This window comes from Rhodoferax saidenbachensis (genome assembly GCF_031457975.1).
Classification (GTDB): Bacteria; Pseudomonadota; Gammaproteobacteria; order Burkholderiales; family Burkholderiaceae_C; genus Allorhodoferax; species Allorhodoferax saidenbachensis_A.
Map to the genome: position 1 here is coordinate 55121 of NZ_JAVDXO010000004.1, position 56095 is coordinate 111215.

A 56095-nucleotide genomic window follows, 5' to 3' on the forward strand; every position below is an offset into this window, starting at 1 on the left:
GTTTTGTGGTCGAAAAAACCGAGCGTTACCCCATGGGCGTGCCCACCCTGGCCCGCCACGGCTTTGAGATCGTGGACAAACGATCAGGCAAAGAGGTGTACCTTGATGGATCCTGGGCCGAGCTGTTCCAGCAACACATCCAGGCCTGGCAGGTGAACACGCCCACCCAGGAAGAAGTGGAAGACACGCTGGAAGGCTACGCCGAATTGGCGCAAAACCCGGTCATCGTGCACTAAGCCCCCTCTTTCCGCCGACAAAGGCCGCTCCCCGAGCGGCTTTTTCATGTTGGGGGAACTGCGACAATCCATGCCCATGAGCCAGACCTACATCCTTACCTTTTCCTGCCCCGACCGCCTGGGGCTGGTGCACGCCGTTTCGGGCTTTTTGCTGGAACGCGGCGGCAACATCGAAGAAGCTGCCCAGTACAACGACCCCGATACCGGCCTGTTTTTCATGCGCGTGCAGTTCAGCTGCGGCCAGCTCAGCCACGCCGAGCTGCGCACCCAGCTCGGCAGCTTTGCCGAGCCGTTGCAGCTGCAATGGAGCCTGCACGCCACGGCCCAAGCGATGCGCACCGTCATCATGGTCAGCAAGGAAGGCCATTGCCTGAACGACCTGCTGTTTCGCTGGAAGAGCGGCCTGCTGGCGCTGGACATCCGCGCCATCGTCTCCAACCACCGCGAGTTCTACCAACTGGCGGCCAGCTACAACGTGCCGTTTCACCACATTCCGGTGACAGCAGCCACCAAGGCCCAGGCCGAAGCCAAGGCGTTTGAAGTGATTGAGTCCGAAGGCGCCGAGCTGGTGGTGCTGGCGCGCTACATGCAGATCCTGAGTGACGACCTGTGCCGCAAGCTCTCGGGTCGCGCCATCAACATCCACCACAGCTTTTTGCCCAGCTTCAAAGGCGCCAAGCCTTACTACCAGGCGCATGACCGCGGTGTGAAGCTGATTGGCGCCACCGCCCACTACGTGACGGCCGACCTGGACGAAGGCCCGATCATCGAGCAGGACGTGGCCCGCGTGGACCACAGCAAAACGGTGGAAGACCTGACCACCCAGGGCCGTGACACCGAGAGCCAGGTGCTGGCCCGCGCAGTCAAGTGGCACAGCGAGCACCGGGTGCGGCTGAACGGCCACAAGACCGTGATCTTCAAGTAGATCGTTAGCGCAGCAGCGGCAGGGCAACCTCGCCCTGCAGCGCAAAGCGGCCAACCAACTGGTCCAGCGACTGGGCCTGCTCGTCCAGCGACTGGGCCGCAGCGGCGGCCTGCTCCACCAACGCGGCGTTTTGTTGCGTGCTGTCGTCCAACTGGGCGACGGCACGGTTGATCTCTTCGATGCCCGAGCTCTGCTGCACCGATGCCCCGGAAATCTCTTCCATTACCGTGCTCACCTGGGCCACGGTCTGCGCCATTTCGCGGATCGTTTGGCCAGCGCGCTGTGCCAATTCGGCGCCGTCCTTCACCTGGCTGGACGAGGCTTCGATCAGTGCATTGATCTCGCGCGCGGCCTTGGCACTGCGCTCGGCCAGCGAACGCACCTCGGCAGCCACCACGGCAAAGCCGCGGCCCTGCTCGCCCGCATGCGCGGCTTCCACCGCGGCGTTGAGCGCCAGGATATTGGTCTGGAAGGCAATGCCCTCAATCACGCTGATGTTGCCGTGGATGGCCTGCGTGCTCTTGCTGATTTGCTCCATGGTGGAGACCACGCTGGCCACCACATCGCCGCCCTGCTGGGCCGAGCGCGTGGCCACGCCCGAGAGCTGGGCGGCGTGGGTGGCGCTGTCGGCATGGCGCTTGGCAATGGCCGCCATCTGCTCCACGTTGGTGGTGGTTTTTTCCAGCGAAGCGGATTGTTGTTCGGTGCGCTGCGACAGATCCAGATTGCCCATGGAAATTTCGCGCGAAGCATTGGCCACCTGCTTGGAGCTGCTGGCAATCTCGCGCATGGTGTCAGCCAGCTTGCCCTGCATGTCGCGCAGGGAGTACAGCAAGCTCTCGGTGTCCTTGGGGTCCACTGCAATGTGCATGGACAGGTCGCCCTGGGCGATGCGGCTGGCAATGGACTTGGCATAGGCTGGCTCGCCGCCGAGCTGGCGCACCAGGCGCCGCGTCACCCAGCCGCTAATGGCTAGCGACAGCACAAACAGCAGCACCATGATGCCGACCACCCAGGTCTGGGAGGACTGGTAAATTTGCCCAGCATGGACGATGGTAGCTTCGGCCGATTTGGAGCGCTGCTCCACCAGCAGGTCCACAATCTTTTCGAGCTTGCGGGTGTCATTGAGCAGGCGCGCGTCTTCGGTGGGCACATCGGGGCTCATCTGCATCAGATCCACCGGCTGCTCTTTCACCAGGGCAATGTAGGCACGCTGGCGCTTGGTCCAGCTCGCCATCGCGTCGATCAGCTGCTGGCTGGAGGCGCTGCTTTCCTCGGTGGTGGACAGGCCCTTGATGGTTTCCAGGCGCAAGCCGATCTGGGTCAGGCTGGCTTCAATATCAGTACCCAACGTGTTGCGCTCAGCTGCCGTGGTGGCGGTCAGCAACTGGGTCTGGGCGCGGCTAGCCCGCAAAATCAGGCCACGGGCTTGCTCGGCAGCCTGGCCGGCGGCGTACTCTTGTTCGTAAATGGCCTTGGTGGACGCGTTCAGCCGCCCCATCTGGAACAACGAGAACACGCCAATGACCACAGCCCCGGCGAGCACGCTGGCAAACGCCAACCAAAGGCTGGCCCGAACTGACAAATTTTCCAACATCGCCCTTTTGGGACGTTTGCGCGTGGCCTGCTCCTGATCGTTTGAATCTTCCAGGGCCAACGCGCTGTGTGTGGAAAGGCTATCCATTTATATCCCCCAACATGGGTTTTTAAGGCTTTCAGGATACCGCTTTTCCCTAAGGTCAAGCGGTTTTAACACCCATCTTTTCACCCAACTGCACCGGCTTGGCCGGCGCCCATTCGGGCGAAAAGTCGAGCGCGCCCTGCCCAAATAGCAGGACGACGGTGGAACCTAGCAAGAAGCGTCCCATCTCTTCACCCTGGCGCAACACGACCTTGCCGGCATCGTAATACCACTCGGTGATCTGGGGAAGGCGCGGCGGGTTGACCAGGCCATGCCACACCGTGGCCATGCTGCCCACCACCGTGGCCCCCACCAAGGTGAGGACAAACGGACCATGGTCGGAATCGAATACGCAGACCACCCGTTCGTTGCGCGCAAACAAGCCCGGCACGCCGCGCGCCGTGGTCGGGTTGACGGAGAACAGGTCGCCCGGCACATAGATCATGCGGCGCAGCACGCCGTCACACGGCATGTGGATGCGGTGGTAGTCGCGCGGGCTCAGGTAAATGGTGGCGAACGTGCCGTTGTCGAACTGCGCCGCCAACTGGGCGTCCCCCCCCACCAGCGCCGTGGTGCTGTAGTGGTGGCCCTTGGCCTGGAATATCTGGTTTTTGTCGATCGCGCCAAACTGGCTGATGGCACCGTCTACCGGGCAAATAAAGGAGGCCGACGCGAGAGGGCGCACACCTTCTTTCAGGGCACGGGTGAAGAATTCGTTGAACGTGGCATACGCAGCCGGATCCGGGTTGGCGGCCTCGGCCATATTGACCTGGTACTTGCCAATGAACCAACGAATCAGCGCCGTCGTGGCTTTGCCACCCCGGGCACCAGCTACCAAGCCGCCAAAGGCGGTCAGGGCTTTTTTAGGGAGCAGGTACTGTGGCAGTACGGCAAGGGTGTCAGACACAGGGGAACTCCCGAGGGAAAAAGATGGCCATTCTACTGAGACACCCTGGGCGGAAATAGGCTTTGTTCTCCGGGAAACTCCTTAGGGGCGCGCCCAAGTCACCCCCCCAAAACTGGCCCCAATTGCCCCACTACGCGGGGGTTAGCAGGCGAGCGTCAGCAGGTCACGGGAAGCGATGCGGGACTGTACGCGCAAGTGGCGTTTGTTGGCTCGGCGGGCAGCTAGTTCAGCGGCGGTATTAGTTTTGCTGATGGCCCGGCGGTCGGTGCAAGAGGTCGGCAGAGTTGGCGTACGGGGAATGCGCAGCCAACTCCTACCTATGGTTAGGCGGCGTTGAGCAGGCCCATTCGTGAGGGTGGCAGCACCTCGGCTCGGTTGGCTGCGCCAAACTGGATGTCGCCCATCAACTGGCCACCCTCTTGGATCACCACCTTGCCGTAGCGGATCTTGCCGCTCACCCGTCCGGTGGAGTAAATCACCAGCTTCTCGCGCACCGTTAAATCACCGTTGAATTCACCATGGATCTCGGCATAGTCGATCTCGGCGGAACCCTTGAAGGCACCGATCTCGGTAATCTGCATCACGCGGGAGTCCATCGTCGCCTCCACCGTGCCCTCCACCACCAGGGTGTCGCAGTCAGTGATCTCGACCCCCTTGAGTTTGATATTGGGACCTACTGTCAGCTTGCTGCCGCCTTCCTTGGTGGGGGCGCCCGAAAGCGGCGCAGCTGTAGCGCTGGCGGTGGGTGCTGAGGGCGCGGGCGCCTGTGCAGGGGCAACGGGTGCACTTCCCACGCTGTTGGGAGCGGAGCCAGACAATCCATGGGGCTGGCTAGGGGTTGGACGGGGGTTGGCCGAATCCGTGGGGCGTTTGCCAAAAAAAGGGGGCTGCATCGTCATCAGAATTCTTTCGAGTTGGAGAGAATTCATACTAGCCCCGACCCCTTGTAGAAATCTTTAGTCAATTGCAACATCCTTGACTCAAATGCCCCTAAATGTTGCAAGCGTCACCGCTATTGTTTTGCCTCAAATCGCTGCAGTATCTGTATTGTGACCGGATCTCCCGCTGCTGCAGCTTTGCGCAGCCAGTACAACGACATGCGCATATCCGCGGTAACACCCATGCCCTTCGCATACATGTATCCAAGCGTGGTTTGCGAAGGAGCGTGTCCCGCGTTGGCGACCACCTCCAATAGGGACACTGCCCGTTTGTGATCTAGCGGAACCCCCTCCCCGTCCTTTTACAACAGTGCAAGGTTGTGGTTGGCCAAGACATAGCCCCGGTCAATCGCCAATTGGTAATAGTCTGCTGCCTTCTTCGCATCCTTCTGCGTGCCTTTCCCTTTGTAATAGAACAGCCCGGTGTTGTAGGCAGCAACGGCATGTCCACCTTTCGCTGCTTCCGAGAACCACCTGAGTGCCTCGGTGTAACTTGGAGGCCGTGAGTCATTCAGTATCTGAGCCAGGTTGAACTGAGCATTGGTATGACCTTGGTCAGCAGCCCTTTTGAACCAGAGGGCAGCCTCCTTGTCGCTAGGAGGAACGCTCTGTCCCTCCATATGCATGATGCCCAGATGAAATTGAGCGTCTGCATTATTTGTCTTTGCCGCTTCCTGAAAGAGCCGGTAGGCTTCTGCGAAATCCTGTGGTTTTCCCTTTTTCCATGCGACCAAGCCTCGCGTAATGAGTGCGTCACTACTTGCCGAATCCTGCCTAGCAACCGCAGCTGAGGAGACACATAAAAGGGCGCAAAGACACAAAACAGTGCGAAAGAAAGTCGAGAATTTCATAGAAGGCGAATTTTCCCTGTCCACTCCCGAGCTGGATATCCCCCATCCGGGTGAATTGGGGCCATTGGTGGCAGAGATAACAACCACAGAACTCACTAGTGGCATCATCCCCACCCATGAGCGCCTCCCGCATCCCACCCATCCAGTGCCTTCTGACTTTTGAGGCACTGGCGCGGCTGCGGTCGGTCACGTTGGCGGCGGAGGAGTTGTTTGTGACGCCCAGCGCGGTCAGCCACCGGGTACGGCAGCTGGAGCAGATCATTGGTACCAAGCTGTTTGGCCGGGCCGATTTTTCGCTGACCACCGAGGGCAGCGAGTACCTGGCCCATGTGCGCGAGGGCCTGGCCATCCTGCAGAAGTTTCCCAGTGCATCGGCTGCGCCAGGCAAGCGCAAGCTGCGCTTGGCAGTTACGCCCACGTTTTCGCGCTCCATCCTCATTCCGCGGCTGCGCCAGTTCACCGATGCCTACCCCGAGATCGACCTGACGCTGCAAGTGTCCATCCCACTCTTGGACGTGGTGGCCGAAGACGCCGACCTGATGGTGCGCTTTGGTCCGGGCCGCTATGCCGACATGGAGCATGTGTGCCTGATGAAGGACGAGGTAACGCCGCTGGCCTCGCCCGCCTTCGTGCGTGAACATGGACCGTTTGAGACGCCGCAGGACCTAGTCAACATCCCTTTTTTGCGCAGCCCGCTGGAGCCCTGGCGCACCTGGTTTGCAGCCAACGGCCTGGACTGGCCGGAACCGGCGGACGGCTCGCAGTTCAACGACATTGGCCTGATGTGTGACGCCGCGGCCGCCGGCATGGGTGTGGGCCTGGTACGACTCAAACTCGGCGCGCCGTGGCTGGAGAACGGTTCATTAGTGCGGCTGTACGACAACAACGTGCCCAGCCCCCACGCCCACTACCTGTGCTGGCGCACCGGCGCCATGGACCGCTGGGAAGTGGCCGCCTTTGCCGACTGGTTGAAAAAAGCGGTGGGCTAGGCGCCAGTTTCTTCACGCCACGGCGCCCGGCTTTCGCCTAGAGTGCAGACTACGCCGCCCGAAAGCCCCGCCATGAACGCCTCTGCCTCCGCCAGCACCACCAATTTGCTATCAAAAACAGAGCTGCTTGCGCATATTCTGCGAGGGCTAGAGCCCTATTTACCCAAGCATGCGCTGCTGTACCAAACGGAAGACACCACGCCCTACGAGTGCGACGGCCTGACCGCCTACCGCCAGCGTCCGCTCTTGGTGGCGCTGCCCGAGACCGAGGCGCAGGTGGCGGCCGTGCTCAAGGTTTGCCATGGCCTGAACGTGCCGGTGGTGGCGCGCGGCGCGGGCACCGGCCTGTCGGGCGGGGCCATGCCGCATGCGTTGGGCGTAACACTGTCACTGGCCAAGTTCAACAAAATCCTGAAGCTGGACAAGCGCAGCCGTACGGCGGTAGTCCAGTGTGGCGTGCGCAACCTGGCGATCAGCGAGGCGGCGGCTCCGCTGGGCCTGTATTACGCGCCCGACCCCAGCAGCCAAATTGCCTGCACCATAGGCGGCAACGTGGCCGAGAACTCGGGCGGCGTGCACTGCCTGAAGTACGGTCTGACGCTGCACAACGTGCTCAAGGTGCGCGGCTTCACCATGGAGGGTGAGCCCATTGAGTTTGGTGGTGATGCGCTGGATGCACCGGGCTACGACCTGCTCAGCGTGGTGGTAGGCAGCGAGGGCATGCTGGCCGTGACCACCGAGGTGACGGTGAAGCTGGTGCCCAAGCCACAACTGGCGCGCTGCATCATGGCCAGCTTTGACGACCTGCGCAAAGCGGGTGATGCGGTGGCTGCGGTGATTGCGGCGGGCATCATCCCGGCCGGGCTGGAAATGATGGACAAGCCCATGACCGCCGCGGTGGAAGACTTTGTGCATGCGGGCTACGACCTCAGTGCCGAGGCCATTTTGCTGTGCGAGAGCGATGGCACACCGGAAGAAGTGGAAGAAGAAATTGGCCGTATGGCCCGCGTATTGTCTGACGCTGGCGCTACAAAAATTGCAGTGAGTAACAGCGAGACCGAACGCCTGCGCTTCTGGAGCGGGCGCAAAAACGCCTTCCCCGCCAGTGGCCGCATTAGCCCCGACTACATGTGCATGGACAGCACCATCCCGCGCGCACGCCTGGCCGATATCCTGCTGGCGATTGCGGAGATGGAGAAGAAATACCAGCTGCGCTGCGCCAATGTGTTCCACGCGGGCGACGGCAACCTGCACCCGTTGATCCTCTTCGACGCCAACGACGCCGACCAGTTGCGCCGCTGCGAGCTGTTTGGCGCTGAGATTCTGGAAACCAGCGTGGCCATGGGCGGCACGGTGACCGGTGAGCACGGCGTCGGCGTGGAGAAGCTCAACAGCATGTGCGTGCAGTTCAGTGCGGAGGAGAACGCGCAGATGTTCGCGCTCAAAGCCGCGTTTGACCCCAAGGGTCTGCTCAACCCCGGCAAGGTGATCCCCACGTTGCAGCGCTGCGCCGAATACGGCCGCGAGCTGGTGCGCGGCGGCCAGGTCAAACACCCGGACCTGCCGCGGTTTTAACGGGCGGCGAAGGCCTAAAACCGGGAGCTAATCTGGAAGTTGACGTTGCCTGACTCGCCCATAAAAGCGCGGTACTCGAAGCGCAGGCCAGACGTGACGGTCTGCCCAAAGCTCACTTGCGCCACCATGCTTTTTGCACCGGGGTCATACGCCAGTGCAAATGGGCTGCCCGAGAACGAGGTGATGGTCAAACCCACTTTTTTGCGCGTGCCGTCGTAGCGCGTGTCTAAAGCCACCAGATAGTCCTTGAGCGAGGCTTCCAGTTTTTTGCGCTCCCCGTCGGCCTCGATCAGCATCGTGCGGTCTTTGCTGCCCATCGCCGCGGGTGGCACCAAGCTGTAGCTCACCGGCTGCAGCACCTCTTGCCCATGGACCAATCCACCCACAAGGGTGAAGGCGGTGAGGGCGAGGGCTACAGATTTCAAGGCGGACTCCTTGGAACGGGAATCCACTATCGCACGCAGGCCGTAGCTTGAAAAGATGAAAAACACAGGTTTCCTGTAACCATTTGCGCGATCTGTGTGCGCTACACCACAGACTTACCCCAATTCCCGGGTGTCTCAAACCCGCCCCAGAATGGCTTGGCCTCATGCCGAGGCACAACATCCATTCGTTCAGGGAGTATTCGGTATGTTCAAACCCGTTTTGGCAACTATGTTTGTGACTTTTCAGAATATCTCTGAGGTCACCTGCGTAATGTTGGATAGCAAAGCGATCGCATCGTTGGCAATCTACTAGGACTTTGAAAGGACCCCTTCAAAGCCTCTAGTGAAACCATTTGCAACCCGCTGAATGACATAGTTCTTGACGAGCGACTGTGCGCTCACGTTCGGATTGCGTCAGGTTTTTTATTACGGATATATCAGGCAACCGTCGCCCGCGCCAGCATCCGACTCACCGCACGCGGGTCCATGCCATACATATCGGCAAACACTTCCACCGTTTTCCCACTCGCCTTGAACGCCTTTGCCAGCGCTTCGGTCTTGGCGGCTTGGGCATTGGCTTCTGCCATGGCCTCGTCGAGCACCGCGTTGGCGGCATCGTCACGGCTGCGGACCAGTTCGCTGTAGGCCTGAGGTGTCAGGCCCGAGGCCTCAAATGCCACCACGATGCGCTGCAGGAGCTTGGGGCGCAGGTCTTCCTTGCTGCGGGTCTGGCGGCGGCGAAAGACTTCCAGCAGGGCGTGGTGCACATGCTCGGGCGCCATCGCTTCGACGGGTTTGCCTTGCAGGTCGTACCGGTCAGCGCCAGAGGCCACGGCCGTCAGGTAGCGGGTGGAGCGTGCGTGGTGGGACAGCGCCGCCTTGAGGCTATCCTTTTCAAAAACATCAGGGTGTGCTTCCAGCAAGTCCTGAAAAACGCCGCGCTTCATAGGCAGAAAGGTGGCGCCAAACATATGGGGGTACAGCGCCGCCATTTGTTCCAGCACCGGGAGAACATCAGGTTTGGCCGTGCGCTTGGGAGCCACCACTGGGGCGTCAGCGGCAAGCGTTTCGGGTGCGGTTGGCAAGGTAGCTGTCATGCAAATATTTCAAAGAGGCTGGGAAAAGCCCTCGATCATGCCAGTACAAAGCCCCGCACCGGGTCCGCAGCACCGCGCTGCAGCCAATTGGTCGCTGCGTACTGCGTGCTGGCGTCCGTCGCATGCAAGGTGTACGCATGCCGCGACACCGCCGAGCGATTGGGCGCACTGTAGTGCGGCAGCAGCCCATGGAAGACCACCAAGGCGCCTGCCTTCACCTCCAGCGGAATCGCATTCACATTGCTGGCGGGCCAGGGCGTGGCGTCCAGCTTGTTCATGGTGATGGTGTCGCCATGGCGCTCAAAGCGCTCGCGCAGCACGCCGCGCGGGCCGCGGTGGCCACCGGGTTCGGTCCACAGGCAGCCGTTGTCCAGCGTAGCGTCTTCCAGCGCGAACCAAAAGGTGGTCACGCTGATGGGCGTGGTGTCAAAAAACGTGGCGTCCTGGTGCCAGCCCACCTCGCCGCCAATGCCGGGCTGCTTGAAGATGTACATGGATTGCCAGACCTGTGGCTGGGCCAGCCCCACATCGGCGGCCACCTCGGCCAGCGCCGCGCCGTGGCTGAAGGCCTCGAACACCGGGTCTTTGTCGTGCAGGGCGTGGCCGATTTTGTTGATGGACAAGGCCTTGGCCTGGCGCAATTCGCCATCGGGCCCGAACGCCTCTTCCTCAAAAAAACAGCTGATGCGGTTGGCCGAATCGAGGAAGTGGCGGTCCACCTGACGCACCTGGTCGTTGGTGGTGAAGATGGTCTTGCTCTCGTTGGGGTCAAAGGCCTCCACGATGGCTTCAGCCCGGGCGCGCACGGCGGCGATCTCGGCAACAGATTTGAAGTTCGGCAGGATGAGGAAGCCGTCTTCCTGGTAGCGGGTTTTCTGTTCGGGTGTCAGCATGGGGCTATGCAAAGTTGGGCTGTGGCGATAGCGTTTCAGTATAGACAGGCTGGGCACGGCAGCAGTCAAATCGGATACGCTTACCCGCAGGAGAACCCGACCCGTGAACCTTGCCCCCCTGATCCAACTCACCCGTGGCGGCACGCCCGAATGCCTGCACTTCGGCGCCGTCGCCGTCGTCAACCGCAGCGGCCAACTCAAGGCCTTTGCGGGCGACCCGCACCTCGTCACCTTCACCCGCTCCACGCTGAAGGCGCTGCAGGCCCTGCCCTTTGTGGAGGCTGGTGGCCCTGCGCAGTTTGGCTTTACGCAGGCCGAAAACGCCCTGCTGTGCGCCAGCCACAATGGTGAGGCCATGCACGTGGATGGCGCGAACAGCATGCTCGCCAAGGCCGGCCACACCTACAAAACCCTGCGCTGCGGCTGCCATGTGCCGCTGCTGTTCAGCTACTTTGACAAGGGCGCCCCCGAAGGCGCCACCTACACCGAAGCGCACAACAACTGCAGCGGCAAGCACGCGGGCTTTGTGGCCTATTGCGTGCAGCACGGCCTGCCGCTGGACGACTACACCGCCCACGACCACCCGCTGCAACAAGCCATTGCCCGCGATGTGGCGCGCGCCGTGGGCATGGACGTGCAGAACATGCCACGCGGCATTGACGGCTGCTCGGCACCCAACTTCGCCATGCCGCTCTCCAACCTGGCCCGCGGCTACGCGCGCCTAGCCAGCGGCGCGCAGGACGCCGAGTTTGGCGCCAGCTTTGCACTGCTGAGTGAGGCCATGACCGCCCACCCCGAGATGGTGAGCGGCACCGGCCGCAACGACCTGGATTTCATGCGCGTGGGGCGGGGCGATTGGGTCAGCAAGGTGGGCGCGGACGGCGTGCAGGTGGTCGGCAGCAAGAGCCGCGGCGAAGCCTTTGCGCTCAAGATCATCGACGGCAACAAGCCCGCACTGTTTGCCGCCAGCGTCGAAATTTTGGACCAGTTGGGCTGGCTGGACGATGCGCAGCGCACCGCGCTGCAGCCCTGGCGCGCGGCCGAGATTCGCAACGCGCGCGGCCTGCTGGTGGGCGAGCGGCTCCCTGTCTTCAAGCTGGAAACACCATGAACACCAAAATCAGCCTCATCGGCGCGCCCACCGACATTGGCGCAGGCAGCCGCGGCGCCAGCATGGGACCCGAAGCCCTGCGTGTGGCCAACATAGCCAGCGTGCTGCAGGGCCATGGGCTGGAGGTGCTGGATAAGGGCAACCTCAGCGGCCCCAGCAACCCCTGGCTGCCGCCCGTGAACGGCTACCGCCATCTGGCCGAGGTGACCGCGTGGAACCACAGTCTGCACGACGCGGTGTACACCGAACTGCAAGGCGGGCGCCTGCCCATCGTGCTGGGTGGGGACCATTGCCTGGGCATAGGGTCGATCAGCGCAGTGGCGCGCCACTGCCGCGACGTGGGCAAGAAGCTGCGTGTGCTGTGGCTGGACGCGCATGCCGACTTCAACACCAACACGCTCACGCCCAGCGGCAACATCCACGGCATGCCCGTGGCCTGCCTGTGCGGCTTTGGTCCGCAGGAGCTGATCGAGATTGGCGGTCAGGTGCCCGCTATTTCTCCGAAGTGGGTGCGACAGATCGGCATCCGCAGTGTGGACGAGGGCGAGAAGCGCTTTGTGCATGAGCAGGACCTGGAGGTCTTTGACATGCGCTACATCGACGAGATGGGCATGCGCGCAGCCATGGAGCTGGCACTGGCCCTGATCGACAGCAACACGCATCTGCATGTGAGCTTTGACGTGGACTTTCTGGACCCCGACATCGCGCCGGGCGTGGGCACCACAGTGCGCGGCGGCCCCACCTACCGCGAGGCGCAGCTCTGTATGGAAATGATTGCCGACACCGGCCGCATGGGCAGCCTGGATGTGTTTGAGCTGAACCCCGCGCTGGACGAGCGCAACCGCACGGCCGAGGTGGCGGTGGACCTCATCGAATCGCTCTTCGGCAAAAGCACCTTGATGCGCAAATAGGCCTGCGGCCTACAGCGGGATGCTGCGCGTCTCGCCATGCCGCATCAGCCACACCCGGTCCTGCGGCAGTCCACGCTGTGCCAGCGCTGCGGCCAAGTCCTTGGGCGGCTGGTCAAACGCCTCTTGCGTCAGCATGAAGGTCCCCCAATGCACGCCCATGGCCTGCTTGGCGTCCAGGTCCAGCATCAGCTGCACTGCATCTTCAGGGTTCACGTGCATGGGCTTCATGAAATCGCGCGGCAGGTAGGCGCCTATGGGCAGGGCCAGAAAGTCGATCGCGCCTATACGCTGACGTATGGCCTTGAAGTCATTGCTGTAACCGGTGTCGCCAGGAAACAGGAAACGCCACGGCGCCTGTGCGGGCCGCAACCACTCCAAACAGTAGCCACCCCAGCGGGAGGCATTGGTGTCCCACGGCGTGCGCCGGCTCCAGTGCTGGGACGGCGTGAAGTGCACGCGCAGCTGGTGCGGCAGGTCAAAGGTCTGCCACCAGTCCAGCTCGGTCACATTGGCGATGCCGCGCCTGTCAAACCAGGCCTTCAAGCCCAGGGGCACGATGAACTCCGGTGTTTGGCCAGCGGCCAGCAGGCGGCGTATCGTGGCATCGCAGAGGTGGTCATAGTGGTTGTGCGAAATCAGCACCACGTCAATGCGCGGCAGTTGCTCCGGTGTCAGCGGCGCGGGCACCCGGCGGGCGGCCCCCACCTTGCCCATGGGGCCGGCAAAGTCTGCCAGCGTGGGGTCCATCAGCACATTCAAACGCGCCACCTGCAGCAAGACGCTGACATGGCCCAGCCAGGTCACCGCTGGCACCTCCGGCTGCTGCAGCAAGCGGCCATGGTCCACCGCCACCGACCACTCCCGCGCAAAGGCGGCGTATCCGCCCGCAGGCTCGGATTGGGGTTTGAAGTCTCCCCGCAGCGAGCGCCAGACCATTTCGTACCAGGGAAAGTTGCCAATCACCACCGCAGGGTCAGTGTTGCCAAAGCGGGGTGGGGTCGCAGCGGGAGTGTTCATGGGCCGCATGATGCCGCAACCGAGCGCATGCGCCACTTTTGGGCGGTGATTCAGGACGGTGGGCAGGGGTTTTGGGGTACAGTCATTTCACCCCTCGCTCCTTTGTGCCGCCACCCCTTTTTGTGCCAGCCACGCTGTGACCGACGACCCGCCCCCTTCCCCCTCCACCGGTCCCTCGGCCCCGCTGCCTGTGCGCGCCTGGAGTGGCGCGCTCTTTGAAGAAGACGCCGACAACCTGTGGAAGCTGGCGCTGGAAGGCTCAGGCGCTGGCGCCTGGGACTGGAACCTGGTCACCGGCGAGCAGATCCACTCACGCCGCTGGCAGGAAATGCTGGGTTACGAGGTGGGCGAGATTCCCCACACCAACCAGGCCTTTGTGAGCCGCCTGCACCCGGACGACCTGGCCCGGGTGACCCAGACCTTCACCGCCTACCTGGCCGGAAAGGCCGAGGACTACACCGCCGACCTGCGCCTGCGCTGCAAAGACGGCAGTTGGATCTGGGTGCACACGCGCGGCATGGTGGTTAACTACGCCGAGGACGGCAAGCCCCTGCGCATGATTGGCACGCATGTGGACATCACCCAGCGCAAGCTGGCCGAGGCCACGCTGCACGAGAGCGAGGAGCGCTGGAAGCTGGCGCTGGAAAGCGCGGGCGATGGCGTGTGGGACTGGCACATCCAGAGCGGCAAGGAGTTTCTGTCCAAGCGCCTGATCGAGATGTACGGCTTCACCGAAGACGAACTGCGCAGTCATCCCGACGAACTGGACAACCGCACCCACCCCGATGACCTGGCCCAGCTGGCACAGGACCGCCAGGCTCACTTTGACGGCCTGACCCCCACCTACACCAACGAACACCGCGTGCGCTGCAAGGACGGCAGTTGGAAATGGGTGCTCACGCGCGGCATGGTCATTAGCCGCGATGCTGCGGGCCACCCGCTGCGCATGATTGGCACGCACACCGACATCACCGCGCGCAAGAACGCCGAAGCGCTGGTGCGCCAACATGCCTACTTTGACCCACTGACCGGCCTGCCCAACCGGCGCATGCTGCGCGACCGGTTGGAGCAGGAGATCAAGCGCAGTCGGCGCGACAACCTGCAGCTGGCCATTCTCTTTATCGACCTGGACCATTTCAAGGCCGTGAACGACACCTTGGGCCACGACAACGGCGACCTGCTGCTGGCAGAGGCCGCACAGCGCCTGCGCCAGTGCGTGCGCGAGAGCGACACCGTGGCCCGCATGGGTGGCGACGAATTCACCATCCTCATCACCGAGCTGACCCACACGGGGGGCCTGGAACCGCTGCTGGAGAAACTGCTGCAGAGCATGGCGCAGGTCTTCCAGCTGGGCACCGAGCAGATGTTTGTGTCGGCCAGCATCGGCATCACGCTGTACCCGCTGGACGGGACCGAGGTAGAAACCCTTTACAAAAACGCCGACCAGGCCCTCTACGTGGCCAAGGGCGCAGGGCGCAACCGCTACAGTTTTTTCACCCCGGCGCTGCAAGAGGCCGCGCTGACGCGCGCACGCCTGGCCACCGACCTGCGCTTTGCGCTGGGTGCACAGCAGTTCCACCTGCTGTACCAGCCCATCGTGGAACTGGCCACGGGTGCGGTCTACAAGGCGGAGGCTCTGATCCGCTGGCAGCACCCAGAGCGCGGCGTGGTGAGCCCGGCCGCCTTCATTCCCATTGCCGAGACCAGTGGCCTGATTGTGGAGATTGGTGACTGGGTGTTTGCCCAGGCGGCCCGCCAGGTGCAGCAGTGGCGCCAGAGCGTGCACCCGCAGTTCCAGATCAGCATCAACAGCTCACCCGTGCAGTTTCAGCATGCGCGCACGCAGAGCGAAACCTGGGTGCAGCGCCTGCAGACCCAGGGCCTGCCGGGCGAATGCCTGACCGTGGAGATCACGGAGGGCGTGTTGCTGGACAGCAATGCCGGCGTGACCGCCAAGTTGCTGGAATGGCGCGATGCGGGCATCCAGGTGGCGCTGGACGACTTTGGCACGGGTTATTCCTCACTGTCGTATCTGCAGAAGTTCGACATCGACTTCATCAAGATCGACCAGTCCTTTGTGCGCGACCTGCACGCACAGTCCACCAACTTCACGCTGTGCAAGGCCATGGTGGCCATGGCCCATGCGCTGGGCCTGCAGGTGGTGGCGGAGGGCGTGGAAACCGCCGAGCAGCGCGACCTGCTGCTGCAGGCCGGCTGCGACTACGCGCAGGGCTACTGGTTTGCGCGCCCCATGCCGGCCGAGGCACTGGTCGACTGGGTGGCGGCACGGGCCTAGGCCCGTCGCCCCTTCTTTAGTGCATGCTGGCCAGCAGTGCGGCGTTGCCGCCTGCGGCCGTGGTGTTCACAGTCACGGTTTGCTCCGCGCAGAAGCGGTACAGGTAGTGCGGGCCACCGGCCTTGGGGCCGGTGCCGCTCAGGCCTTCGCCGCCAAAGGGCTGCACGCCCACCACGGCGCCAATCATGTTGCGGTTGATGTAAATGTTGCCCACATGGGCTGCGGCGGCCAGCGCCTGCGCGCGGCTGTCGATGCGGGTCTGGATGCCCAGCGTCAGGCCGTAGCCCAGCGCGTTGATCTGGGCGATCACATCTTCAGGGTTGCCATCCCAACGCACCACCTGCAGCACGGGGCCGAAGATTTCAGCCTTCACGTTGGCAATGTGGTCCACCTCAAACGCATGGGGGGCAATCAGATTTGCTATTGGTTTCGTAGCTGCTTGCGCAGATTCTGCGGGGGCTAGAAGCACTTTTGACTCTTTTTTCAGGCGGGCGATATGGCGCTGAATATTGTCAAACGCTTCGTGGTCAATCACCGGGCCCAGATCGGTCGCCAGATCGGCGGTGTTGCCGGCCAGCAGCAGTTCGGCCGCGCCTTGCAGCATCTCGATCACGCCATCGGCAATGGCCGAGTGCACCACCAGCAGGCGCAGCGCAGAGCAGCGCTGGCCGGCGGAGCGGAAGGCGCTTTGCACCACGGCGTCCACCACCTGCTCGGGCAGCGCGCTGCTGTCCACCAGCATGGCGTTGATGCCGCCGGTCTCGGCAATCAGCGGGACGATGGGGCCGTCCTTGGCGGCCAGCGCGCGCTGGATGATCTTGGCCACCTGGGTGGAGCCGGTAAACACCACGCCCGCCACGCCGGGCTGGGCCACCAGGGCTGCGCCCACGGTTTCGCCCGCGCCGTGCAGCAGTTGCAGGGCATCAGCCGGCACACCGGCGGCCACCATCAGGTCCACCGCCGCCCGGGCCACGCCCGGCGTTTGCTCCGCAGGTTTGGCCAACACGGTGTTGCCCGTGGCCAGCGCCGCGGCCACCTGGCCCATGAAGATGGCCAGGGGGAAGTTCCAGGGGCTGATGCAGACCCAGACGCCGCGTGCCGTCAGGCGCAGGGTGTTGGTCTCGCCGGTCACGCCGTACTGGTAGCCCATCTGCGCGTTGGCCACCACGGGACAAGAAATGGGCTGCATGATGCGCTGCGCTTCGTCGGCGTAGTAGCGCAGAAAGTCCACGGCCTCGCGCACCTCGCTCACGGCGTCGCCCCAGGTCTTGAAGGCTTCTTTCACCAGCAGCGCACAGAACTGCGGCATGGCCGCCTGCAACGCATCGGCCGCGCGACGCAGCACCACAGCGCGGTCCTCCACAGGCACCTTGCTCCAAATTTGATAGCTGCTGGCGCACGCAGCATAAGCGCCAGGGATGGTTTTGACATCGGCCTCGGGCACCACGGGCACGGGGGTGGTGTTCAGCGCGGCCAGCAGCGGTTCGCGGTGGGCGGGCACGGTCAGGTCCAGCCCCGTGCTGTTGGCGCGGGCACCGGCGTGGCTGCCAAACAGGTCGGCCGGCAGCGGCAGGCTGGGATGGGGCTCCAGGCGCAGCGGCGAGATCAGCAGCTCCTGCATGCCCACCGACTCGTCGGCCAGTTGATGCACAAAGCTGGAGTTGGCGCCGTTCTCCAGCAGGCGGCGCACCAGGTAGGCCAGCAGGTCGCGGTGGGCGCCCACGGGGGCGTAGATGCGGCAGCTGATCAGCGGATTTTTCAGCACCTCGCGGTAGACACCCTCGCCCATGCCGTGCAGACGCTGCAATTCAAAAGTCGCGCCAGACTTGGCGCCCATTTGCAGAATGGCGGCGATGGTGGCCGCGTTGTGCGTGGCAAACTGGGGAAAGATGGCATCGGGCACGGCCAACAGTGCGCGTGCGCAAGCCAGGTAGGACACATCGGTATGGTGCTTGTGGGTGAACACCGGGTAGTGCGGCAGGCCCAGCTCCTGGGCGCGCTTGATTTCGGCATCCCAGTACGCGCCCTTGACCAGGCGGCACATGAGCTTGACCCGGTGCTTGCGCGCCAGCGCGGTGACGTGCTCAATCAGTTCCAGCGCCCGCGTCTGGTAGGCCTGCATGGCTAGGCCCAGGCCGGTCCACTGCGGGCAGTGGGTGGCCACGCGCACCAGCAGGGCCTCCAGCACCTCCAGCGACAGCTCCAGGCGGTCCACCTCCTCGGCGTCGATGGTGAGGTTGATGTTGGCCGTGGCTGCAGCCTGGCACAGCGTCCACACGCGCGGCACCAGCACCAACAACACCTGCTCGCGGTGCGCGTCTTCGTAGCGGGGGAACAGCGCACTGAGCTTGATGGATATTCCATCATTCTTGGCCAGAGCCCCCGTCTTGTTTGCGCGGGCAGCTATGAATTCAATAGCGTCTGCATAGCTTTGCAGGTAGCGCAGTGCGTCCTTGTCGGTGCGTGCGCCTTCGCCCAGCATGTCGTAGCTGAAGCACACATTGGATTTTTTGCGCGCCGCATCGGCCTCTTTCATCGCCTCCGGCATGGTCTGGCCCAGCACAAACTGGCGGCCCAGCAGCTGCACGGCGCGCAGCGTGGCAGCCACCACCGTCTTGGCACCCAGCTTGCCCATGATGCCGCTGCCCTCGGAGGCGCCGGGCAGGAAGTGTTTGCTCATGGCGATGGCGGTGCTGGAGAGGCGCGCCAGCACCTTGTCGCCGGAGCCGTCAAAGTCCGCACGGCCCAGCTGGTCGGCGGTGAGGGCAATCGCGGTCTCGGCATCGGGCACGCGCAACAGCGCCTCGGCCAGGCGCATGAGGGCCAGGCCCTCGGCACTGGAGATGGGGTATTCCTTGAGCAGGCTCTCCATCGCCCAGAAGGGCGGCGGGTTGTCGCGCACGGCCTGCACCCAGGGTGCGGCCACGCGGGCGGCATCGGCCCAGTCCAGCGCAGCTTCCAGCGACTGCAGGCGCTGGGATACGGTGGCGCCCTCGGGGCGGTAGGGGTTGGGCAGGCGTGAGGCTGAGGGCATGGAAACTCCACAAAATTGATTCAATGCGCTATGGTTACGGTTTTCATCATGAATTAATCTCTATATTTATATGAATTAATAGCCAAACATTCAAAATGCTCTCCATTCCCGACCTGGACCGTATCGACCTCAAAATCCTGGCCTGCCTGCAAGAGGATGGTCGGGTCTCCAATCTCAAGCTGGCCGAGACCGTGGGCCTGTCGCCCACCGCCGTGCTGGCGCGCGTGCAGCGCCTGACCAAGGATGGCTACATCCTGGGTTACGAGGCGCGACTGAACCCGCTTAAGCTGGGCGCGGGGATGATGGTGTTTGTCGAGGTGCTGCTGGACAAGACCACGCCCAACATGTTTGACGCCTTCAAGGCCGCGGTGCAGGTGTACCCCGAGATCATGGAGTGCCACATGGTGGCAGGCGGCTTTGACTACCTGCTCAAGACCCGCATGGCCGACATGACCGCCTACCGCCTGTTTGCCGGCACCGTACTGTGGCAGCTGCCCGGCGTGCGCGAAACGCGCACCTACGCGGTGATGGAAGAGGTGAAGAACTCCACCCATCTGGCGCTGGGCTGAGGCCCGGGCTGCGCCGCTTTTCAAACGCGCACAGCGCGCTCACAATGGACTCCTTCCACCGCCACCGGAGCCCCCATGAAACTCCCAATCTTGGCCTGCGCCACCCTGCTGGCATCGCTGGCCGTCCACGCCCAGAGCATGAAACCCGGCCTATGGGAGATCACCAACCAGATGCAGGGCGCGCCCGGTAGCAAGGCCGATGCAGCCATGGCCCAGATGCAAAAGCAGATGGCAAGCATGACGCCCGAGCAGCGCAAGATGGTGGAAGACATGATGGCCAAAAAAGGCATGCAGATGAGCGCGACACCGGGCGGTGGCATGGCCGTGAAGATATGCCTGACACCCGAGATGGCGGCGCGCAACGAGGTGGCGCCCGCGCAGCAGGGTAGTTGCACCCACACGCCCAGCCCGCGCAGCGGCAACACCCAGAAGTTCGCGTTCACCTGCACCACCCCGCCCAGCCATGGCGAGGGCCAGGTCACCTACACCAGCCCCGAGGCCTACGCCATGAAGATGACCACGACCACCACGGTCAAGGGCAAGGAAGAAACCATGGACATGCAGGCCCAGGGCAAATGGCTGGGCAGCGACTGCGGCAGCGTGAAGCCCTTGCTTGAACAGTCACCGCGGAAGTAGAGTGCGCAACTTATCTCCAATCGTAACAAGAGCCAAGGGTTTACCCTTATTCAGGGGAAAATGACAAGATGATCAATCGCCGCCAATTCTCTTTCGCTGCTGGCGCAGCGAGTCTGGTCGGGTTTCCGGCCGTACACGCCCAGTCCGACAAAATCATCCTTGGCCAGTCGGCCGCCTTTACAGGGCCTGCGGCCCAGCTCGGCATTCAGTTCCATGCGGGCGCCAAGCTTTATTTTGATCAGATCAACGCCACAGGTGGCATTGCTGGGCGCAGCATTGAAATTCGCAAGCTCGACGACGGCTATGAGCCAGCCCGCTGCGAAGAAAACACGCGCAAGCTGCTAGAGGATGACGTTACCGCGTTGTTCGGCTATATAGGCACCCCCACCAGCATCGTGGCATTGCCGTTGGCCACGAAGGCCAAGGTCCCCTTCATTGCGCCGTTCACCGGTGCCATGGCATTGCGCGCGCCCTTCAATCGCTATGCCTTTCACATACGCGCTTCTTACAACGACGAAACAGCCCTGATCGTCAAGCAGCTGCACAACGTGGGACTTACCAAAGTCGCGGTGTTCTACCAAAACGACGCCTACGGAAAAGCTGGCCTGGACGGCATGACGGCCGCCTTGACTAGCTTGAACCTTAAGCCGGTGGCCATCGCGACGGTAGAGCGCAATTCAGTGGATGTCGCCAAAGCGGTAGAGACCATTAACGCAGCCATGCCTGAAGCCGTCGTACAAATCAGTGCCTACAAATCTTGCGCAGCGTACATACGAGCAGCACGCAAGGCAGGCTACGGAGGTGGTTTTTACAACGTGTCCTTTGTAGGCACGCAAGCGCTGGCCGATGAATTGGGCAAGGAAGGGGCTGGCGTCGTGGTATCGCAGGTAGTCCCATCGCCCTATACCGGCAGCAAAGCCATTTCGCGGGAATTTTCAGAGGCAACCCGCAAAACCAACGGCGCAGTGCAAGCCAACTTTTCCAGCATGGAGGGCTACATCGCCGCCAAGGTCATGGCGGAGGGCCTGAGACGCAGCGGCGTCAAAGGGGGCGCAGACGCACTGATTGCCGCGCTGGAAAGCATCAATGGTCAGCCGGTGGGGGGCTTCAATGTGAATTTCTCGCGCACGGAGCATACCGGGTCAAGTTTTGTGGAAATGTCCATGCTCACCGGCGACGGGCGCGTGCGCACCTAAGTCGCGGCTGGGTAGCTGCGGCCGCCAAAGATCGCGGTGCCCACGCGCACCAGCGTGCTGCCGCTGGCCACGGCGGCGTCCAGGTCGGCGCTCATGCCCATGGACAGCGTGTCCAGCGCCAGCCCTGCGGTGTTTAAGGCATTAAACAGGCCTCTAGCCCTCGCAAATACTGCGCTGGCAGCTACGAAATCAGGAGCAGGCTCTGGAATACACATGAGGCCGCGCAGTTGCAACCGCGGCAGCGCGCCCACGGCCTGGGCCAGCGCCAGGGCTTCGTCGGGCACCACACCGGACTTGGTGGGGCCGCCGTCCACATTCACCTGGATGCAGACTTGCAACGGCGGCAGGTGGGCCGGGCGCTGCTCGCTCAGGCGCTGGGCGATCTTGAGACGGTCCACGGTGTGCACCCATTGGAAGTGCTCGGCCACCAAGCGGGTCTTGTTGCTCTGGATCGGGCCTATGCAGTGCCATTCCACGGCCAGGTGTTCCAGCGCGGCCATCTTCTCCACCGCCTCCTGGATGTAGTTCTCGCCAAAGGCACGCTGGCCAGCATCAAACGCGGCCTGCACGGCCTCGGGCCCAAAGGTCTTGGAGACGGCCAGCAGCTGCACTGCGTCCGCCGAGCGGCCCGCCGCGGTGCAGGCCTGGGCGATGCGGCTGCGAACAGCGTGGAGATTGTCGGCAATCATCGTCATAATCTCCCAAGCGTACCAAACCCTTCACAGCCCATCTCAGCGAAAGAGGATTCCGTGGACATTACCCAGCTGCTGGCGTTTAGCGTCAAAAACAAGGCTTCCGACTTGCACCTCTCTGCAGGCCTGCCCCCGATGATCCGTGTGCACGGCGATGTGCGCCGCATCAACGTGGAGCCGCTGGACCACAAGCAGGTCCACGCCATGGTGTACGACATCATGAACGACACCCAGCGCAAGATGTACGAAGAGTTTCTGGAAATTGACTTTTCGTTCGAGATCGACGGCCTGGCGCGCTTTCGCGTCAACGCCTTCAACCACAACCGCGGCGCCGGTGCCGTGTTCCGGACGATTCCAAGCAAGATCCTGTCACTGGAGCAGCTCAACGCGCCCAAGATTTTTGCCGACCTGGCCCTGAAGCCGCGCGGCATGGTGCTGGTGACCGGGCCCACGGGCTCGGGCAAGTCCACCACGCTGGCGGCCATGGTCAACTTTTTGAACGAAACCGAGTTCGGCCACATCCTGACGGTGGAAGACCCCATCGAGTTCGTACACGAGTCCAAAAAATGCCTGGTCAACCAGCGCGAAGTGGGACCGCACACGCTGAGCTTCGCCGCTGCGCTGAAGTCGGCGCTGCGGGAAGATCCGGACGCGATTCTGGTGGGCGAAATGCGCGACCTGGAAACCATCCGCCTGGCCATGACGGCCGCAGAAACCGGCCACTTGGTGTTCGGCACACTGCACACCTCCAGCGCGGCCAAAACGATTGACCGGATCATTGACGTGTTCCCCGCCGAAGAAAAGGAAATGGTGCGCGCCATGTTGTCCGAATCGCTGCAGGCCGTGATTTCGCAAACCCTGTGCAAGACCAAGGACGGCCAGGGCCGTGTGGCGGCGCACGAGATCATGTTGGGCACCAGCGCCATCCGCAACCTGATCCGCGAGGCCAAGGTCGCGCAGATGTACTCCTCCATCCAGACGGGCAACAGCGTGGGCATGCAGACGCTGGACCAGAACCTGACCGATCTGGTGAAGCGCAATGTCATCAGCGCCGCCGAAGCCCGTACGAAGGCAAAAATTCCCGAAAACTTCCCCGGCTAGATATGGCACACCCCCCGGCTTGCCCACTGCGTGTGGCCGCTTTCCCCCTTGCAGGGGGCAACACCAGCAGTCCGGCGAAGCCGGTCCTGCGGTGTTCCTGGAATTTGGGAACCCTGCGTTCCTCGGTAACTATTTAGAAAGTGAGGTGTTCTTATGGAACGCGATCAGGCCACGAAATTTATTAACGACCTGCTCAAGCTGATGGTCAGCCGCAATGGCAGCGACTTGTTCATCACCGGGGACTTTCCGCCCGCCATCAAGGTGGACGGCAAGGTGACCAAGGTGTCGCCCCAGCCGCTGAATGCCGCCCATACGCTGGCGCTGGCGCGTTCCATCATGAACGACAAGCAGGTGGCCGAGTTCGAGCGCACCAAGGAAAGCAACTTCGCCATCTCGCCGGCAAACATCGGCCGCTTCCGCGTGAATGCGTTCATTCAGCAGGGAAAGGTGGGCATGGTGCTGCGGGTGATTCCGCAGGTGCTGCCCACGATTGACGGACTCGGTGTGCCCCAAGTGCTCAAGGAAATTGTGATGGCCAAGCGCGGCCTGACCATCATGGTCGGTGCCACGGGTTCGGGCAAATCGACCACGCTGGCGGCCATGGTGGACTGGCGCAACGACAAGTCGTTTGGCCACATCATCACCATCGAAGACCCGGTGGAGTTTGTCCACATGCACAAGAACTGCGTGGTCACGCAGCGCGAAGTGGGCCTGGACACCGACAGCTGGGAAGCCGCGCTGAAAAACACCCTGCGCCAGGCGCCCGACGTGATTTTGATGGGCGAAATCCGCGACCGCGAAACCATGGAACACGCCGTGGCGTTTGCCGAAACCGGCCACCTGTGTTTGGCCACCCTGCACGCCAACAGCGCCAACCAGGCGCTGGACCGCATCATCAACTTCTTCCCCGAAGAGCGCCGTAGCCAGCTGCTGATGGACTTGTCGCTGAACCTGAAGGCCCTGGTCTCGCAGCGCCTGATCCCCAAGCAGGACGGCAAAGGCCGCGTGGCCGCGGTGGAAGTGCTGATCAACTCGCCGCTGATTTCCGACCTGATCTTCAAGGGCGAGGTGTCCGAGGTCAAAGAGATCATGAAGAAGAGCCGCCAGGCCGGCATGCAAACCTTCGACCAGGCGCTGTTCGATCTGTACGAAGGCAACGCCATCACCTACGAAGACGCGCTGCGCAACGCCGACTCGCTGAACGACCTGCGCCTTCAGATCAAGCTCAACAGCGCACGCGGCAAGTCCACCGACCTGTCCGCCGGGACCGAGAATTTTGCGATTATGTGACCCAGATGCCCAATATCAACGCCAAAACCTACGAAGCTTCCCCCGCCTACTCCGTCGCCTTTTTGGGCCTGGGTGTCATGGGTTACCCCATGGCCGGTCACCTGGCCAGCGCGGGCCACCAGGTCACGGTGTACAACCGCACCGCTACTAAATCCATAGCGTGGTGCGCAGACTTTGCAGGGGCTAGCAGCCAAAATGGCCCACATAGCCATGCAGACACCCCACGCCAAGCCGCGCAGAACGCCGACATCGTGTTCTGCTGCGTGGGCAACGACGACGACCTGCGCAGCGTGACGCTGGGCGCCGACGGTGCTTTTGCCGGCATGAAGCCCGGCGCCATCTTTGTGGACCACACCACGGCATCCGCCGATGTGGCCCGCGAGCTCAGCGCCATCGCCCGCGCCAAGGGCTTGCAGTTCATCGACGCACCAGTGTCTGGCGGCCAAGCCGGCGCGCAAAACGGCCTGCTGACCGTGATGTGTGGTGGCGATGCGGAAGCATTTGAATCGGTCAAGCCCGTGGCCATGGCCTTCTCGCGCGCCTTCACGCTGCTGGGCGACAGCGGAGCTGGTCAGCTCGCCAAGATGGTGAACCAGATCTGCATTGCCGGCCTGGTGCAGGGCCTAAGTGAGGCCGTAGCCTTTGGCCAGCGCGCCGGACTGGACATGAACCAGGTGCTGGATGTGATTGGCAAGGGCGCCGCGCAGAGCTGGCAGATGGATAACCGCGGCAAGACCATGGTGGCCGACAAGTTCGACTTCGGCTTTGCGGTGGACTGGATGCGCAAGGACCTGGGCCTGGTGCTGGATGAGGCCAAGCGCAACGGTGCACGCCTGCCGGTGACCGCACTGGTGGACCAGTTCTACGCCGATGTGCAGCAGATGGGCGGCCAGCGCTGGGACACTTCCAGCCTGATCAAACGCCTGAAGTAGGCCTGCTCGCCCCAATAAAAAACGGCCCCAAGGGCCGTTTGTATTTACTTGGCGGGTTCCGCCGGCTTTTGCGGCAGGGTGCGCGCCAGCTCGTCTTCCGAGATGATTTCCAGAATCCGCACCACGCGCTGCACGCCCGAGGTGCTTCTGATGATGGCGGTCGCACGATCGGCTTCGCGCTCGGTCACGCGGCCCATCACGTAGGTGGTGCCCCGTTCGGTCACGATCTTGAAGGCATTGGCGAACAGATCTTTGGCGTCAACCAGAGCGGCCTTCACGCGGCCGGTCACCAGCGCGTCGGACGAACGCTGCGTCAACGTAGCGTTACCCAGTACGGCCAGTTCGTTGACGATGTTCTGCACGTTGTCCACGCGGGAGACGATTTGCTCCACCAACTGCTTGTCTTGCGCAGTGGGTACTTCACCGGTCAACAGCACCTGGCGGTTGTAGCTGGTCACGCTGACGTGGGCGCGGTCGCCCAGGCTCTCGCGCAGGCGGCTGGCAGCGCGTTGCTCAATGCCTTCGTCTTCCAATTGCGAGCCTGACGTGCGGCGGTCTGTGGCCACCAAGCTGCCGCCCACCATGGCGCCGCCCACCAGCAGCGGGAAGCAGGCAGACAGGCCCGCCAACGTGCCAGTCAGTGCAGCAGCCAAGGCCAAACGTTTCAAAATACGATTCTTCATGGGGTGGGTTCCTGTTCGCCCAACAGCTGGGCATCAACCGCATCGCAAATGCAATGCAACGTTAAAAGGTGGACTTCCTGGATGCGGGCGGTGCGCTCATGCGGCACGCAGATGTGCACATCGGTGTCGCGCAGCAGCTGTGCCATTTTCCCGCCATTGCGGCCTGTCAGGCCCACTACCACCATCTCGCGCGCATGCGCAGCTTCGATGGCGGCCAACACGTTGGCCGAGTTGCCACTGGTAGAGATGGCCAGCAGCACGTCGCCTGGCGCCCCCAGGGCACGCACCTGGCGTGAGAAGATCACGTTGAAGTCGTAATCGTTGGCAATGGCCGTGATGATGGAAGTGTCGGTAGTCAGCGCAATGGCGCCCAACTCAGGGCGTTCACGCTCGAAGCGGCCCACAAACTCAGCAGCAAAATGCTGCGCATCAGCGGCAGAGCCACCATTGCCGCACGCCAAAACTTTGCCGCCACTGGTGACACAGGCCAGCATGGCTTGCACGGCCGCAGCAATCGGTTTGCTCAAGGCTTGCGCCGACTGGTATTTCAGGTCTGCGCTGTCAATAAAGTGTTGTTGAATTCGTTGTTCCAGCATGGCCCGGATGATACCGCGGGCCCCAAAGGCCCTTTTGGCTGGGGCGTCAAGGCCTGTATCAAGATGCGTCAAAGGCCGCCTGCAGCCACTGCACGGTGTCACCGTCCAGCACCACCACATCAAACCGGCATGGTGGCAAGGTGCGCAGGCGCAGCAGGTAGTGCTGGGCCGCGAAGATGATGCGCCGCTGTTTGGTGGCGCTCACGCTGGCGGCACCACCACCATGCGTGGTGGAGGCGCGCTTGCGCACCTCGACAAACACCAGCGTGCCATCGGGCGCGCGCATGATCAGATCAATTTCTCCGCCACCGCGTCCGGGGGTTCGATAATTGCGCTCGACCAGTTGCAAGCCCTGGGCCTGCAAATGCCGCAGCGCCGTGGCTTCTCCCGCGTCCCCCAGTTGTTTGGTGGTGGCGCCTGGCCCTGGTCGTGTTGGAAAGAAACCCATATGAGTGCGTCGTTTATCTCTGCCCTGTCCGCTGCCAAAGAGGCCGCCGGTGCGCAGCATTATCCGCAGGGTGCGTTGTACCTGGTGGCCACGCCGATTGGCAACCTCGCCGACATCAGCCTGCGCGCGCTGCATGTGCTGGCACTGGCCGACACCGTTGCCTGCGAAGACACCCGCCACACCCAGCAAATGCTGCGTGCCTATGGCATCGACAAATCATCCGGCCAGCTGCTGGCCGTGCACCAACACAACGAGGCCCAGGCAGCCGAGGGAGTGGTAGACCGCTTGCGCCAAAACCAGCGCGTGGCCTATGTGAGCGATGCGGGCACGCCCGGCATCAGCGACCCCGGTGCGCGTCTGGTGACCCAGGTGCGGGCCGCGGGCCTGCGCAGCATCCCCCTGCCCGGTGCCAGCAGTGTGACCACAGCCTTGTGCGCGGCAGGTTTGGCCGAAGGTGGCGATGGGCACAGCGGTTTTGTGTTCCGGGGGTTTCTGTCCTCCAAGGCCACCGAGCGCGCACACGAGGTGCAGGTCCTGTCCGAAGAACGCCGCGCCGTGGTGCTGCTGGAAGCGCCCCACCGCATTGAGGCGCTGGCCTTGGCGCTGGCGCCGCTGGACACACGATTGGTCACAGTGGGACGCGAGCTGACCAAACAGTTTGAGGAAATTGCCACAGTGGCGGCCGGCGATTTCACCGCCTGGCTGGCCGCCGATGCGAACCGGCTGCGCGGGGAGTTTGCGCTGGTGATTCATCCTGCACCGGCCGGTGCCGCCCAGGCGCCGGACGACCGGGTGCTCAAGCTGCTGCTGGAAGAGTTGCCCCTGAAAACCGCGGTCAAGCTGGCCGCGGATATCACGGGCGAAGCCCGCAACGCGCTGTACGAGCGGGCCCTGGCACTGAAGCAGGGCTAAGAAGCGTCAAGCCTGCTGCCAGGCCTGCACGTAGGCGCGCCCACGCACCAGCACATCGGCCGCCGAGGTGCCCGGCGCAAACAACTGGCTGCCAATACCAAAGCCGGTGGCACCGGCCTTCTTCCAGGGGCCCATGCTTTCGGGCGTGATGCCGCCCACGGGCCACAGGTCGGTCCCGGCGGGCAGCACCGACTTCAATGCCTTGATACCGCCATGCCCCACCATCTCGGCGGGGAACAGCTTGAGCGCGTGTGCACCTGCTTGCAAGGCGGCGAACGCCTCGGTCGGCGTGGCCACACCGGGCGCGCACAGCATGCCCAGCTCCACGGCGCGGCGGATCACCGCCACATCGCAGTTGGGCGAGACCATGAGGCGGCCACCCGCAGCATGCACGGCCTCTACATCGGCCACGGTCAACATGGTGCCGCCGCCCACAATCGCATCCGCCGGCAGGGTGCGCGCCAGCGTGGCAATGCATTCCAGCGCACCGGGACGGTTCAGCGGCACTTCCAGCGTGCGAAAGCCGCTTTCGACCAGTGCTTCACCCACGGCCTGCGCCTCGGCAGGCACCAGTCCGCGCAAGATGGCTACCAGCGGTGTTTGGCGCGCACGCGCCAACAGGTCAAAGGTCGTGCTCATAGGGGGTTCCAGTTCAGGTGAAGGTGGTGGACGGCCGCCACAAAGGCGGCCTTGGCATCGAGGATGTCAAACGACAGGCCCAGGTGCTGGGCCGCCGTCTGGTAGTGTGCCGCCAGCTGGGGCGAGCCCAGCAGCTTGAACGTGCCCTGGGGGCTCGCTCCGGTGTTCCCTTGCAGCACGTCTTTGAGTTCGGTACCAATCAGCAGGCCGCTCAGGTACGCCGTGGTGCTGGAGGCGGGCATGTCCTTGCAGACCACGCGCGCCCGGACGCTGAAAATCTGGTGGCTCAGCGCATGGTGACCTGCGGCCTTCACGCCTTCTGCAAAAGCAGACTCATCCCACACCGGGGCTACACCACCGGCGGCCGCGGCCACCGTGCCATGTTTGCTGAGCAAGTCGAACAATTCACCAGTCATGTAGGTGCGCAGCTGCACCACACGGCCCTCGTTCAACTCCACCCACTTGCTGTGCGTGCCGGGCAGTACAAACCAGCCACTGCGGTGGCCCAGGGCCCAGGCGCCCAGCAACTGGGTTTCTTCGCCACGCATCACATCGGGCACGCCCTGCGCATTGCGCACCCGGTAGCCGGGGATGATGATCGCAGACACGCCAGTCTTCGCATCGGGCACCCGCAGGGCATGGGTGGCTAGGTCTTGCACGGGCACGCTGCTGTCGACATACGGCACTTCATGCCAGCCCAGCGCGCTACCCACCATGCCAGCGAGCACTACGCCCGTGCCCTGTACGTCCAGCGCCTGCAGGGCCGCATCCAGCGCGGCAGGAAAACGACCTTTGCAAGCCAGGGCGCCGTCGGAATCAGAGGCTTCGCGCGCGAGCAGGCCATCGCCCGTGATGGCATAGGCACGGCGGTGGGTGGTTCCCCAATCCACACCGACAATCGACACAGCAGGGTTGGCAGCCATATTTTTAGAGTTCACAGTGGATGTTCAGGTAAATTCAAACATATGATGATTAAACCCGATTTTGCCGTAAAACACCTTCGCTCTGCCCCATGAAGCCCTCTGCACCTCCCAACCACGCCACCTACGCCGGGCGCAACCTGCATGGCCAGGTGGTGAACGAGTTGGGCCGCCGGGTGGTGGGTGGCGTCTATGCAGCCGGGGCCTTGCTGCCCAATGAGGACCAACTCTGTGCCGAACTGGCGGTCAGCCGCACTGCGCTACGCGAAGCCATCAAGGTGCTGGCGGCCAAAGGCCTGCTGGAGCCCCGCCCGCGCATCGGCACCCGGGTGCGCACTACCGAGCAGTGGAACCTGCTGGACCCCGACATCCTGGCCTGGCGCTGCGCCACAGGCGCTGATGCCGAGTTCTTGCAGCACCTGACCGAGTTGCGCGAAATCATCGAGCCCTCAGCTGCCGCACTGGCGGCCACCAGCCACAAACCCGAACAGCTGGCCGACATTGCGCGCGCGCTGGACGCCATGCAGGAAGCCAGCCATATCAGCGAATGGGTGCAGGCCGATTTAGCCTTTCACACCGCCGTGCTCAAGGCCACCAACAACCCGCTGCTGATGCCTTTGGCCGCCATCATTGGCAGTGCGCTGGAGTCATTGTTGGCGGTGAGCGCCCGTACTTCCGAGAACTTCAAGCAGGCCCTGCCGGACCACCAAAAGGTGTTTGAGGCCATCCAGGCCCGCGACGCCCAGAGCGCCCTGCACCGCATGGCAGGCATGCTGTCAGACACCCGCTCCCTGATGAAACGCGCGGTGATTCCGCCGCCCGGGTGATTTGCTCGAGATTCTAGTTTATTTGTATGATGATTTAGGCATTCCCATTACAATTTGCAGGCAACTTCCCACCCTCCTATGCAACCCCCATCCCTTTCCACATTTGCGACCTACCCCAGCCTGGCTGGGCGCACGGTCTTTGTCACGGGCGGCAGCTCCGGCATTGGCGCGGACATCGTGATCGCCTACGCCCGCCAGGGCGCCCAGGTGGCCTTCACGGGCCGCAACGCCGAGTCGGCCGCACAGGTCATCGAAGCGGCGTCCGCGTTCGGCCCCACCCCGCTGTTTTTGCAAAGCGATGCCGCCGATGTGGCCGCGCTGAAAGCCGCCATCGCCACCACCGCAGAGCGCTTTGGCGACATCAGCGTGCTGGTCAACAACGTGGCCAACGACCAGCGCCACGACCTGGCCGATGTGACACCCGACGACTTTGATTGGCGTGTGGCCATCAACCTGCGCCCTGCCTTCTTCGCGGCGCAGTCCGTGGTCGAGGGCATGAAACGCCTGGGCGGCGGCGCCATCGTCAACCTGGGCTCCATCAGCTGGATGATCAAGGGCGCAGGCTACCCTGTGTACGCCACGTGCAAGTCGGCCACCGTGGGCCTGTCGCGCAGCCTGGCACGTGACCTGGGCAAGCTCAACATCCGCGTGAATACCCTGACACCAGGCTGGATCATGACCGAGAAGCAGCTCACCATGTGGGTGGACGAAGCCGGTGAAAAGGCCATGGACGAGAACCAGTGCCTGCCCGGTCGCATTGTCGGCAGCGACGTGGCCAATATGGCCCTGTTCCTGTCGGCCGACGACAGCCGCATGGTGACAGCGCAAGACTTTGTGGTGGACGCCGGATGGACCTGAGCACCCCCGCCATCCGCAGCGTTTGGCCGGCCGAACTTCAACTCGGCGAAGGCCCGTTGTGGCATGCCGCCAGCCAACGCTTTTTCTTTGTCGATATCCACGGCCGTGCGCTGCATGCCTGGAACCCCGAAACCCTGGCCAGCGAAAGCTGGGCCATGCCCGAGCGCATTGGCTGGTTGATCCCCCGTACGGATGGAGACGGCTTCATCGCCGGCTTGCAGTCAGGCTTTGTGCGCTTGTGGCTGGAGCCCGAGTTGCGCATTGAGCCCATCGGCACGCCGCATCCTGGGGAGCCGCTGGTGAGGTTGAATGATGCCAAGGCCGACTGCCATGGCCGCATCTGGGCCGGCTCCATGCGCAATGACGAACCAGGGCTGCGCCAGGGCCGCCTGGCCCAGTTGGCGCCGTCAGGAGAGATCAGCGTGGTCGAAAGCGGTATTTACATCGCCAACGGCCCTGCCATTGCCCATGACGGCAGCTGGATGCTGCACACTGATTCGTTCCTGGACACCGTCTACCGCTATGACCTGTCGCCGCAAGGTGTGCTGTCGGGCAAAACCGTGTGGAACAAGTTCGGCGGCGAAGAAGGCACGCCGGACGGCATGACGCTGGACCGTGATGGCAATGTGTGGGTCGCGTTCTGGGGTGGCAGTTGCATACGGCAGTTCGCACCGCAAGGCACCTTGCTGCGCACCATTGCCCTGCCCGCGACGCAAATCACCAGCATGGCCTTTGGTGGCAAGAACCTCGACCAACTGCTGGTGACCAGCGCCCGCGTGGGCCTGGACGATGCCACATTGGAGCGCTACCCCTTGGCAGGGAGCATCTTTGTGCTGGAGCCTGGCGTGCAAGGCATGTTGCCCTGCACCTTTGGCTAAAGACTACTCGCCGGCGCGCAGGCGCCGGCGGCTGTCCCGCGCGTTGGGTAACCAACCGCGCCACAGCCAGCGGGCCAACAGCAACAGGCCACGAATCCATTCATCGATGGCGTAGGCCATCCAGATGCCGGGCAGGCCAAAGAGCCGCCCCAGCCAGAACGAGCCCACCCCCAGTACCAACACCAGTGAAGCCACGCTCGATGCGGCGGGGTACAGCGCGTCGCCCGTGGCGCGTAGCGCGCCATTCAAGATCAGATTGAACACGCGGCCGCTTTCGAGCAGCAACGACAACCACAGCAGCGTTTGCGCCGCATGGATCACGGCCGGATCTTTGGTGAAGATGCGCATCAGCCAGGGCGCTCCCAGCGCCGCCAGCAAGGCCAGCGATCCGGACGCCAGCAAACCATTGCGCACGGCTTTGCGCACCAGCCCGTTGGCCACGCGCAAGTCACCCGCCCCCACCAACCGGCCCACCATGATTTCGCAGGCCCAGCCAATCGCCATACTGGTGAGCAACACATATTTCAGTAACTGCAGCGTGTAGGAATGGGTGGCCAGTGCGGTCACGCCCAAGCGCGCCGTCGCGGCCAGCGACACCATGAAGGCCCCGCGGTAGGCTACTTCCACCCCCGCGCCAGGCAGACCCACGCGCAGTACGGGTGCCAGGTCCTTCCAGGAGGCGGCCCACCAATCCTGCCACCGGGGCACCAACTGCATACGGATGCGCCAGAACCACAAATGCATAACCAACCCCAGCGCGCGGCTGATCAGCATGGCAATGGCGTAGCCCTCCAGCCCCATGCCATCCCACTCGCCCCAATCGCGCATCAGCAGCGCGGCCAGCAGCAAATGGCTGCTGTGCATGACGATCATGACTTTGAGCGAATCCCTGGAATGCAGGTGCGCGCGCAGCACCGAGGCCATGCTGAGGTTATAGGCCTCCAGCATCAGCGCGGGCGCAAACCACTGCAGATAGGGTGCCGCCAACACCACGATCTGGTCCGGCGCGTTGAGCCAGTCCAGCACCAGGTCGTTTCCCGCCACCACAATGCACACCACCAAGGCCCCGGCCCACGTACTCGCGCCCAGCGCGAGCAAGGCCGCGCGGCGGGCCGAGGCATGCTGCTGCCCGCCCAGGTACTGCGTGACCACGACGCCCAGGCCAATGGCCAGCACACGGAATACCACCAACAGGGTTTCCAGAATCTGGTTCACGAGGCCGAAGGCGCCGGCCGCTGCATCCGAGGTGTGCGAGGCCAACCACAGGCCGCCCATCGCCACGCTCATGCCCAGCAAAAATTCGCCCAACAAAGGGCCAGCGATCATGTTGAGGCGGGGGCGGACGGGCGCGGTCATGCCACGAACCTTAGCGCAAAGCAGCCATCCAGACTGGCTCAGCCCAGACGGTAGTAGGCGCCACCCCAAGGTGCCAGCTGCAGCGTATGGCCTGCGCGGGGTGCGTCAACCAAGCCGCTACCAGTCAGCACCGTGAACGCGGTATAGGCCGCGGGAATATCCCACAGCGCAGCGGTATCGCTGAAGTTGAACACGCACAGCACTTGCTGGCCTTCAAACGCACGCACAAAGGCCAGCACCTGTGGGTGGGCTGGCAGCACAGACAGCGTGCCGCTCACCAACGCAGGCTGGGTTTTGCGCCAACGCAGCAGCGCGCGGTAGAAATGCAGCAAGGAACCCGTGTCACGCTCCTGCACATCCACTGCCAGCGCGCGGTGTGGCTCGATCACCGGCAACCACGGGGCAGCCGGCTGGGCCACGCTGGAGAAGCCCAGGTCGGCCGAGTCCTTGGCCCATGGGTGGGCGGTACGGCAACCGTCGCGGCCTTTGAACTCGGGCCACATGGTGATGCCGTAGGGGTCTTGCAAATCCTCGAAGGCAATGTCGGCTTCGGGCAGGCCCAGCTCGTCGCCCTGGTAAATGCAGGGTGAGCCGCGCAAGCTCATTTGCAGTGCCGCGCCCAGGCGCAAGAGGTCGGGGTGGGCAGGCTTGTCCGCACTGCCCCAGCGGCTGGCTACGCGCACCACGTCGTGGTTGGACAGCGCCCAGCAAGGCCAGCCCCCAGGTGCCACTTCTTCAAAGCGCTGCACAAAGCTGCGGAAGTGCGCCGCGCTGTGCGCGGTGCCCAGCAGGTCAAAGCAGTAGGCCATATGCAGCTTGTCGCCGCCACTGGTGTACTCGGCCACGCGGGCCAGGCCGTCGTCGTCGCCAATCTCTCCCACCATGGTGGTGTTGGGGTACTGGTCCAGCAGCGCGCGCAGTCGGCGCAGGAAAACCAGGTTCTCGGGCTGGCTCTTGTCGTGCTTGTGCCATTGCCAGCCATAGGGGTTGACGGCATTGACGGCAGGGTCTTCACCATCGGGGCGACCACGGGGAGGGTTGCTGCGCAGCTGCGCGTCGTGGAAGTAGAAGTTGGCGGTGTCCAGGCGGTAGCCATCTACGCCCAAGTCCAGCCAGAACTTCACGGTATCCAGCAAGGCGTCTTGCACCTGCGGGCTGTGGAAGTTCAGGTCCGGCTGGCTGGTGAGGAAGTTGTGCATGTAGTACTGGCAGCGGCGCGTGTCCCACTGCCAGGCGCTACCGCCAAAAATCGACAGCCAGTTGTTGGGTGGCGTGCCGTCGCTCTGGGCATCGGCCCAGACATACCAGTCGGCCTTGGGGTTGGTAAGACTGGAGCGGCTCTCGACAAACCAGGGGTGCTGGTCCGAGCTGTGCGACAGCACCTGGTCAATCATGACCTTTAGGCCCAGCGCATGGGCACGGTCCACCAGCTTGCGGAAATCGGCCACGGTACCGAACATGGGGTCGACGTCGCAGTAGTCGCTGACGTCGTAGCCAAAGTCCTTCATCGGGCTCTTGAAGAAAGGCGAGAGCCAGATGCCGTCGGCGCCCAGGGCGGCCACGTAGTCCAGCTTGGCCGTGATGCCGTCCAGGTCACCAATGCCATCGCCATTGCTGTCGGCAAAACTGCGGGGATAAATTTGATAAATGACGCCGCCGCGCCACCAGTTGTCATTCGATGCTTTGGTCATACAGAAAACGAGAAGTGAAGAAAATTATTTGACAGAACCGGACAGCAGGCCGCGCACAAAGAAGCGCTGTAGCGAGAAGAATACGGCCACCGGCACGGCGATGGACACAAAGGCGCTGGCGGTCAGGATTTCCCAGCTCTCGCCGCGGGAGCCCAGCAAGTCATTGAGTTTGATGGTCAGCACGATCTGGTCAGGCGCCTTGCCCAGGAACACCAGTGCGATCAGGAAGTCATTCCACACCCACAGGAACTGGAAGATGGCAAAACTGGCCAGCGCGGGGATCGACAGTGGCAGCACGATGCCAATGAAGATCTGGAAGTGCGAGGCACCGTCCATGCGCGCGCTCTCGATGATGTCGCGCGGCAACGAGGCAATGTAGTTGCGCAGCAGGTAGATGGCTAGCGGTAGACCAAAGGCTGAGTGCGCCGACCACACCCCCATGTACGACTTACTCTCCACACCCAGTGCCTCACCCAACTGGTTGTACAGGCGCAGCAGCGGAATCAGCGACATCTGCAAGGGCACCACCAGCAGGCCCACCACGACGACAAACAGCCATTTGCGCCCGGGGAACTCCATCCAGCTGAAGGCGTAAGCCGCAAAGGCCGCAATCAGAATGGGAATGAAGGTGGCCGGAATGGTGACCTTGAAGGTGTTGAGAAAGGCCTGGCCCACGCCCTCGGACGCCACCACTTTCTCATAGTTCTGTGTGAGGAACACGGGGGGCGACTCTGCCACGTAGAACACGCGCACCCCACGGTCCTTGTCGTAGTTCTGGTTCAGCTCCAGGCGGTAACTGCCATCGGCCTGCACCGTCAGCGTGCCATCGGGTTGGCCGTCTTCGTCGTCAAACACCTGACCGTCCGCCAACGCGGCGGCAGTGCCTGCAGCAAATTCACCGGGGTTGGACGACTTGAGCGAAAACTTCTTGATCTTGATACCGGACTGCTCGGGGAACAAGCGGCCGCTGATCACATAGCGGTCGCCTTCCTTGACCAGACTTTGTGCACCGGCGGTGCGGCGCATATCGGAGCGTGTCTGTGTAGACAGCGCCGTCCACCAGCCGCTGGACGCCAGCTGCTGCTTGTCGCGGAAGCTGGACACCAGCAAGCCAAAAGTGGGCAGTACCCACAGCACCACGATGGCCAGCAGGAGCAGCTGCGCGGCGATGGAGGGAAAGCTGAAGTATTTTTTCATCGCTGGGCCTCCTCGGTGCGGAACCGACGGATATTGAACGCCATGACAGGCACCACCGCAAACATGAGCACCATGGCCAGCGTGGAGCTACGGCCATAGTCCCCACCGCCGCGGAACATCCAGTCGTACATCAGGTTGGCCAGCACGCTGGTGTCCCACTGGCCACCGGTCATGGCCATCACGATGTCAAACACCTTGAGCACCGTGATGGTGATGGTGGTCCACACCACGAGGATGGTGGACATGACCTGCGGCACCATGATTTCAAAGAAGATCTGCAACTCGCTGGCCCCGTCGATGCGGGCCGCTTCAATGGTTTCGTTGGGCACGCCACGCAACGCGGCCGACAAAATCACCATGGCAAATCCGGTCTGAATCCAGATCAGGATGGCCATGAGGAAGAAGTTGTTCCAGAACGGCACCGTGACCCAGGCCTGCGGCTGGCCGCCCAGCCCCACGACGATGGCGTTCAGGATGCCGATCTGGTCAGACTCTGGCCCGCGGAAGTCATAGACGAACTTCCAGATCACGCTGGCACCCACAAAACTGATGGCCATGGGCATGAACACCATGGACTTGGCGAAGCCGCCCCACCACACCCGGTCGGCCAGCACGGCCACGATCAGGCCCAGGCCGGTGGCGGCCGCAGGCACCACCACCAGCCACAGGAAATTGTTGCGGATGGTGAGCAGGAAATTCTGGTCTACCAACACCCATTGGTAGTTCGCCAGGCCGACGAACTGTTCGCCAGTGGCATCGAAAAAGCTGAGGCGAAAGGTCTCAAACAGCGGATACAGCAGGTAGGTACCGAGCAGCAGCAACGCGGGGGCCAAAAACAGCCAGGGCCGCACGCTGGAACGCACCCGCTCGCGCTGGTGCTTGTGCCCCAACGGCACATGCACAATTTTGTCCAACAGAAAGTTGGAGCCAGCGAAGTACAGCAGGCAAAACGCAATGCTGACCACTACGGCGGTTATGGTCTGGAGGATTTGATCGGTCATGGGATCAACTCTTTTGCGTATCGTGAAAGGGTTTCAAAAGGGCCGGCAGCACGGAGCTGCCGGCCTGAAGACGCACCACCAGGGCCACGTCAGAGGAGATGCTTACTTGATCGCGTCCCAGCTCTTCTGGATTTCGTCCGCCACCTGCTGGGCGGTTTGACCACCCGAGTAGTTGACCATGCCCTTCCAGAAGCTGCCCGCACCCACAGCGCCGGGCATCAGATCGGAACCGTCAAAGCGGAAGGTGGTTGCGTTGAGCAAAATCTCGCCTTGCTTCTTTTGGGCCTTGGTCTTGTACTTGTCCAGGTTCACACCCTTGTGCGGCGTCAGGAAGCCGGGGCCGTCCGCCATCCAGATTTCATGCGCTTGTGGGCTTTGCATGTAATCCATGAAGGCGTGGGCGCCCTTGCTGTCCTTGGTGATGGTCAGGATCGTGCCGCCACCCAGAACCGGGTTGCCGAGCTTCTTGCTGGCAAACGAGGGGAAGTAGAAGAAGTCTGCATCGTCCGCCTTGCCTTCGGGGAAGAAGGCAGGGATGAAGGACGCCTGGCGATGCATGTAGCACTTGGGTGGGGAGCCAAACAGACCCTTGGGGCTGTCCTTGAAGCTCACGGTGGCCACGGCCTTGGCGCCACCATCCACATAGGCGTCGTTCTTGGCAAACCAGCCGTAGGCTTCGATAGCCTCGACCACGCGCTTGTCGTTGAACTTGACCTTGTTGCTCACCCAGCCGTCATACACCTCGGGGGTTTGCGTGCGCAGCATGAAGTCTTCCACCCAGTCAGTGGCGGGCCAGCCGGTGGCCGCGTCCGAACCCAGCCCGATACACCAGGCTTTGCCGCCATCCGAGGCGATCTTCTTGGTCAGGGCTTGCAGCTCTTCCATGGTCTTGGGCACTTTGTAGCCCTTTTCCTTGAAGTTCTCGGGGATGTACCAGACCAGGCTCTTCACGTTCACGTTGTAGAACAGGCCGTAGAACTCATTCTTGCCCGCCTTGTTGGCGTAGGTACCCAAGTCTGCCCAGGAGGTGCCAGCGGCGTAGTTCTTCTTCACCCATTCTTTGGACTTTTCGCCCAGGGGCACCAGACCACCGATAGCGGCCATGTTGGCGGCCAGACCGGGCTGGGGGAACACCGAGATGTTGGACGGCGAACCGGCCTTGATGTCGATCACGATTTGCTGCTCGGAGCTTTGGGAGCAGGAGTGCTTCACGGTGGCACCGGTGGCTTTTTCAAAGCCATCGATCACCTTCTGGAACGACACCTCTTCGGCGCCCGTCCAGGGGCAGGTGATGGTGACCACTTCACCCTTCAGATTGGGGCCTTTGTAGTCGGCAGCGGCCATGGCCGGGCTGACCAGGGTGCCCAGTACCAGGGCAGACGCTCCGGCAATTACGGTTTTCTTGAACATCGTCTCTTCTCCTCTTGGTGCGCCACGGCCCATCCGCGGTGCTTTAAAAATTCAGGGGTGGCACGGCGTCAGTCGACGCGCCGGCCCTCGGCGTTGAAGCGGTACAGGTGCTCGGGCGAAAAGCCCAGTTCAATGGTCTTGCCGGGCTCCAGCGCCAGCGTGCCATCCATGCGTGCGGTGATGTCGCCGTGTTCGCCTGCGGTGACGTAGGCAAAGGTTTCGTTGCCCAGCTGCTCGGCGTGCTTGAGCGTGCCCTGAATGGGACCGCCGGCCTGCACCTTCAGATGCTCGGGGCGCAGGCCCACAGTGGCCACGTTGTGGCGCGCGGCAAATTCTCCGCCAATCAGGTTCATCTGCGGTGAGCCAATGAAGCTGGCGACAAACAGGCTGGCAGGCTTGTTGTACAGCTCCAGCGGGCGGCCGACCTGCTCGACCCGGCCCTTGTTCAGCACGACGATCTTGTCGGCCAACGTCATGGCCTCGACCTGGTCGTGTGTCACGTAGACCATGGTGGCGCCCAGGCGGCGGTGCAGCGTGGCCAGCTCCACCCGCATCTTGGTGCGCAGGGCAGCATCCAGGTTGGAGAGCGGCTCGTCAAACAAAAACACTTTGGGGTCGCGCACGATGGCACGGCCAATGGCCACGCGCTGGCGCTGGCCGCCTGACAAGGCCTTGGGCAGGCGGTCCAGGTATTCAGTCAGCTGCAGGATCTCGGAGGCTTCGCGCACGCGGCGCTCAATCTCGGCCTTGGGCGTCTTGGCAATCTTCAGCGCGAAGGCCATGTTGTCAAACACGGTCTTGTGCGGGTAGAGCGCGTAACTCTGGAACACCATGGCCACGCCGCGCTCGGAAGGGCCCAGCTCATTGACGCGTACGCCACCGATGTTGAGGTCGCCGCCAGAGATCTCTTCCAGACCCGCAATCATGCGCAACAGGGTGGTCTTGCCGCAGCCCGAGGGGCCCACAAACACGGTGAACTCGCCCGGCTCGATATCCAAATCGATGCCGTGGATGACATCCGCTTTCCCATAGTTTTTAACGATTCCGCGCAAACGGACATCGGACTGACTCATATGCATGCTCCTTGCGGTTGACCTGCGGCGCCTCGCCACGCAGCAAAATGTAACCAGATTACAAACACATCCCGTCAGGGAAAACCCTTGAAAACTCTGTTTATCCTCAGTTTTCAAAACCGATTTTGTCCAATGAAGTGCTCAAAGCACCTTTCGATACAAATTCCAGGGCAAAAGTAATAGAGTTACTAGATGGTTACCGGTTTTCGGTAACCCAGAGAGGCATGACCCAGTCCAACAACTCGGCCAAACGGCTCACCACCCACTGCGCCTCCGTGGGCGTCACCACGGCGGCTTCGCCCAGCAAACCCTGGTGGCAGCGCGTCAGCACATCCCCTTCGGCCAGCCCCAGGCCGAACTCCATATCGCGCGCCGTGGTGGTCAGCAGGTTGGCCAAGTCTTCGCACAGCTCGTAGCGCTGGGCTACCTCTTGCCAGGGGGTTTTCAGGCGGTTGCGGCGGGTGTCGGTGTACAGCGCCAGAAAGCTCTGGGGAATCTCGATTTGGTAGTCGTCGGACATGGAGGGGGAGAAGTCGGAGGGGTCAGTTCAGCTCGCGCTGCACATGCAGCAACAGGCCGTCGCACGCATCTTCCACCAGATCGAGCACAGTGTCGAAGCCGCCCGAGCCGCCGTAGTAGGGGTCGGGCACCTCGGGGCTGTCGTGTCGCTGGCAAAACTCGGTCAGGCGGCGCAGTTTGGCCTGGTGCGCGGGGGGCAGATCTGAGAGGTCATAGCCGCGCCGGGCTGCATGGGTTTGGGAACGTGGGTCCGGCGCCTCGCCGGGGTGGTAGTTGTGGGTGCCCGCCGAGTCCACCAGTACGCGGTCTTGCCAGCCCCGTTGCAGCACCTTGTGGCACATGACACCATGGGCCGTGGGGCTGCGGCAGATATTGCCCATGCACACAAACAGCAAACGGTAGTCTGGCATTCGCGCCCCTATTCTCAAATCAAATCAGCCTCTAGCCCCCGTATCCATTGCGCGAGCAGCTCTTGTTTTTATAGCAATCAGGCCAATGGCGGCAGCAAACCGGCGGCGCGCAGCTTGTCTTTCTTGCTGGGCCGGATGCCCTTGATGCCACCACCCGCGGTACCGCCCGGCGCGTCGCTGGCGCGCGGCGCGGGCTCAAAGCCGGGCACCTGCTCGCGCGGCACCAGTTTGCGGTGGCGCTTTTCGATCAAGCGGAAATGCGCCTCCATGTCGGCGGTGACAAAGCTCACCGCCAGACCACTGGCACCGGCGCGCGCGGTGCGGCCAATGCGGTGGGTGTAGTCGGTGGCCGAGCGCGGCAGGTCGTAGTTCACCACCACCGGCAGGTCACTGATATCGATGCCGCGCGCGGCCACATCGGTCGCCACCACCACGCCAATGGCCGAGGCCTTGAAATCCATCAGCACCTGGGTACGCTTGCCCTGGCTGAGTTGGGCGTGAAAAGGCTCGGCCAGCAACCCGGCACGGCGCAGCTTGTCGGCCACCATCTCGGCGGCGTATTTGGTCGCCACAAACACCAGCACCCGGCTCCAGCCCTGCTCGGCAATCAGGTGGCGCAGCAACTGGGTGCGCTGGCTGACATCCACCTGGATGGCGCGCTGGGCGATGTCGGGCTGCTCGCCCTCTTCGGCCACCACATTCACCTCCACGGGGCTGTGCAGACTGGCCTGCGCCATGGCGCGCACCGCGGCCGGAAACGTAGCCGAGTACAACAGGCTCTGGTGGCGCGCCGGCAGCAGGCTGCGGATGCGATCAAGCTCCTGCGCAAAGCCCAGGTCCAGCAGGCGATCGGCCTCGTCCAGCACCAGGGTCTGCACTCCGCCCAGCGTGAGGGCGCGGTGGTCCACCACGTCCAGCAAGCGACCCGGCGTGGCCACCACGATGTCGGTGCCGCCGCGCAGGCCCATAAGCTGCGGATTGATGGACACCCCACCAAACAGCACCGTCACGCGGGCCGCCTGACCGGCGTGCTGGGCCAGGGTACGCAGCGTGTCGCCTACCTGGGTCGCCAACTCACGCGTGGGCACCACCACCAGCGCCGTGGCCTGGCGGGGCTTGTGCGGCGTACGGCTGGTCAGTTGCGCCAGCAGCACCATGGCATAGGCGGCGGTTTTGCCGGAGCCGGTTTGCGCACAGGCCAGTACGTCCTTCCCATCCAGGGCCACGGGCACGGTCTGCGCCTGCACAGGCGTGGGCAGGACATAGCCCTGAAGCACCATGGCATGCGCCAGTGCGGGGGGAATACCGAGGTCGGAAAAGGGCATGGCGTGGGGAGCCCGGTGGGCAGTAAACGGAACGTGGAAGAAAAAAGGGAGGGGCGAGTCTGCCGCAGGCCGGGGGATCAGCCGGCGTAGCCCATCACAGCGAAAAAGTGGCAACCAGTACCGGCCACCACGAAGCCGTGCCAGATTGCATGCGCATAGCGGATACGCGAATCGAGCACAAAGAACACCACCCCCAGGGTGTAGGCCAGACCACCGGCCACCAGCCAGACCAGGCCCTGCAGCGGCACGCGCTCCACCAACGGCACAGCGGCAATCAGCACCAGCCAGCCCATGCAGAGGTACAGGCCGGTGGAAACCCAGGGATGCGAAAGCTTGTCGGTGGACTTGAGGATGACGCCGACCCCAGCCAACGCCCACACCAAGCCAAACAGAGTCCAGCCCCAGGCGCCGTACAGCGCACCCAGTGCGAATGGGGTGTAGCTACCGGCGATGAAAAGGAAGATCGCGCAGTAGTCCAGTTTGAGGAACACCCGCTTGGCGCGCCCGTTGGGCAGTGCGTGGTACAGCGTGGAAGTGAAGTACAGCAGCACCATGGTCACGGCAAACACCACGGCCCCCACCTGGCTGGCGGCACCAAGGTCGCGCGCTGCCGCAATCAGAAAGGGCGCAGCACCGATGGCAGCCAGCAGCGCCAGCCCGTGGCTGACACTGTTGGCGATTTCTTCACCCAGGCTTTGGAGTCGTGCGGTCATACCCCGATTGTCGCAGCTTGGGTCGGGTCTGCGGCAGCCGTTGGCCCGCTGCACGCACCGGAGATGCTGCCGCCGGAGTTACAAAAGTGGCTGCAGCTCCCGCGCCGCATCCAGCAGCACCGGCAGCAGCTCGCTCTGCAGGGTCTGCGGCGTCCAGCGGTGGGGTGCGGCCACCACATTGAGCGCGGCCACGGTGTCCCCCTGCACGTTGCGCAGCGGCACGGCCAGGGCTTGCACGCCCAGCTCGTGCTCTTCGCTGGCTAGGTAGAAGTCTTGCCGCCGCGCTGTGTCAATGCTCTGGCGCAGGGCCTTGGTGTCGGTCACGGTGTGCGCGGTCAGGCGCCGCAGGGGCTGCGCCTTGATCCAGTCGTTGAGCACGGGCTTGGGCAGAGCAGCAAGCAGTAGGCGCCCGGTGGAAGTGGCATGCGCCGGCAGACGTGCCCCCAGGTGCAAGCCATAGGCCAGCACCTGGGTCTTGCCCGAGGGCGAGCTGCGCCAGTCATTGCCGCTGCGAGCCACGATGACCACCTCGTGCCCATCCAGCACCACGGCCGAAAACGACTCCTGCGTGTACGCGGCCAGACGGTTGAGTGTGGGCTGCAGCACCCGTGGCATGCGCGCCGAGGCCAGGTAGCTGCCCGAAAAGCGCAGCACCTTGCTGGACAACCAGTAGTAGCTGCCATCGGTCTCCAGGTAGCCCAGGTAAGCCAGCGTGAGCAAATGGCGACGCGCCGCCGCCCGCGTGATGCCCGCGCGCTGGGCGGCCAGCGTGGCGTTCAGGCGCTGGCGCTCGGTGTCAAAACTCTCCAGCACGGCCATGCCTTTGGCCATGCCGGCAATCAGATCGGCCGGGGCAATGGTGCTGGGATGCAGGGGGACGGAAGAGGCCATGGTGTGGTCTTGCGGCTGATTGGTTTTGCGCGATTATCGCGCAATCACTCCAATTACCGCGCAACACCAGGGCGAGCGGGATGCACAAACAAAGGGGCCTGCCTAAGCTAGGCGCACACCCAAAAACCACGGAGTTTTCATGCGCACCCAAGTCGCCATCATTGGAGCCGGCCCCTCCGGCCTCCTGCTCGGAGCCCTGCTGCACAAGGCCGGCATTGCCAACGTGATCATCGAACGCCAAAGCCCGGACTATGTGCTGGGTCGCATCCGCGCCGGCATTCTGGAGCAAACCACGGTGGACGCGATGGTGGAAGCGGGCGTAGGTGCTGGTGTGGGTCGCGAGGGCATCGTGCACCAACACCTGGACCTCGTGTTCAAGAACCAGCACCACGCCATCGACCTGCACCGGCTGACCGGCGGCAAGGTGGTCACCGCCTATGGCCAGACCGAGGTGACACGCGACCTGATGGAAGCGCGCACTGCCTCCGGCCAAACCACGGTCTACCAGGCTGGCAATGTCAGCGTGCATGACTTCGACGGCCTGCATCCGCAGGTGCGCTTTGAAGCGAACGGCCAGTCGCAGGTGTTGGACTGCGACTTCATCGCCGGTTGCGACGGTTTCCACGGTGTGTGCCGGGCCAGCGTGCCGAAAAACGCCATCCACGAGTTCGAGAAGGTCTACCCCTTCGGCTGGCTGGGGGTGCTCAGCGACACGCCACCGGTATCGCCACACGCCATCATTTACGCCAACAGCGAACGTGGTTTTGCACTCTGTTCCATGCGCAGCATGACGCGCAGCCGCTACTACGTGCAGTGCGCGCTGACAGACCCGGTGGACGCCTGGAGCGACGCGCGCTTCTGGACCGAGCTGAAAAGCCGGCTGGACCCTGCCACCGCCGAACGCCTGGTGACCGGCCCGTCCATCGAGAAAAGCATCGCCCCGCTGCGCAGCTTTGTGGCCGAGCCCATGCGCTTTGGCCGCCTGTTTCTGGCCGGGGACGCCGCCCACATCGTGCCGCCCACGGGTGCCAAGGGCCTGAACCTGGCCGCCAGCGACGTGCGCATGCTGTCGCAGGCGCTGGGGGAGTTCTACACCGAGAAGTCGGAAGCCGGCATTGACGGCTACTCGGAACGGGCGCTGCGCCGCGTCTGGCGCGCCGAGCGCTTCTCATGGTGGATGACTTCGCTGCTGCACCGCTTCCCCGACACCGAAGGCTTCGGTCAACGTGTGCAGGAGGCCGAGTTGGAGTACCTGGTGCAGTCCCAGGCCGCGTCTACCGCACTGGCGGAAAACTACGTGGGTTTACCGCTGCAGGGCTGAACTTTACGGAGGCTTTACACAGCCGACAGCGGGCAGCGGCAAACAGGATTCACAGTCGGGGCCATCACCCCGCCCTCCCTACGCCGCCACCCATGACATTCGCCCGTTCCCCTCTGCTCCTGTTGAGCGCCCTGCTGCCCCTGGCCTTTGTGGGGTGCTCGGGCAAAACCGAAGCGCCTGCCGCCCAAGCCGCCACCGCACCAGGGCCTGCCGCATCGGCCAGCGCCCCCGCAGGAGCGCCCGCCACGGTCAGTACCGTAACAGCCCAAAACCGCGACCTCTCGGTCACCCTGAAGGCCACGGGAACCGTTGCGCCACTGACCACGGTGGACGTCAAATCCCAGGTCACCAGCACGGTGACCCAGGTGCATTTCAAGGAGGGGCAGTTCGTCAAGGCGGGCCAGGTGCTGTTCACGCTGGACGCACGCACCGATGAGGCCAACGTGGCCAAGGCCCGCGCGCAACTGGCCAAGGACAATGCCAGCCTGGCCGACGCCAAGCGCCAGTTCGAGCGGGCCCAGCAGCTGTTCACGCAAAACTTCATCTCGCAAGGCGCGGTAGACACGGCACAGGCACAAGTGGAGGCCGTGACTGCGACCGTAGCCGCCGACCAGGCGACGATAGACGCCACGCGTGTGGCGCTGTCGTACTCCCGCATCACCGCGCCGAACGCGGGACGTGCCGGTGCCGTGAATGTGTACCCCGGTAGTGCGGTGCAGGCCAACGTGACCAGCCTGGTCACCATCACCCAGCTGGACCCGATTGGCGTGCAGTTCAGCATTCCGCAGCGTAACCTGGGCGATGCCCTGCAGGCACTGCAAGGCGGTGGTGCCAGCGTGACGGCCACGCTGGCCGATGGCGGCGGCACCTTCAAAGGACGCCTGCAGTTTGTGGACAGTCTGGTGGACGCCAGCTCGGGCGCCGTCAAGGCCAAGGCGGTGTTTGACAACAAGGACGCCAAGCTCTGGCCCGGTGCGTTTGTAGAAATTTCGCAAACCGTGTCCACCCTCCAGGGCGCGGTGGTGGTACCGCAGGCGGCCATCATCCAGGGTGCACGCGGCACCATCGTGTATGTGGTGGAAGACGGCAAGGCTGTGTTGCGCCCGGTCAAGCTGGTGTACGCAGAGGCAGGTGACGCCGCAGTCACCGGCATCCAGGCCGGCGACCGCGTAGTGCTGGACGGCAGGCAGAACCTGCGTCCCAACGCCCCCGTGGCGGAGCGTGGCAAGGACGCCAAAGACGGTAAAGCCATGGCCCAGGACGCTACCAAGCCCGCCGCACCATGAACTTCTCTGAACTGTTTATCCGCCGTCCGGTGATGACGGTGCTGCTGAACCTGGCCATCGTGCTGGCCGGGGTGATTGGCTTTCGCAGCATTCCCGTGTCCGCATTGCCCAGCTACGACACGCCGGTCATCAACGTGTCCGCATCCCTGCCAGGGGCCAGCCCGGAGACCATGGCCACCTCAGTGGCGCTGCCGCTGGAAAAGCAATTTCAGACCGTTCCTGGTCTGAAAACCATCAGCTCCACCAGCACGCTGGGCAGCACGTCGCTGACGCTGGAGTTTGAAGAGTCGCGCAACATCGACGCGGCCGCGGTGGATGTGCAGGCTGCGCTGCTGCGTGCGCAGCGTGCCCTGCCGCAGGACATGACCAACCCGCCGTCGTACCGCAAAGTCAACCCGGCCGACGCGCCCGTCCTGCTGATTGCGCTGCAGTCACCCTCGCTCTCCCCGGCCGACCTGCAGGACTATGCCGAACACCTGATCTCGCCCACGCTCTCCACCGTGGACGGCGTGGCCCAGGTCAGCATCTTTGGCGCCAAGCGCTATGCCGTGCGGGTGCGCGTACAGCCTGAAGCGCTGGCAACCCGCAACATCAGTCTGGACGAAATCAGCGCGGCCCTGAAGGCCGCCAACGTGAACACGCCCGTGGGCACGCTGGAAGGCCCCAAGCAAACCCTGGTGCTGCAGGCCAACAAGCAGCTGCGCACCGCGGCCGAGTTTGCCGACCTCATCGTCAGCACGCGGGGTGGCACACCGGTACGCCTGCGCGACGTGGCGGTGGTGGAAGACAGCCTGGAAACGCTCAAGAGCTGGGCCACGCTGAATGGCGAAAACTCCATCACGCTGGCCGTGCAGCGCCAGCCTGGCGCCAACACCGTGCGCGTGGTCGACTCCATTCGCAACGCGCTGCCCGCACTGCAAAGCCAGATGCCGCAGTCGGTCAGCATGACGCCGATCAACGACCGGTCCGTCTCCGTGCGCGAGGCGCTGCACGACGTGACCCTGACCCTGATCGGCACCATCGCGCTGGTGGTACTGGTCATCTTCCTCTTCCTGCGCCGCTTTGTGGCCACGGCTATTCCGGCCTTGTCGCTGCCGGTGTCGCTGGTGGGTGCAGTAGCCCTGTTGTGGGGTCTGTCGTACAGCCTGGACAACATCTCGCTGCTGGGCCTCACCTTGGCCGTGGGCCTGGTGGTGGACGATGCCATCGTGGTGCTGGAGAACATCATCCGCCACGTGGAGCATGGGGAGAACTCCTTCCAGGCCGCTTTGCGTGGCGCGCGCGAGGTGGGCTTCACCATCGTCTCGATCTCCACGTCGCTGATTGCGGTGTTCATCCCCATCTTCTTCATGCCCGGAGTGATTGGCCTGCTGTTCCACGAGTTTGCCGTGGTGGTGGGGCTGTCCATCGTGGTGTCGGCCTTTGTGTCGCTGACGCTGGTGCCCATGTTGGCCAGCCGCTTCCTGACCGATGAGGCCCACATGAAACCGCCTGGCGCCGTGGTGCGCAGTTTCGAGCGCGGCTTCAACGCCCTGCTGGCTGGCTACACCCGACTGCTGGACAAGGCGCTGTCTCACCGCGCCCTGATCGTGGGCCTGGCCATTGCCACCTTTGTGGCGACCGCCTGGTTGCTAGTCATCATCCCCAAGGGCTTCTTCCCCGAGGAAGACATAGGCCAGATCCAGGTGACCACCGAAGCCAGCGAAGACACCTCCTTTCCAGAAATGGTGCGCCTGCAGGAACGTGCTGCCGAAATCATCCGCAAGGACAGCAATGTGGCCGCAGTGAGCTCCTTCAACGGTGGCAACGGCGCGCAGAACACCGGCCGCATGTTTGTAACGCTCAAACCCACGGCAGAGCGACAGCCCATGAAGAAAGTGGTGGAAGGCCTGCGCAAGCAGCTGCGCTCCGTGGCCGGCATCAACGTCTTCATGCGGCCCACCCAAAACCTGCAGCTGGGCGGGCGCCAGAGCAAGGCGCAGTTCCAGTACATCCTGCAGAGCGTGCGCGCCGACGAGCTCAACACCTGGGCCACCAAGCTGCAAGAGAAGCTGCGCGCCGACCCCGTATTCCGCGATGTGACCAGCGATGCGCAGCTGCGCGGCCTGCAAGCCCAGCTCAAGATCGACCGGGACCGGGCCAACGCGCTGGGCGTGTCCATCGATGCCATCCGCTCTGCCTTGTTCAGCGCGTTTGGTGAGCGCCAGGTGTCTACCATTTACCTGCCCACCGACAGTTACCAGGTCATCATGGAAGTGGCGCCCGAGGCCAAGCAGGACGAGCATGCGCTGAACGGCATTTACGTGCGATCGTCGACCGGTGCGCTGGTGCCCATGTCCAGCTTCACCACGGTGGAACGCACGGTGGGTCCTTCCTCCATCAACCACGTGGGCCAGTTGCAAGCCGTGACCGTGTCCTTCAACCTGGCCCCCGGCACGGCGCTGGGCGATGCCACCACCAAGATCGATGCGGCGCGCGCGGCGATCCAGATGCCTGTGTCCATCATCAGCACCTATGGTGGTGACGCCGCGGTGTTCAAGAGTTCGCAGGGCAGCCAGACCATTCTGGTGGTTGCGGCGCTGCTGGTGATCTATGTGCTGCTGGGGGTGCTGTACGAGAGCTACATCCACCCCATCACCATCCTGGTCGGCCTGCCATCAGCCGCGGTGGGAGCCCTGGCCACGCTGATGCTGTTCGGGCAAGACCTGACGCTGATCGCCACCATCGGCATCGTGCTATTGATTGGCATCGTGAAGAAGAACGCCATCATGATGATCGACTTCGCGCTGGACGCACAACGCCACCAGGGCATGACGCCGGCGCAAGCCATTCGCGAGGCCTGCATTCTGCGTTTCCGCCCCATCATGATGACCACCATGGCTGCGTTGATGGGCGCCCTGCCGATTGCACTGGGCCTGGGCGCGGGCGCCGAGCTGCGCCAGCCACTGGGCCTGGCGGTGGTGGGCGGGCTGGTGTTCTCCCAGGCCATCACGCTGTTCATCACCCCGGTGATTTACCTGATGCTGGAGCGCTTCAGCGGCACCGGCCCGGTGCTGACGCCCGAGACCTGATCGCCCAGTGAAAGTACCTACGTTACACAATTGTTGAGAAAAACAGGATTCTTATGTAACATCGGTACATACATTATTTGTACCGACCATGGCAACGCCCTCCTCCATCCACGCGAGCTACTTCATCCAGCGCATTGAACATGCGCTGGATGGGTTGCCCGAGTCCGAGCGACGCGTCATGGCGCTGGCCTGCAGCGACCCGAAGGCGTTTCTGGACATGTCGGCCGAACAGGCCTCGCTGCGGGCCAAGGTCAGCAAACCCACAGTGGTGCGGGCCTGCCGGCGCGTGGGTTACGAGGGGCTCACCGAGTTCAAGCGGCATCTGGTGCTGTACCTGGGCTCGTCGTCGCACGACCTGCCCTATGTGAACTACTCGCTGAAACACCAGGACGACATCGAGAACCTGGGCGCCAACCTCAGCAGCAACCTGATTTCCGCCATTGACGCGTTCCGCAAGTCGGCCGGCTTTGGGTCCATCCAGCAGGCGGCGCAGGCCATCAACGCCGCACTGGACCGCCATGGCCATGTGCTGTTGATGGGCGTAGGCAATTCGGGCATTGTGGCCACGGATGCGCAGCACAAGTTCTACCATCTGGGGGTGAACTGCACGGTTTGCCAGGACACCGACCAGCAAGTCATCACCGCCACCATGGCGCAGCCGCAAGACTGCCTGATCGCCTTCTCCACCTCGGGCCGCACGGCAGACCTGGTGCACGCAGCGCAGATCGCAAAAAAAGGCAAAGTGAAGATCGTGGCGGTGACCAAGACCGGTTCCCCGCTGGCGCAGGTGGCCGATGTGGTGATCCCCGTGGAGCACGACGAAGACAGCAACCTGGCGCTGCCCATGGTCTCACGCGTGCTGCAGCTGCTGGTGGTCGATATCCTGGTGATGGCCGTGGCCACCAAGCGCAGCCCCCACCTGGCCCCCCAGCTCAAGGCGCTGGAGAAGAACATCAAACACAAGCGGGGACATCTGTAGGTCCCCGTCCATTCACCCTGTAGTCAGAACCCTTTTTCAATTGGAGCAACCATGTCCGCCACTTTCGAAACCCGCCCCTGGGGCTCCTTCACCGTGCTGGACGAAGCGCCCGGCTACAAGGTCAAACGCATTACCGTGACCCCGGGCCAAACGCTGTCGCTGCAACTGCACCACCAGCGCGCTGAACGCTGGGTGGTGGCGGCCGGCAAGGCCGAAGTGACTGTGGGCGAAGAGGTGGTGGAGCTGAAGATTGGCGAGACGGTCTACATCCCCGTGGGCGTGAAGCACCGCCTAGCCAACCAGGGCCCGGAGACACTGGAGCTGATCGAGCTGCAGATGGGGCCGTACCTGGGGGAAGACGATATTGTGCGGTTTGAAGACCGTTACGGCCGGGCCTGAATAGATTGGGCAGGACTCTCAAGTTCCCTAAGTTTTACGCCGCACCTCCACCTTCTATCAGTTCCTTCAAGTTCTGTTCCCTATTCGTCCCACAATCTGTTGATTGCATTCGTGTTCGCCTAAAGGTGGGCGTGAGCGCGGATTCCCGGGCCGTGACTCAGCGCTTGCCAAATGGCCACAGCTGGCGAACGGTGCCCCACGGTCCTTGATCCAAGCGCAACTGCGGCGCCTCCCCTTTCCTGAGTACGTCCTCCGCTGTAATCAAGTGATCGACCCGGTCGATGATCTCCTGCGCCTCGATCGACACACTGCGCAACTTGATTTTTTCGCTCAGCAACTGGTCGCGCAGACGCTCCAGCGCCTTGCGGAACGCTGGCAGCTGATGCAATCGATCCCCATTCGCCAGCTCCTGCTCCAGCCAGGCAACGCTCTCCTGAAACCGCCTCACTGTGAATTCTGGGGGTAGCAGGCTCGGATTGGTTTCGTCGCTATCCGGTGGCCGCCATTTGGGCTTAGATATCTTGATCCGTGCGTAGTCGTTCAGATGTTCCTGGGCTTCGCGCATGGCCATGCTCTTGGCCTCAGTTCCATGCAATTCAAAGTCGGTCCATAGGCTGCAGCCCAGGAAGCGTAGGCCACCGAACTCGAAGACTTTGTCTTCCAAGAAGGCAATATCCAGTGCTACGGCCTTCTCGCGCATCTCGCGCAGATGTCCACCCCAGTGGCGGCCGTAGAACTCATGGTTGCCGGCGACGTAAATGATGGGTTTGTCAGGGAAGGACTCCCGGGCCCAGCGCAGGCCTCTGTGACCTTCTGCGATGTCGCCAGCCAGGATGACCAGGTCGGCATTGGTGCCGATACGCTGGCCTTCGTGTTCAAGCGCCATGGGCTTCAAGTCCAGGTGCAGGTCGGACAGGATTACCAATTTCACCATTGATCTAGCCTCGCCATTGTCCATCGCCTTTGCTGTGCCATATGAGGTCGGAGAGGAGCGAGCTGCGAACTTTGGAAGGGAAAGAGTGCAATCGGGTCCATAGAGATTCACTTGTTCGTGGACCAGAATACGAGCACTAAATTTTTCGCGCAACTTCTGCGTGTACAAGTCGCACAAATTTTGAATATGCGATATCGGATATCTGGCAGTAGCAGACCGGCGCGTTGTTTTTCTTGAACTTAGCCTTCGTTCTAATGCCCCTCGATATAGGTACACGCCGAACTTCGACGTGTACCTGAGGTTTTGACTAGAAGTTATCGCGCTTGTACTGCGTGTAGCCAAAGCGGAACGGCCCACGTGGCCGAGCCTCGATCAATTTGACAATATCTTCGGATGGTCGAGGAAAGTGTTCGCACCGCGAAGGTGGTTTCTCCAGTTCATTTTTGAATGCTACGGGATAGCGCAGAACCAAGCCATGGTTGATTGCAGTTTCCATCGCCTTCTTGCCTAGCTTATCCTGCAGTGTTAGCAGTTTTGGGGAGACCTCTATCAGAAACTGCCAACCACCATCGCGTTTGGCACTATGTTTACCGAACACCAAATTGGCAGCGTGAAAAAATTCAGCACCGATGGTCCTTAGTGACACGCTCAGGGTCGGAGGCTCTTGGGAAAGCGGCAGTTGCATTTTGCAAAAATATCTCGGGTTCTCTTTGGAACCAAACACCATCAAGTCCCGAGCAGCCACTTTTTCAAGAAGTGCAGAGACTAATGGACTGTCGTCGGTCTGAAGGACAAATGCAATTTCATCCCCCTCGCTCGTAAACTCAACCTTCAAGGCATGGCGAATGTCAAAGTCGGTGGCGGGCTGCAAAAACAAGATGCCAGGAATCCCGTCTTGATTCGATGTCGTATGCAGTTGTCCGTTCCGGAACAAACTATTACGCAGTGATTCAAAGTACTCGTAGTTCTCTCCAGGGTGCGTCTGGGTCGCGGGATTGAAGGCAATCCACTCCAAGCAGACGGGTGTTTCGCCAATCAGTCCAACTTGTTGAATGGAGTCCTCGCCTGGTAGCAAAGTAACCTTGTCTTGATTTGCAGTTTCAGACAAGCTGGGCAATCGACTGGGAAATCCAAAGATGATGTAGCAGCCCCTGTTCTCAATGAGATGTGGGATGAAATCCTCTCCATGCTGCCCATACTCGCCACTGATTCCTCCACAAGTACCAAGTGAGGCTTCAAACCACTCCTGATGCTGTGCCATTGCTGGGGTCAGCTCAACTTGCGGGAGTTGAATGTCATCTGCATCCTCATCATTTAAATAGTCCAGTGCTGCCTGTCGCCATGCGTCAGGGTCTGTCCAAATGATCTTGAACTTCCCATCAAAAGGCTCTGCATATTCTGGACAAATCGTGTCCGAATGGAAGTCGTAGTACTTGGGCATGTACGTACGTGTCGCAAGCAATCGGAGCTCGATACCATTGATCATGGCTTCGGCCTCGAGAACTGCCCAAGGGTCAGGCCCAAGTCCAGAAGGCTGCCAGGCAGAAATAGCGATCATGGGCAGTATGTCTGCCAAGATCGTGGGATCTGATCCGAGGGCGAAAATGTCTTGGACAAGGTCGTGCAGGCCAACCAAATTTCTGTTGATCAGGACATGCTGGCTCAATGACTTGACCAAGACATTGCGAATCTCGAAAAAGTACGTTCGTGCCTCTATCGAATGCGGGAGTGCGGTCAGTAGCTCAATGTGTTTTTCAGGCGCCTGACTGCCCAAGCGGGCATACAGGTCATCCCATCCCGTGCAGCGATAGAGTGCGCGAGCCAGAATTTTCTTGGCGGTTGTTTGGGGAAGTCCAAGTTTCTCTGAGAAACGCTTGGCTTGACGATGTATGGTGTCGCGTCGAAGCGCGACCAGTGCGGAGTCGGTCATGGTTTTCTATCCTCTATGCAAAAGTGCACCAGAGACGCCCATCCACAATCCCTGGTGCTCGCAAAGAGCGCTACTAGGGAAGAAAACAGATGGTCGATTCCACTTTGCTGCGGCCCAAAGGGCCCTAGGGATGGGCAGCGCGCCGACCATGCCACGACGCGGGTTAAATTCTACAACGTCCGAATTGACGGGGCTAACGTCACGTCACTCTACTGAGCCGCTTCATTGCCCTGAGTTCTTTGCCATAACTCTGATGAAAAGTTTGGCTCTAGCTTGAGCAATTCGGGTTGCATACCTGAGGCCACCCATGACTTCGGGAAAAGGGCCTTCCCGTGAAGCTGAACGACCTTACGATTCCCCCTGACGCAGACATACGGCAGAGAGCTACTTCGTGCGGCTCGTGGATGCAGCTGAACGGATCGTCAAGGCGACGGGCGAGGCCTTTGAGGTGGGAAGCATAAGCGTGCCACGTACCCCCATAACCGTTCCGCGACAGCCGTTGCTTTAGCAAGACTCAGGGTGGCTCCCGGCACCATGCGGATCGCGTCTAAGCACTTGATTTCGATGGGGAAATGCCGCTTGGAGTGGCTCCCAATGTTCGGGCAATGCTCCCAAAACCTGGGCAAAACCGAGGGAAGCATAAGCGTTCCACCTCACAAAAGACGCATAACCGTGCCGAAGCGGCACGGTTATGGTTCCAGGGACACATGGTTACGGGGTTCCTTGATGGGATGGTGCGGCTGGCGGGGATCGAACCCACGACCCTTGGCTTCGGAGGCCAATACTCTATCCACTGAGCTACAGCCGCGTCCAGAAGAAGGCGCATTGTAGGTGTTTTCACAGAGGCCCCCCGCTATAATCCCGAGCTGTTTCAAAGCACCCGCTATTTTTGAGGACACCCATGAGCGACAACAGCCACGCCACCGCGCACGATGAGGCCCACACCGGCCCCATCAAGACCCCCAAGCAACTGCTGTTGGCGGCATTTTTCTCGTTCGTGATTCCCATTTTCGTGATCATCGGTCTAGTGTCCTACGTCACGTCCGACTACAAACCCGCGGCGGGCACCGTGAGCGTGGAAAAGTCCACCGCTGAGCGTATCCAAAAAGTCGGCATGGTCGAAATTCGCGATGCCAACCGTGAAATGAAGACCGGCGAACAAGTCTTCAAGGCCCAATGCTCCGCCTGCCATGCCACGGGCGCCGCTGGCTCGCCCAAGTTTGGCGATGCTGCGGCCTGGGGTCCTCGCATCAAAACTGGCTTTGAAGCCCTGCTGAACTCCGCCCTCAAGGGCAAGGGCGCCATGGGCGCACAGGGCGGTGGCGACTTTGACAACCTCGAAGTAGCACGCGCTGTGGTCTACATGGCCAACGCCGGTGGCGCCAAGTTCGACGAGCCCAAGAAGCCTGCCGCGCCCGAAGCTGCCAAGTAAGTACATGCGATAGGCCTGCAGGCCTTGCAACACAAAGCCGACCCTGTGGTCGGCTTTTTTATGGTCTTTCAAGTCCCTGGCCCCCGTGGAATATGCGCCAGCAGCTATGAAAAATATAGCACTTAGTGGCCTGCGTGCTGGGCAGTCGGACTGGTGACGTAACCAAAGCGGCCCGGCAAATCCACCCTAGCCACGTCCTCCAGCGCCCACAGCCCGGTCTCCAGTGCGCGGGCCGCGTTCTCCATGTCCTGCGTATGCACCAAGCCTAGGCCCAGTGCGGTGCGCAGGTACAGCCAGCCATGCTCGTCCAGCAGCGCGCCCAGCACCTGCACGGGCGCGCCCGAGTGGGCCGCCACCTCCAGACTATCCGCCACGCGCCACACCCAGGGCGTGGCTTCCAGCTCCACATAGACGCGCTGCGGCCCGTTCTGAAAAAACCATTGGCCCGCCGTATCGGCTGCGTAGTTGCGTTGGATGAAGTCGATCAGCTTCTCGTGCTGCAGCAAGCTGCCCTTGGCGCCGGGGCGGCCACTGCTGAAGGCGCCCGAGGCCTGAGCTCCGTCGTCGCGCATGTACCAGTTACCGCGCGCGTCCAGCCCCAGCCAGCCGTAGCAGTGCGGCACGTTGGGCCACTTGGCCATGGCTTGTTTGACGATGTCGTCCACGCCAAGGACCCTAGGACAGCTGCTGTGCCAACCAGCCGCCGACGGCGTCGGGCATGGTGCGCACATGGCCGGGAATACGCCCGTGCGGAAAGCCCACATGGCCACCGTGCGCGGGCTGCCACAGGGTCACATGCGCGCCCACGTCGGCCTGCGAAGGCAGGCACCAAGCGGGCACAAAGGGGTCGTTGCGCGCATTGATCACCAGCGCGGGAATGCGGATGCGGTGCAAGTGCGGCTTGGCCGACGCCCGGCCCCAGTAGTCTTCGGTGCTCTTGAAGCCGTGCAGCGGCGCGGTGAACACGTTGTCGAACTCGTACAGGTCGCGGGCCGCCTTTAGCGCCTGGCCGTCGAACAGGCCGGGGTGCTGCTCCAGCTTGCGCAGCGCCTTGGGCACCATGGTGTTGAGAAACATGCGGGTGTAGACCAGCC

General features: G+C 62.6%; 54 protein-coding genes and 1 tRNA gene (2 of these 55 cut by a window edge). 23 read left to right on the forward strand and 32 right to left on the reverse strand.

The window, feature by feature from the left end:
- On the forward strand, positions 1–236 hold the 3' portion of the coding sequence (locus J2X15_RS10170) for a BTH_I0359 family protein (RefSeq protein WP_310342244.1). It extends 67 nt beyond the left edge of the window; 236 of the gene's 303 nt are visible here — the last part of the coding sequence; its start codon lies off the left edge, out of view; its stop codon occupies positions 234–236.
- A gap of 76 nt (positions 237–312) precedes the next feature.
- Positions 313–1161, forward strand: a complete 849-nt coding sequence (purU, locus tag J2X15_RS10175; RefSeq protein WP_310343033.1) for a formyltetrahydrofolate deformylase — start codon at positions 313–315, stop codon at positions 1159–1161.
- Between the two features lie 4 nt (positions 1162–1165).
- On the opposite strand, the gene J2X15_RS10180 is transcribed toward purU, so the two are convergent.
- The 5 genes from J2X15_RS10180 to J2X15_RS10195 all read right to left on the reverse strand — a co-directional run bounded on the left by J2X15_RS10180 (position 1166) and on the right by J2X15_RS10195 (position 5538).
- Complete coding sequence (locus J2X15_RS10180) at positions 1166–2845, reverse strand: methyl-accepting chemotaxis protein (RefSeq protein WP_310342245.1); 1680 nt, start codon at positions 2843–2845, stop codon at positions 1166–1168.
- A gap of 55 nt (positions 2846–2900) precedes the next feature.
- A complete protein-coding gene (asd, locus tag J2X15_RS10185; RefSeq protein ID WP_310342249.1) occupies positions 2901–3749 on the reverse strand; it encodes an archaetidylserine decarboxylase in 849 nt (282 codons plus the stop codon).
- A 323-nt stretch (positions 3750–4072) separates the two neighbouring features.
- Positions 4073–4648, reverse strand: coding sequence for a bactofilin family protein (locus J2X15_RS10190; RefSeq protein WP_310342251.1), 576 nt, complete (start codon positions 4646–4648; stop codon positions 4073–4075).
- Positions 4649–4761: 113 nt separating this feature from the next.
- Positions 4762–4950 (reverse strand): SEL1-like repeat protein, encoded by a 189-nt coding sequence (locus J2X15_RS21245; RefSeq protein ID WP_409034269.1) that lies wholly within the window; start codon positions 4948–4950, stop codon positions 4762–4764.
- A 39-nt stretch (positions 4951–4989) separates the two neighbouring features.
- On the reverse strand, positions 4990–5538 hold the full coding sequence (locus J2X15_RS10195; protein ID WP_310342252.1) for a tetratricopeptide repeat protein: 549 nt from the start codon (positions 5536–5538) through the stop codon (positions 4990–4992).
- Between the two features lie 116 nt (positions 5539–5654).
- On the opposite strand from J2X15_RS10195, the gene J2X15_RS10200 reads away from it, so the two are divergent.
- Positions 5655–6527 (forward strand): LysR substrate-binding domain-containing protein, encoded by an 873-nt coding sequence (locus J2X15_RS10200; RefSeq protein ID WP_310342253.1) that lies wholly within the window; start codon positions 5655–5657, stop codon positions 6525–6527.
- 72 nt (positions 6528–6599) lie between these two features.
- Positions 6600–8102: an FAD-linked oxidase C-terminal domain-containing protein gene (locus J2X15_RS10205; protein WP_310342255.1), complete on the forward strand. Its 1503-nt coding sequence runs from the start codon at positions 6600–6602 to the stop codon at positions 8100–8102.
- Positions 8103–8116: 14 nt separating this feature from the next.
- Here the strand turns inward: J2X15_RS10205 and J2X15_RS10210 are convergent, their stop codons facing one another.
- The 3 genes from J2X15_RS10210 to J2X15_RS10220 form a co-directional block, all read right to left on the reverse strand.
- Positions 8117–8527: a hypothetical protein gene (locus J2X15_RS10210; protein WP_310342257.1), complete on the reverse strand. Its 411-nt coding sequence runs from the start codon at positions 8525–8527 to the stop codon at positions 8117–8119.
- A 437-nt stretch (positions 8528–8964) separates the two neighbouring features.
- On the reverse strand, positions 8965–9624 hold the full coding sequence (locus tag J2X15_RS10215) for a ProQ/FINO family protein (protein ID WP_409034270.1): 660 nt from the start codon (positions 9622–9624) through the stop codon (positions 8965–8967).
- A 35-nt stretch (positions 9625–9659) separates the two neighbouring features.
- On the reverse strand, positions 9660–10517 hold the full coding sequence (locus tag J2X15_RS10220; RefSeq protein ID WP_310342259.1) for a phytanoyl-CoA dioxygenase family protein: 858 nt from the start codon (positions 10515–10517) through the stop codon (positions 9660–9662).
- 103 nt (positions 10518–10620) lie between these two features.
- Between J2X15_RS10220 and J2X15_RS10225 the strand changes: the two genes are divergently transcribed.
- Complete coding sequence (locus J2X15_RS10225; RefSeq protein WP_310342262.1) at positions 10621–11628, forward strand: asparaginase; 1008 nt, start codon at positions 10621–10623, stop codon at positions 11626–11628.
- Complete coding sequence (gene rocF / locus J2X15_RS10230; RefSeq protein ID WP_310342265.1) at positions 11625–12539, forward strand: arginase; 915 nt, start codon at positions 11625–11627, stop codon at positions 12537–12539. The genes J2X15_RS10225 and rocF overlap by 4 nt, the downstream gene beginning before the upstream one ends.
- 9 nt (positions 12540–12548) lie before the next feature.
- Here the strand turns inward: rocF and J2X15_RS10235 are convergent, their stop codons facing one another.
- Positions 12549–13556, reverse strand: a complete 1008-nt coding sequence (locus J2X15_RS10235; RefSeq protein WP_310342268.1) for an MBL fold metallo-hydrolase — start codon at positions 13554–13556, stop codon at positions 12549–12551.
- Positions 13557–13692: 136 nt separating this feature from the next.
- Between J2X15_RS10235 and J2X15_RS10240 the strand changes: the two genes are divergently transcribed.
- Complete coding sequence (locus J2X15_RS10240) at positions 13693–15852, forward strand: putative bifunctional diguanylate cyclase/phosphodiesterase (protein ID WP_310342272.1); 2160 nt, start codon at positions 13693–13695, stop codon at positions 15850–15852.
- Positions 15853–15868: 16 nt separating this feature from the next.
- On the opposite strand, the gene J2X15_RS10245 is transcribed toward J2X15_RS10240, so the two are convergent.
- Positions 15869–18886, reverse strand: coding sequence for an L-glutamate gamma-semialdehyde dehydrogenase (locus J2X15_RS10245; protein WP_310342273.1), 3018 nt, complete (start codon positions 18884–18886; stop codon positions 15869–15871).
- 95 nt (positions 18887–18981) lie between these two features.
- Between J2X15_RS10245 and J2X15_RS10250 the strand changes: the two genes are divergently transcribed.
- The 3 genes from J2X15_RS10250 to J2X15_RS10260 all read left to right on the forward strand — a co-directional run bounded on the left by J2X15_RS10250 (position 18982) and on the right by J2X15_RS10260 (position 21287).
- Complete coding sequence (locus tag J2X15_RS10250) at positions 18982–19455, forward strand: Lrp/AsnC ligand binding domain-containing protein (RefSeq protein WP_310342275.1); 474 nt, start codon at positions 18982–18984, stop codon at positions 19453–19455.
- Positions 19456–19530: 75 nt separating this feature from the next.
- Positions 19531–20091, forward strand: a complete 561-nt coding sequence (locus J2X15_RS10255) for a DUF3617 domain-containing protein (protein ID WP_310342278.1) — start codon at positions 19531–19533, stop codon at positions 20089–20091.
- A gap of 68 nt (positions 20092–20159) precedes the next feature.
- Positions 20160–21287 carry an ABC transporter substrate-binding protein gene (locus J2X15_RS10260; protein WP_310342279.1) on the forward strand — a complete coding sequence of 376 codons (1128 nt, stop codon included), beginning with the start codon at positions 20160–20162 and terminating at the stop codon, positions 21285–21287.
- Here the strand turns inward: J2X15_RS10260 and J2X15_RS10265 are convergent.
- Entirely contained in the window at positions 21284–21982 is a 699-nt protein-coding gene (locus J2X15_RS10265) for a YggS family pyridoxal phosphate-dependent enzyme (protein ID WP_310342281.1), read from the reverse strand. The two genes, J2X15_RS10260 and J2X15_RS10265, sit on opposite strands and share 4 nt — an antisense overlap.
- 54 nt (positions 21983–22036) lie before the next feature.
- Here J2X15_RS10265 and J2X15_RS10270 point away from each other — a divergent pair, with 54 nt between their 5' ends.
- From J2X15_RS10270 to J2X15_RS10280, 3 genes are all read left to right on the forward strand, one after another.
- A complete protein-coding gene (locus J2X15_RS10270) occupies positions 22037–23080 on the forward strand; it encodes a type IV pilus twitching motility protein PilT (RefSeq protein ID WP_310342283.1) in 1044 nt (347 codons plus the stop codon).
- Between the two features lie 153 nt (positions 23081–23233).
- Entirely contained in the window at positions 23234–24370 is a 1137-nt protein-coding gene (locus J2X15_RS10275; protein WP_310342285.1) for a PilT/PilU family type 4a pilus ATPase, read from the forward strand.
- Between the two features lie 5 nt (positions 24371–24375).
- A complete protein-coding gene (locus J2X15_RS10280; protein WP_310342286.1) occupies positions 24376–25302 on the forward strand; it encodes an NAD(P)-dependent oxidoreductase in 927 nt (308 codons plus the stop codon).
- Between the two features lie 44 nt (positions 25303–25346).
- Here J2X15_RS10280 and J2X15_RS10285 read toward each other — a convergent pair whose 3' ends face one another.
- From J2X15_RS10285 to J2X15_RS10295, 3 genes are read right to left on the reverse strand one after another with little or no spacing between them, the layout of a single operon-like run.
- A complete protein-coding gene (locus tag J2X15_RS10285) occupies positions 25347–25985 on the reverse strand; it encodes a BON domain-containing protein (protein WP_310342288.1) in 639 nt (212 codons plus the stop codon).
- Positions 25982–26581, reverse strand: coding sequence for a phosphoheptose isomerase (locus tag J2X15_RS10290; RefSeq protein WP_310342290.1), 600 nt, complete (start codon positions 26579–26581; stop codon positions 25982–25984). The genes J2X15_RS10285 and J2X15_RS10290 overlap by 4 nt, the downstream gene beginning before the upstream one ends.
- 58 nt (positions 26582–26639) lie before the next feature.
- The gene (locus J2X15_RS10295) at positions 26640–27029 is read right to left on the reverse strand and encodes a YraN family protein (RefSeq protein ID WP_310342293.1); all 390 of its coding nucleotides are present in this window, start codon (positions 27027–27029) and stop codon (positions 26640–26642) included.
- Here J2X15_RS10295 and rsmI point away from each other — a divergent pair, their 5' ends adjacent.
- A complete protein-coding gene (gene rsmI, locus J2X15_RS10300) occupies positions 27030–27941 on the forward strand; it encodes a 16S rRNA (cytidine(1402)-2'-O)-methyltransferase (RefSeq protein WP_310342295.1) in 912 nt (303 codons plus the stop codon).
- A 6-nt stretch (positions 27942–27947) separates the two neighbouring features.
- Here rsmI and J2X15_RS10305 read toward each other — a convergent pair whose 3' ends face one another.
- On the reverse strand, positions 27948–28580 hold the full coding sequence (locus tag J2X15_RS10305; protein ID WP_310342299.1) for a 2-dehydro-3-deoxy-6-phosphogalactonate aldolase: 633 nt from the start codon (positions 28578–28580) through the stop codon (positions 27948–27950).
- Positions 28577–29518 carry a 2-dehydro-3-deoxygalactonokinase gene (locus J2X15_RS10310; protein ID WP_310342301.1) on the reverse strand — a complete coding sequence of 314 codons (942 nt, stop codon included), beginning with the start codon at positions 29516–29518 and terminating at the stop codon, positions 28577–28579. The genes J2X15_RS10305 and J2X15_RS10310 overlap by 4 nt, the downstream gene beginning before the upstream one ends.
- A 74-nt stretch (positions 29519–29592) precedes the next feature.
- On the opposite strand from J2X15_RS10310, the gene J2X15_RS10315 reads away from it, so the two are divergent.
- The 3 genes from J2X15_RS10315 to J2X15_RS10325 all read left to right on the forward strand — a co-directional run bounded on the left by J2X15_RS10315 (position 29593) and on the right by J2X15_RS10325 (position 32063).
- Positions 29593–30327, forward strand: a complete 735-nt coding sequence (locus tag J2X15_RS10315) for a FadR/GntR family transcriptional regulator (RefSeq protein ID WP_310342304.1) — start codon at positions 29593–29595, stop codon at positions 30325–30327.
- A gap of 78 nt (positions 30328–30405) precedes the next feature.
- Positions 30406–31185, forward strand: coding sequence for an SDR family NAD(P)-dependent oxidoreductase (locus J2X15_RS10320; RefSeq protein WP_310342306.1), 780 nt, complete (start codon positions 30406–30408; stop codon positions 31183–31185).
- The gene (locus J2X15_RS10325) at positions 31176–32063 is read left to right on the forward strand and encodes an SMP-30/gluconolactonase/LRE family protein (protein WP_310342308.1); all 888 of its coding nucleotides are present in this window, start codon (positions 31176–31178) and stop codon (positions 32061–32063) included. The genes J2X15_RS10320 and J2X15_RS10325 overlap by 10 nt, the downstream gene beginning before the upstream one ends.
- A 3-nt stretch (positions 32064–32066) precedes the next feature.
- Here the strand turns inward: J2X15_RS10325 and J2X15_RS10330 are convergent, their stop codons facing one another.
- The 11 genes from J2X15_RS10330 to J2X15_RS10380 all read right to left on the reverse strand — a co-directional run bounded on the left by J2X15_RS10330 (position 32067) and on the right by J2X15_RS10380 (position 43649).
- Positions 32067–33419 carry an MATE family efflux transporter gene (locus tag J2X15_RS10330; protein ID WP_310342310.1) on the reverse strand — a complete coding sequence of 451 codons (1353 nt, stop codon included), beginning with the start codon at positions 33417–33419 and terminating at the stop codon, positions 32067–32069.
- A 38-nt stretch (positions 33420–33457) separates the two neighbouring features.
- Complete coding sequence (locus tag J2X15_RS10335) at positions 33458–35110, reverse strand: alpha-glucosidase family protein (RefSeq protein ID WP_310342313.1); 1653 nt, start codon at positions 35108–35110, stop codon at positions 33458–33460.
- A gap of 24 nt (positions 35111–35134) precedes the next feature.
- Positions 35135–36307: a carbohydrate ABC transporter permease gene (locus J2X15_RS10340; RefSeq protein ID WP_310342315.1), complete on the reverse strand. Its 1173-nt coding sequence runs from the start codon at positions 36305–36307 to the stop codon at positions 35135–35137.
- Positions 36304–37308 (reverse strand): carbohydrate ABC transporter permease, encoded by a 1005-nt coding sequence (locus J2X15_RS10345; RefSeq protein WP_310342316.1) that lies wholly within the window; start codon positions 37306–37308, stop codon positions 36304–36306. The genes J2X15_RS10340 and J2X15_RS10345 overlap by 4 nt, the downstream gene beginning before the upstream one ends.
- Before the next feature lie 102 nt (positions 37309–37410).
- Complete coding sequence (locus J2X15_RS10350) at positions 37411–38718, reverse strand: ABC transporter substrate-binding protein (RefSeq protein WP_310342319.1); 1308 nt, start codon at positions 38716–38718, stop codon at positions 37411–37413.
- Positions 38719–38786: 68 nt separating this feature from the next.
- Positions 38787–39791, reverse strand: a complete 1005-nt coding sequence (locus J2X15_RS10355; RefSeq protein WP_310342321.1) for an ABC transporter ATP-binding protein — start codon at positions 39789–39791, stop codon at positions 38787–38789.
- A 196-nt stretch (positions 39792–39987) separates the two neighbouring features.
- A complete protein-coding gene (locus tag J2X15_RS10360) occupies positions 39988–40311 on the reverse strand; it encodes an ATPase with chaperone activity (protein ID WP_310342324.1) in 324 nt (107 codons plus the stop codon).
- A gap of 22 nt (positions 40312–40333) precedes the next feature.
- Positions 40334–40720 (reverse strand): low molecular weight protein-tyrosine-phosphatase, encoded by a 387-nt coding sequence (locus tag J2X15_RS10365; RefSeq protein WP_310342326.1) that lies wholly within the window; start codon positions 40718–40720, stop codon positions 40334–40336.
- Between the two features lie 77 nt (positions 40721–40797).
- Positions 40798–42045 carry a DEAD/DEAH box helicase gene (locus J2X15_RS10370; RefSeq protein WP_310342329.1) on the reverse strand — a complete coding sequence of 416 codons (1248 nt, stop codon included), beginning with the start codon at positions 42043–42045 and terminating at the stop codon, positions 40798–40800.
- A 77-nt stretch (positions 42046–42122) separates the two neighbouring features.
- Entirely contained in the window at positions 42123–42758 is a 636-nt protein-coding gene (gene trhA / locus J2X15_RS10375; RefSeq protein WP_310342332.1) for a PAQR family membrane homeostasis protein TrhA, read from the reverse strand.
- A 78-nt stretch (positions 42759–42836) separates the two neighbouring features.
- A complete protein-coding gene (locus J2X15_RS10380) occupies positions 42837–43649 on the reverse strand; it encodes an IclR family transcriptional regulator domain-containing protein (protein ID WP_310342335.1) in 813 nt (270 codons plus the stop codon).
- Positions 43650–43788: 139 nt separating this feature from the next.
- On the opposite strand from J2X15_RS10380, the gene pobA reads away from it, so the two are divergent.
- The 5 genes from pobA (at position 43789) to J2X15_RS10405 (ending at position 50705) form a co-directional block, all read left to right on the forward strand.
- Positions 43789–44970: a 4-hydroxybenzoate 3-monooxygenase gene (gene pobA / locus J2X15_RS10385; protein ID WP_310342337.1), complete on the forward strand. Its 1182-nt coding sequence runs from the start codon at positions 43789–43791 to the stop codon at positions 44968–44970.
- Between the two features lie 92 nt (positions 44971–45062).
- Positions 45063–46256 carry an efflux RND transporter periplasmic adaptor subunit gene (locus J2X15_RS10390; RefSeq protein ID WP_310342339.1) on the forward strand — a complete coding sequence of 398 codons (1194 nt, stop codon included), beginning with the start codon at positions 45063–45065 and terminating at the stop codon, positions 46254–46256.
- A complete protein-coding gene (locus J2X15_RS10395; RefSeq protein ID WP_310342342.1) occupies positions 46253–49327 on the forward strand; it encodes an efflux RND transporter permease subunit in 3075 nt (1024 codons plus the stop codon). Before J2X15_RS10390 ends, J2X15_RS10395 begins: the two co-directional genes overlap by 4 nt.
- An 88-nt stretch (positions 49328–49415) precedes the next feature.
- On the forward strand, positions 49416–50306 hold the full coding sequence (locus tag J2X15_RS10400; protein ID WP_310342344.1) for a MurR/RpiR family transcriptional regulator: 891 nt from the start codon (positions 49416–49418) through the stop codon (positions 50304–50306).
- 51 nt (positions 50307–50357) lie between these two features.
- Positions 50358–50705 carry a phosphomannose isomerase type II C-terminal cupin domain gene (locus J2X15_RS10405; RefSeq protein WP_310342346.1) on the forward strand — a complete coding sequence of 116 codons (348 nt, stop codon included), beginning with the start codon at positions 50358–50360 and terminating at the stop codon, positions 50703–50705.
- Positions 50706–50862: 157 nt separating this feature from the next.
- Here the strand turns inward: J2X15_RS10405 and J2X15_RS10410 are convergent, their stop codons facing one another.
- The 3 genes from J2X15_RS10410 to J2X15_RS10420 form a co-directional block, all read right to left on the reverse strand.
- Complete coding sequence (locus J2X15_RS10410; protein WP_310342348.1) at positions 50863–51639, reverse strand: metallophosphoesterase; 777 nt, start codon at positions 51637–51639, stop codon at positions 50863–50865.
- A gap of 307 nt (positions 51640–51946) precedes the next feature.
- Positions 51947–53569, reverse strand: a complete 1623-nt coding sequence (locus tag J2X15_RS10415) for a hypothetical protein (protein WP_310342351.1) — start codon at positions 53567–53569, stop codon at positions 51947–51949.
- Between the two features lie 732 nt (positions 53570–54301).
- Positions 54302–54377, reverse strand: a tRNA-Arg gene (locus tag J2X15_RS10420).
- Positions 54378–54470: 93 nt separating this feature from the next.
- Here J2X15_RS10420 and J2X15_RS10425 point away from each other — a divergent pair.
- Positions 54471–55001 (forward strand): c-type cytochrome, encoded by a 531-nt coding sequence (locus J2X15_RS10425; protein ID WP_310342354.1) that lies wholly within the window; start codon positions 54471–54473, stop codon positions 54999–55001.
- A gap of 122 nt (positions 55002–55123) precedes the next feature.
- On the opposite strand, the gene J2X15_RS10430 is transcribed toward J2X15_RS10425, so the two are convergent.
- Together J2X15_RS10430 and J2X15_RS10435 are read right to left on the reverse strand one after the other, a co-directional pair.
- A complete protein-coding gene (locus J2X15_RS10430; protein WP_310342356.1) occupies positions 55124–55666 on the reverse strand; it encodes a DUF2946 family protein in 543 nt (180 codons plus the stop codon).
- Positions 55667–55676: 10 nt separating this feature from the next.
- Positions 55677–56095: the 3' end of a YheT family hydrolase gene (locus J2X15_RS10435; protein ID WP_310342357.1), read on the reverse strand. The gene runs 574 nt beyond the window's last position; the window shows 419 of its 993 coding nt (coding positions 575–993); the start codon falls outside the window, past its right edge; the stop codon is at positions 55677–55679.

Bases quoted from the DNA above. Each gene is read 5' to 3' on its own strand.
- trhA (WP_310342332.1), bottom strand. From the start codon at position 42,758: ATGACCGCACGACTCCAAAGCCTGGGTGAAGAAATCGCCAACAGTGTC.
- J2X15_RS10245 (WP_310342273.1), bottom strand. From the start codon at position 18,886: ATGCCCTCAGCCTCACGCCTGCCCAACCCCTACCGCCCCGAGGGCGCC.
- purU (WP_310343033.1), top strand. From the start codon at position 313: ATGAGCCAGACCTACATCCTTACCTTTTCCTGCCCCGACCGCCTGGGG.
- J2X15_RS10285 (WP_310342288.1), bottom strand. From the start codon at position 25,985: ATGAAGAATCGTATTTTGAAACGTTTGGCCTTGGCTGCTGCACTGACT.
- J2X15_RS10395 (WP_310342342.1), top strand. From the start codon at position 46,253: ATGAACTTCTCTGAACTGTTTATCCGCCGTCCGGTGATGACGGTGCTG.
- J2X15_RS10295 (WP_310342293.1), bottom strand. From the start codon at position 27,029: ATGGGTTTCTTTCCAACACGACCAGGGCCAGGCGCCACCACCAAACAA.
- J2X15_RS10205 (WP_310342255.1), top strand. From the start codon at position 6,600: ATGAACGCCTCTGCCTCCGCCAGCACCACCAATTTGCTATCAAAAACA.
- J2X15_RS10355 (WP_310342321.1), bottom strand. From the start codon at position 39,791: ATGAGTCAGTCCGATGTCCGTTTGCGCGGAATCGTTAAAAACTATGGG.
- J2X15_RS10400 (WP_310342344.1), top strand. From the start codon at position 49,416: ATGGCAACGCCCTCCTCCATCCACGCGAGCTACTTCATCCAGCGCATT.
- J2X15_RS10410 (WP_310342348.1), bottom strand. From the start codon at position 51,639: ATGGTGAAATTGGTAATCCTGTCCGACCTGCACCTGGACTTGAAGCCC.
- J2X15_RS10345 (WP_310342316.1), bottom strand. From the start codon at position 37,308: ATGACCGATCAAATCCTCCAGACCATAACCGCCGTAGTGGTCAGCATT.
- J2X15_RS10305 (WP_310342299.1), bottom strand. From the start codon at position 28,580: ATGAGCACGACCTTTGACCTGTTGGCGCGTGCGCGCCAAACACCGCTG.
- pobA (WP_310342337.1), top strand. From the start codon at position 43,789: ATGCGCACCCAAGTCGCCATCATTGGAGCCGGCCCCTCCGGCCTCCTG.
- J2X15_RS10255 (WP_310342278.1), top strand. From the start codon at position 19,531: ATGAAACTCCCAATCTTGGCCTGCGCCACCCTGCTGGCATCGCTGGCC.
- J2X15_RS10425 (WP_310342354.1), top strand. From the start codon at position 54,471: ATGAGCGACAACAGCCACGCCACCGCGCACGATGAGGCCCACACCGGC.
- J2X15_RS10325 (WP_310342308.1), top strand. From the start codon at position 31,176: ATGGACCTGAGCACCCCCGCCATCCGCAGCGTTTGGCCGGCCGAACTT.
- J2X15_RS10220 (WP_310342259.1), bottom strand. From the start codon at position 10,517: ATGCTGACACCCGAACAGAAAACCCGCTACCAGGAAGACGGCTTCCTC.
- J2X15_RS10360 (WP_310342324.1), bottom strand. From the start codon at position 40,311: ATGTCCGACGACTACCAAATCGAGATTCCCCAGAGCTTTCTGGCGCTG.
- J2X15_RS10330 (WP_310342310.1), bottom strand. From the start codon at position 33,419: ATGACCGCGCCCGTCCGCCCCCGCCTCAACATGATCGCTGGCCCTTTG.
- J2X15_RS10370 (WP_310342329.1), bottom strand. From the start codon at position 42,045: ATGCCCTTTTCCGACCTCGGTATTCCCCCCGCACTGGCGCATGCCATG.
- rsmI (WP_310342295.1), top strand. From the start codon at position 27,030: ATGAGTGCGTCGTTTATCTCTGCCCTGTCCGCTGCCAAAGAGGCCGCC.
- J2X15_RS10415 (WP_310342351.1), bottom strand. From the start codon at position 53,569: ATGACCGACTCCGCACTGGTCGCGCTTCGACGCGACACCATACATCGT.
- J2X15_RS10200 (WP_310342253.1), top strand. From the start codon at position 5,655: ATGAGCGCCTCCCGCATCCCACCCATCCAGTGCCTTCTGACTTTTGAG.
- J2X15_RS10350 (WP_310342319.1), bottom strand. From the start codon at position 38,718: ATGTTCAAGAAAACCGTAATTGCCGGAGCGTCTGCCCTGGTACTGGGC.
- J2X15_RS10365 (WP_310342326.1), bottom strand. From the start codon at position 40,720: ATGCCAGACTACCGTTTGCTGTTTGTGTGCATGGGCAATATCTGCCGC.
- J2X15_RS10320 (WP_310342306.1), top strand. From the start codon at position 30,406: ATGCAACCCCCATCCCTTTCCACATTTGCGACCTACCCCAGCCTGGCT.
- J2X15_RS10380 (WP_310342335.1), bottom strand. From the start codon at position 43,649: ATGGCCTCTTCCGTCCCCCTGCATCCCAGCACCATTGCCCCGGCCGAT.
- J2X15_RS10280 (WP_310342286.1), top strand. From the start codon at position 24,376: ATGCCCAATATCAACGCCAAAACCTACGAAGCTTCCCCCGCCTACTCC.
- J2X15_RS10390 (WP_310342339.1), top strand. From the start codon at position 45,063: ATGACATTCGCCCGTTCCCCTCTGCTCCTGTTGAGCGCCCTGCTGCCC.
- J2X15_RS10250 (WP_310342275.1), top strand. From the start codon at position 18,982: ATGCTCTCCATTCCCGACCTGGACCGTATCGACCTCAAAATCCTGGCC.
- J2X15_RS10340 (WP_310342315.1), bottom strand. From the start codon at position 36,307: ATGAAAAAATACTTCAGCTTTCCCTCCATCGCCGCGCAGCTGCTCCTG.
- J2X15_RS10195 (WP_310342252.1), bottom strand. From the start codon at position 5,538: ATGAAATTCTCGACTTTCTTTCGCACTGTTTTGTGTCTTTGCGCCCTT.
- J2X15_RS10315 (WP_310342304.1), top strand. From the start codon at position 29,593: ATGAAGCCCTCTGCACCTCCCAACCACGCCACCTACGCCGGGCGCAAC.
- J2X15_RS10260 (WP_310342279.1), top strand. From the start codon at position 20,160: ATGATCAATCGCCGCCAATTCTCTTTCGCTGCTGGCGCAGCGAGTCTG.
- J2X15_RS10235 (WP_310342268.1), bottom strand. From the start codon at position 13,556: ATGAACACTCCCGCTGCGACCCCACCCCGCTTTGGCAACACTGACCCT.
- J2X15_RS10180 (WP_310342245.1), bottom strand. From the start codon at position 2,845: ATGGATAGCCTTTCCACACACAGCGCGTTGGCCCTGGAAGATTCAAAC.
- J2X15_RS10335 (WP_310342313.1), bottom strand. From the start codon at position 35,110: ATGACCAAAGCATCGAATGACAACTGGTGGCGCGGCGGCGTCATTTAT.
- rocF (WP_310342265.1), top strand. From the start codon at position 11,625: ATGAACACCAAAATCAGCCTCATCGGCGCGCCCACCGACATTGGCGCA.
- J2X15_RS10265 (WP_310342281.1), bottom strand. From the start codon at position 21,982: ATGACGATGATTGCCGACAATCTCCACGCTGTTCGCAGCCGCATCGCC.
- J2X15_RS10190 (WP_310342251.1), bottom strand. From the start codon at position 4,648: ATGACGATGCAGCCCCCTTTTTTTGGCAAACGCCCCACGGATTCGGCC.
- J2X15_RS10215 (WP_409034270.1), bottom strand. From the start codon at position 9,624: ATGACAGCTACCTTGCCAACCGCACCCGAAACGCTTGCCGCTGACGCC.
- J2X15_RS10290 (WP_310342290.1), bottom strand. From the start codon at position 26,581: ATGCTGGAACAACGAATTCAACAACACTTTATTGACAGCGCAGACCTG.
- J2X15_RS10405 (WP_310342346.1), top strand. From the start codon at position 50,358: ATGTCCGCCACTTTCGAAACCCGCCCCTGGGGCTCCTTCACCGTGCTG.
- J2X15_RS10275 (WP_310342285.1), top strand. From the start codon at position 23,234: ATGGAACGCGATCAGGCCACGAAATTTATTAACGACCTGCTCAAGCTG.